The sequence below is a fragment of the Corynebacterium uberis genome (genome assembly GCF_020616335.1).
In the GTDB taxonomy this organism is placed as follows: Bacteria; Actinomycetota; Actinomycetes; order Mycobacteriales; family Mycobacteriaceae; genus Corynebacterium; species Corynebacterium uberis.
In genome coordinates, this window is the sequence record NZ_CP085051.1 from 2,470,777 (window position 1) to 2,528,447 (window position 57,671).

The following is a 57,671-nucleotide window of genomic DNA, read 5'->3' on the forward strand; positions in this document are numbered from 1 at the left end:
CGTCCGGGATGAACCAGGTGCCAAGCCCCAGCACCGGGGTGGTTACGCCGTTAGCCAGTTCGATGGTGTCCGTCAGTGGGTGGTTGAGCATGAGGGTCAGTCCTCTTCGTCGTCGGGCAGCGCCGCGTAGTGCGCATCAGAAACCGGTTCCAACCACTTGTTGGAGGTCTGCTCGCCGGGCACTTCGACGGCCAGGTGGCTCATCCAGCTCGTGGCCGCGGCGCCATGCCAGTGCTTGACCCCGGCCGGAATATGCACCACCGTACCGGGAACAAGGGCCACCGGGTCCTCGCCCTCAGCCTGGTACCAGCCGCGGCCGGCGGTACACAGCAGGATCTGGCCACCGCCGGATGCCGCGTGATGGATGTGCCAGTTGTTGCGGCACCCCGGCTCAAAGGTCACGTTTCCGATTGTCACGCCCTGGGTGCTGAGCATCTCTAGGAAGCTGCGCCCGGTGAAGTACTCGGCGTAGGCATCATTGGGGCCGCCGACGGGGAAGATGGGGTCGATGGGCAAGGTGGACATGACAAATACCGTCCTTCACAACGAAAAGAATGTGCGGAGTGCACGTCTTTTATCATGCGCTTCGTCCGCCGACAAGCGCCACCTCCCCCTCGCGCTCAACGGTGCTGACCTGCGCGGACCCGTCGGACATGGTGACTACGGCGTCGGCGACGTACAGATGCGAGCGGTCGTGGGTGACCATGACGGTGGCCACGCCCGTCGAGTCCGTGACCTCCCGCAGCAGGGTGACAATCTCGCGGGAGCGGCGGGCGTCGAGAGCCGAGGTCGGCTCGTCGGCGAGCAGCAGCTCCGGGGAACCCATGAGCGCCCGGGCGATGGTCACCCGCTGACGCTGCCCGCCGGAAAGTTGGTGCACTCGGCGCCCGCCCATGCCGGCCAACCCCACGAGCTCAAGCAGCTGCGCGGCACGCTCCCGCTCCCTGCGCCCCGGGCGCTGGCCTCGAATGTGACTGGTGATGAGCAGCTGCTCGGCCACCGTCAACGAGGCCAGCAGATTAGGGCTTTGGAAGATCATGCCAATGTGATCGCGGCGGATGCGGGTGCGGGTGGCCTCGGGGGCGTCGGAAAGCACAAGACCGGCGACGGTGATAGTACCGCTGTCCGGGACCGCCAACCCCGCGGCGGCGGACAGGACCGTGGACTTGCCGGAACCGGACTCGCCGACGATCGCCGTGAGCTGCCCGGCGCGCGCCTGCAGGCTCACGTGATCCAGGGCGGCGACGCTCCGGGTGCCGTCAGGGTAGGTCAGGGTGGCGTTTGCAATGGTCAGGACGTTCTGGGACATGGGATGCTCCTTCGTGGTGAGGTAGCGGGAAAGGGGAGGAGAACGCGGCGGGCTAGCTCAGCGCCAGCTGCGGCTCAACGCGGCTGACGCGGCGCACGGCCACCACCGCGCCCGCCAGGCCCAGGCCAAAGACCGCCAGGGCGGGCACCGCAGTGGTCATCCACGACTGCTCGAAAGGCACGCCGCGGGCGGCCAGCGCCCCCAGGCCCAGCGCAATCGCCGTGCCTGCTGCCGCCCCCGCGGCCAGCACGATCGCAGCCTGGGCCAGCGCGTCACGCAGCACATAGCCGGTGGAGGCACCCAGGGCACGCAACACCGCGATGTCGCGGGTGCGCTGGATGGTCCACACGGACAAAAAGGCGATGACCACCAACGCGCTGATGCCATAGAGCAGGCCCTGCATAGACAGCAGAGAACCGCGCTCGGACTGGTAGGCCGGCAGCCCCGACAACGCCGCAGTCAGGCTGACAGCCTGGGTGTCCGTGTCCTGAGCAGTGGCGCTCCACTGCTCCGAGAAGGCATCGCGATCCCCCGTCAGCGCCAGGACGGTCGGCGCGCTGGCGTGGGCCACGCTGCGCCACGTGCCCAGATCCGCCCACACCACCGGAAGGTGGGAGTAGTACAACGCGTCGCCGTCATGAACCGACACGAGCGGGGCATCCACGCCGCCGGCAGCGACCGTGGTCCCGGCGGCCACGCCCAGCTCGGCAGGGGCAACCATCCCAGACTGGGGCACGGGGGTGGTCGTTCCCGGAATCATCGACCCCGCGGGTAGACCAATGACCGCAACGGGGTGGGCCCCGCCCGCATCCTCCAGGCGCGTCTGCGCGATGCCCACCGGGGTAGCCCGCGCCACGCCGGCGGTGTCAGCCCAGCGCTGGGAGACGGGGGAATCGATACGCGACGCGCCCATATCCACCTTCCCCGTACCGGAAAACACCACCGCATCCGGCGCCAGTGCCTCCAATGCGGACGTATTCTGCTTACCCAACCCCTGGGTCAAACCCGTCAACATGACGAGCAACACCGTCAGTAGACCAATAACGGACGCGATGAGGGCGAAACGGCCCGTCGCATGGCGGATATCACGCACGGCGAGAAACATAAACAGACACTCCTTCTTCCGGGAACAGCGAAGCGGCAGCGCGCGGGCAAACGGCTGACTGCCTGTGATGTCTTCCATCCTGGGCGACCACACCCCACCCCGACATCGACCGCCAACCCGAAATCCCGATCAACCACCTGGTTGATGCCCACCCCCGGCGCGCGCCCCTAGGCTAGGAGCCACCATGGCTTCCACACCACCATCGCCCTCGCAGGGATCCGCGCGAGCACACCCGCAGGCACCACCGCAGGCGCCGTCGCTAGCGCCCGAGCGCGTGCTCACCCCGCGGACCTCTCCGCTTGACCGCGTGCTGGAAAGCATGCGCGTGGGCGTCCACGTCATGGTCGCTTTCCTGCTGCTCTTTGCCACTATCCGGGCGTTGCTGCGCGCCGACCCGACCGCGGTGGCGGCGTTGGGCGCTGGTGGGTATCGATGCGCCACAATCGTCGGTGCCACCCTGTTCGCCGCCTGGTATCTTGGCGGCACGACCTGGGAGAACCGGATCGTCACCGGGCGGGCCCGGTGGAATCCCGGGCGACGCATGCCCCTATTGGCCGCGGCCTGGCTAGCCGTTGTCCTCGCGGTGTGGCTGGCGCTGATGGCGGTGGCTTTTGATTTTGTGTGGTTGCTGTTTCCCCTGGTGTTTGTCATTGTTCACGTGTTGCCCACGGTGTTAGGTCTGGTCATCACGGGTGCCGCGTGGGCGGGTGCGGTGGGCGCGTCGGCCTGGCATTCCGGTTGGGATGTGGGCGGTGTTGTGGGCCCGGCGATCGGGGTGGTGTTCGCGTTGGCGGCCTATTATGTTTATCGCGCTTTGCACCGGCAGGCGCGCTACCACTGGCGGGTGGCGGAGGAGTTGCGCGCCGCGCAGCAGGAGCTGTTGGCCGCCCAGGAGGAGTTGCTGGCTGCGGAGAATCGGGCGGGCCGGTTGGTGGAGCGGGAGCGCTTTGCCCGCGAGGTCCATGACACGCTGGCGCAGGGGTTTTCCTCGATTGTGCTGTTGGCCCGCACCGCCGGCAATGCGCTAGGAGACGGTGGGGCGGACACAAGCCTGAGCCCGAGCACGAGTCCGGGCCCGCGGGGCGTCGATAGTCATGCAACCGACACCACATCTGCGGCGCGCGAGCAGCTGCGCACCATCGAGGAGGTGGCGGGGGAGAACCTCAACCAGGCGCGCACCTTGGTCCGCGAGTTGTCCCTGCCGCCTGACGATCCCGCCGCGGCAGCACCGGCGGAGCTTCCCGGCCGCCTGCCCGAGGAGCTAGCTGGCCTGGCGGCGAGCGTCGCGCGACGCAGCGGCCTGGATGTGCACGCTCACTGCGAGGGCCCTACGGACACGGTCCCGCCGGCTGGCGCGCGGGCGTTGCTGCGCGTGGCCCAGGAGGCGCTGACCAACACGGTGCGCCACGCCCACGCCCGGCAGGCCCACCTCACGCTGACGGTGTGGGACGGCCAGGCGACCCTGGACATCTTTGACGATGGCATCGGTTTCCCGCCGGACGCACCGCCCCCGCCCGGCGCCACCTCGGGTTATGGCATTCCCGGCATGCGCGCCCGCCTGGCGGAGGTCGGCGGCGACCTGACCATCGACTCCACCCCCGGCTCCACCGTCCTGACCGCATGCATCCCCTTAAAAGAAGGCACCCCGCAATGATTCGAGTCATGCTTATCGACGACCACCCCGTGGTGCGCGCCGGACTGCGCGCCATCCTGGATAGCTTTCCCGACGTCCGCGTGGTCGCCGTCGGCTCCTCCGGCACCGATGCCCAGGACTGCTCCCGCGACGACGTCGACGTGGTAGTCATGGACATCCAGATGCCCGGCATGAACGGCATCGCGGCCACGCGTGCGCTCCGCGCGGCCGACGGCCCCCCGGTGCTCATCCTCAGCACCTATGACACCCAGGCGGACATCGTCGCCGCAATCGAGGCCGGCGCCCTGGGCTACCTGCTCAAAGATGCCCCCGAAGACGACCTCCACCGCGCTGTCGTGGCCACCGCCGCCGGCCAGCGCACCCTCTCACCGACCGTCGCCGCCGCGCTGGCCGAACGCCTGACCACCCCGCATGAGGCACTATCCGCCCGCGAGATTGACATCCTCCGGGAGCTGGAATCCGGCGCCACCAACCAGCAGCTGGCCCGGCGCCTGTTCATCTCCGTGGCAACCGTGAAAACGCACCTGATCCACATCTACCAAAAGCTGGGGGTGGACAACCGCACCGCCGCGATCACCCAGGCGCGCGCCCGCAAGCTGATCTAACACACGGCAAAGCCCCGGCTGATCGCCGTCCCCGCACCAGAGTCACAGTGCAGGGAGGCTGGTCAGCCGGGGCGAGGGCAGCACCCGGTACCCGCCTAGTCGGTGGGGAAGGGGCGCTTATTCCAATAGGTACGCATCGCCGCAACCACCAGGCTCAGCCGCGAGTTGACGCCGAAGTAGCCAATGAGGTGAGAGACATGCTTTTTCACGGTGGACTGCGCGTACTGGGTCTTCTCTGCGATCTCTGCGTTGGACAGGCCATCGCACAGCAAAGAAAGCACCCGCTCTTCCGCATCCGTGAGCCGCAGCTGCTTCTGCGAAGCCCGCAGCACCGCCGCCTCCCGGTTGGGAATGTAATCAACCAGGCGGGACAGGCATTGCGGGGACACGGACGTGCCACCGCTCATGGCGTCGCGCACCGAGGCGATGATCTCCTGCGGCTTTGAGGACTTAATGATGTAGCCCGCCGCTCCGCCGGTGAGGGTCTGGAGCATCGTCTCATCAGTGTCAAAGCCGGTCATAGCAACGAAAACCGGTGGGTGTTCCAGCTTTTGCACATGCTCTAAGAGCGTGACTCCATCCATCTCCGGCATGTGAATATCGGAAAGGACCAGGTCCACGTCTTGGGTTGCCAGAATCTCTACGGCCTCGCGCCCGTGGGACGCCTCCGCCACGACCTCAATGTCATCAGCAGTGGAGAAGTAGGCACGTAGGGACGCAAGCACCAGCGGATCATCATCGACGATGATGATCCGCGTCGGCTGGGATGCGTGCGCTTGAGTCACGATGCTAGGGGCACCAGGGGTGGTTGTACTTCTTGCAGCTGAAAACGGAGCCAGCCGCGGACTCCTTGAAGCTGTGCGCGGAGATAGCCTGCAGGGCCTGGCCCGCAACGTTTGGCGTCGCGGCCTGGGCCGCCGGAGCGCCGACCACCAGGCCGGCGGCAATGGCAACGCTGCAAGCGATGCCGCTCAAACGACGGTTACGCTTCATCTTCACACCAATCTTTCGGTAGTGCTGTCTGTGGTTATCACTGCTACGCAGTGTCCTAGCTTGGAGCGTCTCGGTGTCACAAACTGTCACAGTCACGGCCGAAACGCTGCCGTATCTGCTGATTATACGGTGTACCGCCACTCTACGGCAGTCCGAGACACCAGACCTCGAACTATGGTACCACCCCTGGCGGGGGCAGTCTATAGTTGCTGATTTATTCGGCCAACTGCGCGGTGACGGTCCAAACGCGCCCGTCAGTCTCTGTTTTGAGCTTGCCGCCGATGGAAGAAATTGACTTCCGCATCATCTCCATCCCCAGCCCCGAGGATAAGACCTTGGCGGTGGGGCGGGTGCGGTACTCCGCGTCTGCTATTTGGTTGCAGATCTTCACCGTTACCGCACCACCAGTGCCCCCCGCCCACAGCGTCACCTGCGAGCCCGGCTGCGCGTACTTGATGGCGTTAAGGGAGCACTCCGCGATCACCCGGCCCAGGATTTCCAGCACCGGGTGCGTCAGGGTCAGCGCATCCGCCTCATCCTGGACCAGCGCCTCAAAGCCGTTGCTGCGCAGCTTCTCTGCGGCCTTGTTCAGGCTCTCGTGCAAGGACGGTGCCTTGGGGCCTTCGGGATTTTCCTGCGGCGCATTGAGCAGTCCCAGCAGGGAGCGCACCTGCGACATGGTGGTGCGGCCGGCCTCCGCGATTCCAGAAAGCTCTTCTTCGAGCTCCCCCTCGCCGGCGTGGGACAGCGCCAGCATCTCTGAGCGCATGACAATCGAGGTCAGCGACGCCGCCACGGAGTCGTGGAGAGTGCGGGCCAGTTCCTCCCGGCGCTCCCGATAGTCACGCTGCCACTGGGCGGACAGCTCTGCTTTTTGCCGGACCTTGCGCCCCAAGGCCCATCCTGCGGCGCCGGCGACAATCATGAGCATCATCCAGGGGAAAACAACTGGAAGACTCGTTTCTACCGTGAGGTTTTTCCGGTCCACCAAACCCATCACGGTAACCAGCAAGCCGGCAGGCAGCATCAGGGCGATGCGTCCCGAGTACCCCACCATGGCTATGGCCATGGCACAGAAGAAGACAAAGGGCGACATGAATAGCTCTGCGATGACGATGGTCGAGCCAAAGAGCACCACAAAGGTGAGGAACCCGCTCAGCGGGAATCGCTTGATCGCCGCGACGCTCAGCGCCAGCACGATGGTCCACAGCATGCGGTCGACCCGTAGGGAGTCCGGGTCTGTCATGATCATCCACACGATGGTCATGGTGGTGCAGGACAGGAAGACCCAGACCTCCATGGGTACGGCGCGGAACGCTTGGATCACGCTTTTGATCACGGCGAAGATTCTCCGTCTTCTTTCAAGGGGTGCGCACTGCTGTGTCGTCGGGGCTTTAGCCTACAGGCGTGGCGCCAAGGGTGGGCAATAGAAAACTCCGGTTCACGTGGGCTGTTTCCAACCCTCATGAACCGGAGCCTCTACACTGCACGACCCATTCAAGGACGCACTCACTGTGGTTTCCCGTTCGATCAACGTCCCGAGAACCTCTCCGGCGGTCCCCGTTGTTTTGATCTGAGCTCAGGTTAGCCTTACGCCTTTCGGTGGATCAACCCCCCGGCGTACTTTTGGGGAACTTTTTTTCTTTCCGCTGGTCACAGAGTTATGTCGGCACCGCCCGCCACCCCCACTCGGGGGTAGCCTTACCTAATGGCCGCGCGCAAAAGTTGCCACCAGATTGCCTGCTGCGATGGCTAAACAGCAGGTAGGGTGAAGCCCGTGAGCGAGACTTTTACAGTAGAACAGGTGCGCCAGGCGGAGGATAGCCTGCTGCGCAGCCAACGATTCCCGGATCAGCTCATGCGCAACGCCGCGGCCGCCGTGGCGCGATGCGCGCACACGATCCTCGACCAGCAGCCTGACCCGCAGCCACACGTTGTCATCCTGGCGGGCCGGGGCGGCAACGGCGGAGACGCGCTCTACGCCGGCGCCACGCTCGCGGCCGACTACCGCGTCACGGTGCTCCTCGTGTCCGGCTCGGCACATCAGGCCGCGCTGGAGGCCTGCACCGCTGCGGGCGCCCAGGTCAGCGAGCAGCCTATCCATGACGTCATCCCCACGGCGACGCTCATCATCGATGGGATCACCGGGCTGGGCAACCACGGCGGCCTGGAGGACTCTGAGCTGGTTTCTGCCATCAACACCTCCGGGGTTCCGGTCCTGGCTATCGACGTGCCGTCAGGGGTGGACGCGGATACCGGTGCCGCCCCCGCGGGAGCCCACATCCAGGCAACCGTGACGTGTACTTTTGGGGGCCTGCGGCAGGCGCACGCGCTCACCGCCGCGTGCGGCCGGGTGGTGCGTGCCGATATCGACGTCGATGGCTCCTGGCTGGGCGACGCCCTCAACGATGCAGCTGAGGGCGGCCCGCATTGTTGGGCACAGCGGATCGTCGATAATGATGCGCCGGTGTGGCCGGCGCCGCTGCGCCCCGGGCCCACCGCCGGGCCGCGCAGCCTGCTGGCCATCGAGCCGCAACCCACCGATGACAAGTACAGCGGGGGAGTAGTCGGCGTGGTGGCCGGCAGCCCGCAGTACCCCGGGGCCGAGGTGCTGTGCACGCTGGGCGCGCTGCGTGGCTCCCCCGCACTCGTGCGGGTCATCGGCGGCAGCCCGGCGGCGTCGATAAGCCTGTGTCCGGAGGCTGTCCACCACCCGGACATCGCCAACGCGGGCCGGGTGCAGGCCTGGGTGGTGGGGCCGGGACGCGGCACCGACGAGGCCGCCCGCGCCGAGTTGGCCACGCTCCTGCAACGCCCGGAGCCTGTGGTCTGCGACGCAGACGCCGTGACGCTGCTGGCTGCCCATAGGCAGTTGCGCGACCTGCTGCGCACCCGCACCGCGGTGACGGTTCTCACCCCGCACGCAGGCGAACTCCAGCGGCTGGCCGCCGCGCTGACCGAGGATGGCGTGGAGCTGGATTCCCGCGACCGTTTTGCCTACGTGCACAGCATCGCCGAGGCGCTGGGCGTGGTGCTGGTGTCCAAGGGGCGCTTTACGCTGATCACGCGACCCGGCGAGGTCATCAGCGTCGATGCCGGGCATTCGTGGTCCGCGACCGCCGGGTCCGGCGATGTGCTCGCTGGGGTGCTCGGCGCCTGGCTGGCCCGCACCGCAGCAGCCCGCACCGCCGCGGCCGCGCCGCCAGCGGGCAGCACCGCAAGCAAGGACTTCCTTGACGGCAAGGACATGCGCGCGGGCCGGGACGCGGCGCTGACCGCGGTGGGAATCCACGCTCTGGCGGCGTGGCTGGCTGCGCAGACTCCGGATGGTCCGGCACCGATCACGGCATCCGCCATCGCCGCCAAGGTTCCGCAGGCGACGGCCTATGCCACCCGGTTGCTCTAGCCGGCCGGCTTGCCGGATAGCCTCCCGGCGTTAGTGCCAGGCGGAGGCGCCGAGGCCGGCGAGGGCGGTAAGGCTGGCTATCCCGATGGTGAGCAGGACCGCCGCGCGCAGCCGCCTGGAGCGCACCGCAAGGTATCCCGCCGCCCCGATGGCGGCGCCGAGGGTATTGCCGGCCAGGTCATCGATGTCCGAGTATCCAATGGCGAAGACATACTGGATGGTCTCGATGCTCAGGGATGCCACCGCGGCGCAGGCCGTTGCGGCGAGGACCACCATCCACCAGCTGGCGCCGGGGCCCACCAACGGTGAGTGGGGGCGGCGTCGATAGCCGGTGATGGCGCGCATGCGGGCTGCGATGAGCACCCCGAAGGGCAAAAACAGGGCCACGTTTCCCAGCGTGTTCAGCCAGGGCGCCCACCACACGGTCGGGGCGATGAAGCCGTCGAAGAGTTCCAGGTCAATGCTGCGCTGGTGGTGCGCCTCCGTGGTCCACACCGCACCGAAACTTAAGCGCGCCTTGAGCAGCGTCAACGCCAGCAGTGCCGCCGTGTACACAGCCGCGACGAGCCAATACCCCCAGTAGGACCAGCGGGCAGACGGCCCACTGCGGCGTGGCGGGGTCGGGCGCGCGGAGGGAGAAGAAGAACGCATCGTCCCTCACCGTAGCGCAACCGTGGCCTAGGCTTGTGCGGTGTGACGGATCGTGATCTCGCCGCTACTCGGCTCTACGGATACCGCCCCGCCCGGTGGAAGTACGCGGCGGCGTGGCTGGCTGTGGCCCTTGGGGTGCTCATGGCGTGCGCGGGCACGGCCAGCGGTTTTGAGCACGAGGACGCGGTGTGGAACTTTGTGGCCGGCGGCTGCTTCGCGGCGGCGTTCGCCGTGCCGGGGGCCTATTGGCTCGTGCGCACCCGCACCGACGGGCGCAGGGTGGCGGCGTGGGCACAGCGCACCGCTGGGCTGTCATGGTCAACGTTAGTGCGCGACCTGCCCGCGCTTTTCGACGCCTCCGGCCCCACCCTTCCGCTCCTGCCTCACCGCCGCTGGTGGCTCGTCGCGCTCATCACCGTGGTGCTCGCCGGCCTCGGCTCGTGGGCCGCCGGGCACGCCGCCGTAGCCCCCGGACAGCTGTAGCACTGCCCTCCAGGTGCCACACGGGGATACTTTTGGACCTTGCAGGTGTATCCCTAAGTACCGAATCTGCCCAGAAACCCGCGATAGCCTTGGTTGATAGGCTTAACGCCGCTACGGTGGTGGGCATGCCCAGCCCGCCACCCACCCGCACCGACCCCAAAGAGGGCTTGCGCGAACTGCTAGCGGGGATCATCGCTGAGCCGACCACCCCCGCGGCACCGCCCGCCTCCGACAGCGAGGCCGCCGCCCACGCGCACGCCGCGCGCCGCATCATCGCCTACCGTCCCACCACCCTCAAACGCGCACTCGCGTGGATCAGTGGAGCATTGGGGCTGTTTTTTATCATCGCCGCACTGCTGGGTTTTAGCACCTACGGCGGGGCGGACGCGTGGTGGAACTTCGCCGCCGGGATCGTCATCGCCACCTCCCTCGCCCTGCCGGGCGCCTATTGGACGTGGCGCACCGTCCGCGACAGCCGCTACGTGGCCACCTGGGCGCGCGACGTCGAAGCCTTCACCGGCAACTGGCAATGGCTCGCCGAAAACGAGCCCACCCTGCTTTTCGACGCCACCCCCGCCCGCCTGCCACACCTGCGCCGACGCCACTGGGTGCTGGTATCTATCCTGGCGGTCGTGCTATTCATCCTTGGGGGGATGCTGGGCACTCACATGTCCGTGGTTGCCTAATTGGTGGCATGGCGATTGGGCGGTTGCCCAGTCAGTGCCCGCGCCGCCGGGCACGCCGCCTTTCACAACGCTGCGCCCACCGAGCCTCCTGATCCTCGCGCCTACGCCGGGCCTGTTCTTTCTTGCGCCCCGCCTTGCTCAGCTCGAACTGGGCATGCAACGCCTGCCGGGCAGCGCCGGACACCGCGCTGTGGCGCTGGGCATTGAGAGCACGGTGCAACCGCTTCGGGTTGCCCTTTCGGGCGGGCTCAATCTGGCCGGGAACCGGCACAGCGGCGCGCGTTCTTTTCACCAGCTTCGCGCCATTGCGCAGAAGCCACTGATAAAGCTCTGGCTGCGTGGGCTCGGCGCCGAAGACCACGCGGCTGGCGCGCAAGCCAGAGGAATCGGAAACTTCATAGACGCCACACCAAAAGTGGCCATCAAAAAACACGGTAAATTGAGCAGGCATGTGGTCTCCAGGTACGCCAAAGCGGACCTGACGACGCCGGATTCTCCACCCTGCCGGGTACAGCGACGAATGCCTCCATGCGAGCCATCATCCGGACTTCCTACCGGACCGTGCGATTCGCGCATCAGGATTATGAACGTCCCCCAGTGTACGCATCCGGACCATGCCACTTAAGGATTGCCGGCGTGACGTCGGTGAAGCCATGGGACTGTGGCGCTGGCTAGATGACGGACCTAGACACCGCACCTGCGTAGACTCGGCGGGCCGCGACCCAAACCATCAGCATGCCCGCCAGCGTCGCAGCTACACCCATGCCAAGTTCGACGCCCAGGTGCCACACACGGCCGCCGCGCATAAACTCCACCGCATGCGTCCCGGGTAAGCACCAGACCACCGGCGCTAACCACGACGGGTAAGCGGACACGGGGGCGACAACTCCGGCCGTGACGGGCAGCAGCGCCGAAAGGATATTGGAAAGGGCATAGGGCTCGGAGAAACCCATAGACAGCGCACAACACAATACGCCGAACCCTGCGCCACACGCCGTTGCTGTGGTAACAGCCGCGATGGCCCGCGCGAGAAGCTGCGCGCTATGCCACGGTTCAATCGCCCACACGCCGATGCACCCCAGCACTGACGTGCACACGGCGATGACCACGCCCGGCACCGTGCGAGCCACCCACCACTGCCAGGAAAAGGGATGACGTGAAATGACCTCTTCCAGAACCCCGCTTGAGCGGTCCCGCACCGCCCCACCTACCGCCGTAGCCACAGTGACGATCAAGGCCGAAACAACAAGGCCCGCATAGGCCACCCGAGTCCCGTCGCCGAGACCCAAGGTGTGTGCGATGGCAACGAGGAATGCGATCTCCGCTACCGGCACTAATACCAAGGTGGTTATTGCCGTGGCCTTATTGGTGAGCGCCGGCAGAGAACGCATGCCCAGGGATAGGGCGGTGGAAAGGGGAGAGGTCATGATCGGGGCCATGTATTGAGGATAGGAGGGATCGTGTACGGGTAGCAGGGCTAGCCACCCACGGTCGAGCGGGCATGTGGCATTAATAGGCGGAGTACCGAGGGTACAGGAGGCTGGACGCAGCGCTATTACCTCGCTACGACGGGGACACTTGTCCTGGGATTAGGGAGATCCCAAACCTGCAATTCTCTGTCGACTACTTAAACCTTTTCCATGACCCATCAATATCTTCAGGGAATGTTTTCGAAATCTATCGACACAACACTAGCCGATAGGCATCTCAATTGTCACTTTAATGGGTACACCTTCAGTTGAAGCATCTATGACTTCTAAGATCTAGGTTAGCCTCGGTTGTTCAGCCTTCTCTACCCTAGAAGATAGATCCTTCATCGCGACAGTAAAGCTGTTCAAATCTATCCTCGGGTGCAGTGTTCTCAAAGCTCGAAACTCCAAGTTATTATGGAACCCCCCAAGTCGCAGTCACCCTCGGCCGATCGCCATCGACCCCAAACACGGACATCGGCGATCCACCTATCTCCCTTCTCTTCGAGATATTTTATTCCACCAACTCATAATTCTCTGCTCCACAACGGCAACTCATTCCTCCAGTATTATAGGTCATTTAGAATGCGCGCCCTGACCTGCACGAGGAATACCAAACTAACCAAAGCCCCGACACTAGATTACCCAAACAGATGACGGAATAGAAAACAATCTTTGTGGCCTGCCCCCAAGGCCCCCGAATAAATCCTAACGTCATGAAACCGCCGCAGGAAATGCTTTCCGAAAGGAGAACGGGGATATACCCTTTGTCAATCCGGCCGCGGCCGTCTATCGGAGTTTTGCTTTTAATCAACGCAAATGCAGATTCCGGGAACGCTATAATCCAGAAAACGCAGTCAAAGAAAGAAAATCCGACACAATTCCACTAGGTATATAAAACCACATTTTAATCCAGAGATTGCAAGCCGGACCGACGATGTAATAACTAACGACGTCACAATAAAGAAGAGGTGAGGCATGATAATCTATTTCGCTTTTCTAGTCATTATTCACGACCCCATTCCATATATGTTAACCCAGCTTTGTCACCCCTACTCCAACACAAACACCGAGTAGTGCGGGGCCCACAACCACCGCAGCTGCGGAAACCGCCGCTGAGCCAAGCACAACCGCTGCCCCCGCTGCGCCTCCTGCTCCTACAAGTGTCCACCCGCAGTGTTCGTGACCACCTCCTCTGTGGGATCCATACCATCTTGAATCTCAAGATACGCACCCGCAGCAGCAACCGTCGCACCAGAAATCGCAGCCCCACCAACCCGAGCCGCTTTACCTAAGGCCGCCGCATCCGTAGCAGCCATCCCCACATCCTTAGCGGTCAACCCACCAAAACTCTGCTCTCCAAGCTCACCATCTTTGGCGTAGTGGTCTACCTCCACGAACTCATCCTCGACACGAATATCAGGATAACCCTGCTCATCCCCCCAACTCACGCACATCAGCCAACCGATTCCCATCCTGATGCACCCAATGCAAGCTGGGATAATTGCCATGTAGAGCAGAAATTATTCACCGAACGACAAATAGAATGTTTCCAACCTGAGTATACGTGGTGATCACTTATCAGTTGTCGCGTTGTCAATGCAAAATCTCTCGGGGGAATTCTTGAGGAACGTCGACACAAGACTAGCCTTTAGGTATCTTACAACTCCCTTTAGTAGGTTTTCCTGCATATTGCGTATCGTAACTGAATAATTCTAGTTTTGCCCCGATTGATGGGTCTTCCCTGTTCGGGAAGATAGGTCCTTCATGGTGGCTATAAAATGGTTCAAGTCTATCCTGGGGTACAGTGTTCTTGAAACCCGAAACTCAAAGGTTTTTAGGGAACCCGCCAAGTCACCTGACACTCCGGCCGATCGCCATAGTCCACCAACGCGGACATCAGCGATCCACTTATCTCTGTTATCCTCGAGATATTTTAACTCCGCTAGCTCATAATTCCCTGATCCATAACGACAACACATTCCCCCACTGCTATAGGCCATTTGGAGTGCCCACCCTGATCTACACGTGCAATACCAAACCAACCAAAAAGCAGAAAACATATTACCCAAGCAAATAACAGAATAGAGAGTTACCCTTGCACCTTGCCCTCCCCAAGCCTCAAGAGTAAATCCTATCATCATGAGTCCAACCGAGAAGATCATTGCCGTAAGAAGAATGGGGATATACCCTTTGTAGGCTCGAGCGTGTCCATCTTTCGGCCTTTCGGTTTTGAGGAACACAAATGCCCCTTCTGGTACCGTTATAGTCCAGAAAAATACAGTCAAAAGAAAGAACGCAGACACAACCCCCAACGGGTAAATCAATCCATATTTTAATCCAGACATTGCTAGCCGAATTGCCGATACAATAATGATTGGCGTACCGATCACAGAGAGGGATAGCATGACAATGAGTTTGGTTTTTCTAGTCATCATTTGCGCGCCCATTCCATATTTGCTGACCTACTTTTGTTACCCCTAAACCAACAGCAGCGCCGAATACCGCAGGAACCACAACCACCGCTGCTGGGGATGCTGCCATCGCGGTGAGTACGAACGCTGCCCCCGAAGCGGCTCCTGCTCCCGCTAATCCACCCGCAGTGTTCGTGACCACTGCCTCCGTAGGGTCCATACCATCTTGAATATCAAGATACGCACCCGCCGCAGCACCACCAGCACCCGTCGTCCTACCAGCCCACTTAGCTGTCTTGACAGCACTCTTCGACACCTCAGACACACCACGACCAGCACGCGCCTCAGCATCCGCGGACGCCCCCACAGCACCCCAACCCGCACCATCCACCGCACTGGCTATGCCTAGTCCAAGATCAGAGTTCCCCCACGACGGACCCTTTACCTCACCCTTGTGTCCATACTGGTCTGCGTCCACGAACTCATCCTCAGCACGAATAACAGGATAACCCCGCTCATCCCACCCCAACTCACGCACATCAGCCAACCGATCGCCATCCTGATGCACCCAATGCTGCTCACCATCATCACCATCCACACCAAATACCTTGGTGCCATCAGGCAGCCTGTACACCGGAGTGTCCACCCCATCAACCTGGGCCATCCCATTGATCCACCGGCCCTGATCATCCGTGAACACACCATCATGGATGTCCTGGCTAGCCGTCGCATTCTCCCACGGCACACCACCTTCACCCCTAGGTGGTGCAGGCACCCAGGAGTCCTCATCAACCTCAATACCTGTCGGGGAGCCATCCTCATTCCACCCCACATCCCCCACCACAGCCTGGCCACGCGAATCATCATCTAACGTCCAGTCACTAGTCCCCTCACCCCGATTCGGGTGATCCACCAGATGCACCCCAGGAGCAACCTCAAAGGACCGCTGATCCTTCTCCTCGTTATAGTGGCCCTTGTTCTCAGTGCCCTGAGACGGATCCTCAAAATAACCGTCACCTCTGTTCCTCGGCCGGTAGTCAACATTATTGCCCTGGGCAGTGGGAGTCCTATTAGCCCAGTCTTTGCGATCCTGCTGCGGCAACGGCGTTTCCATCTCATCAATCGTATCGATGTTAATCGGGTTGCCATCCTTATCCCACTGCAGGGAAGCAACCGGAGTCGACTTCGTCCTATCAGCAGAATCCTGCGTCCAATCACTACGCCCAGAACCATCATTACGCGGATGCTCTGTCAGACTATTCCCATCAGGTAGAGGGAAGCTGCGCTGCCCGGTAACAGGATTGACCTCCACATTCGGATTATCACGTGGATGATCCGACGGCACACCCGGATACTTGACCTGATCATCCCGCCCAGACTTATCCTGCTGATCAGTCCTGTCTTGCTTGCCAGCCTTGTCCTTGTTGTCAGACTTATCCCGATTACTCGGCTTGTCCTGCTTACCTGGCTCCTGCTTCGCGGTCCTGTCCTGCTTCGCTGGCTTGTCCTTGTTGTCAGACTTATCCCGGTTACCCGGATTTTCTTGCTTGCCAGCCTTGTCCTTGTTGTCAGCCTTATCCCGGTTCGCCGGCTTATCTTGCTTACCCGGCTCCTGCTTCGCGGTCCTGTCCTGCTTCGCTGCCTTGTCCTTGTTGTCAGCCTTATCCCGGTTCGCCGGCTTATCTTGCTTACCCGGCTCCTGCTTGGCAGCCTTGTCCTTGTTAACTGGCTTGTCCTGCTTCACCGGCTGCAGCTTAGTCGTTTGGGCTGGCTTGGCCGGTTTATCCTGCTTACCCGGCTCCTGCTTCGCGGGCTTGTCTTGTTTGTCCTGCTTGGCCGGCTTGTCCTGCTTACCCGGCTCCTGCTTCGCGGGCTTGTCTTGTTTGTCCTGCTTGGCCGGCTTGTCCTGCTTACCCGGCTCCTGCTTCGCGGGCTTGTCTTGTTTGTCCTGCTTGGCCGGCTTGTCCTGCTTACCCGGCTGCGGCTTAGGCTTGCTATCCCCACCGACGTCTTTTCGGTCTGGATCAGCAATCACCGGAAACACCGTCTCATGGCCCGGATCCACATGCTGGACCAACCGACCATCAGGATCAACCGTGTAATAGGTTTCCACCGGCCGACCCAAAGCGTCATACGCCCACGGCGCATCCACCTGGGATACCACCCGCCCGGAAGCATCCACCACATCAACACCCCCATCGCCTCGTTGCACCACCTGCCCGCCTTCAGGAACATCCACATCAAAAACATGCTCCCGCGGCGAATCAGGACCAGCCAACAACACCAACGACTGCTCATGGGTCGCACTCCACGGAATATCAACACGAGCAACACCGCGACGCCGCCGTGCCACCACAGCCCCCACACCACCAGCAACACCGCCCAAAACCCCCAACAACCCCACACCAGGACCACCAGTACCAGTGCTTCCGGCAGTGCTGTCGTCAGGCCTATTTACTTGACCTACCAGCCCACCAGACCCACCAGGGTTACGCCCACCAGCCCCGGAGTCCCCAGAACCATTGGCAGTGCCTTGATGCTCACCTTCGGTGTCGTCTTCTTTCCCGCCGGCTATCACACGGCCGACCACACTCGGATCAAACCCACCCACATGGCCATGGCCAGAATCATCCACAGTAACGATATCCCCAGTCGCCCGGCCAGCATCATCAACAACAACCACCCGACCATCACCGGCACGACCCACCCGCACAGCAGCAGCCTCCTGGCCACCACCACGAGCAGGAGCCTGCTGATCAAGGTCGACAATCCAGGTTTCATCCACCGGAGCGACATCCGCCCGCGGATTCATACCAGCACTATCACCTTTTCCGGCAGGCTGACCAGACCCGCCAGCTACAGGCCCAGGATGGTTATCCCGCGCCCCCGACAACCTCATATCATCACCATAGGCATTCGGCCGCTCACCGAACCCATCCCAAGTGTGCGTCTCACGCGGCTGCGGCTCTTCCCACCGGTGGGTACGCTGATGTCCCGACCATTCCAAATCCCCACCACCATGACTATCCCCGCCAGTACCTGCCGGTGGGGTTGGTTGAGCAGGCTGGTCAGGGGCAGGCACACCGACACATACATACGGCGGCCACGCCCCGGGAGGGGGAGTCTGGCCTGGGTGTGTGGCCTGCCAACTAGCAGCCATCGCCGCATTGTACTGCTCGGTTTCACGCTGGCAGCGCTCCTGCGGGGTTTCTTGGGCACCACCAACCCCTGCACCCATACCGATACCGGCAAGGCCACACGCAACGCCGACCACACTGACACCTATTAGCCGCACGTAGACCCGTGCCATAACAACCACCACAACCCTTTTACCTACAAAGACTTCTTTTGCCAGCGGCCCCACACAAAGGACGGGCCGCACCCCACCGGTGTATGTGTAACCCCCTTAATGGCGGGTTAGTTTGGTCCACAACGAGATAAAACTGCCCACCATCACCGCAGCGGCAATGATCATCGAGATCATGTAGAAAAACATGCCCGGCACATAGCCCACCCGGCCAATCAGCCAGGATAAATCCTGTGAGGCGGCGATAAGACCCACCGTGGCGACAAGTCCTGCCACCACACCGATGAAGTTGATCCACCATGCCACCCCAGGTGGATGCGGGCTCATTCCAGCCGATTTGGCGGCTACCGGGGATAATCCATGCTGACCCATCTGTCACACCTACCTGTTGACGCGTCGTTGAAGTCGATCAGCGGATCCTGCGCGGGTCGCCATACACATTGACTACATCCACACTCGTCGGACTGGTGGTAGAAATCCGCACATAGGAGCGCACACTAACCGGGCCGGCACACCCATTGATCTGAATATGCGCCCCATCAAACCCACCAGCGCTGCGCTTAAAGTGCCCATCAATACCCCGGGACACCAGCGCCACATTACTTACCTTGCCCGGATCAAGATGACCACTAACCCGCGGGGAGATCTCTGCTTTGCCTTCCACCCCGCCTGCGGCTTTAGCCGTAGCATCCGCCCCAGCTTCGGCCTTAGCTGTTGCATCTGCTCCTGCTTCACCTTTAGCTTTCGCGTCCGCCCCTAGTGTGGCATTGCCTTGCGGGAGCGTCACTGTGACTTCCGGGCCTGCCTGGCCGCCAAGGTTGACACTCGGGCCGCCTTCAACACCAACCTCACCATGCGGGCCGCCTTCAACACCCACATCACCATGCGGGGCTACCCCTAAGGTGGCGGCGATGTCGTAGTCGACTCCTTGGGAGATATCGACCCCGCAGCCAACCTGGTAGCCGGCCTCGAAGAAACCACCGGTCAGTTCTGGTTCGCCCTGCCCATCAATCCATACCCGTGCTGACAGGGTGCCAAAAGCCTCCCCGGTGGTTGCTGCCCCATCAAGTGGGGGGTTGATGTGGAGGGTTTCTTGTTCTTTAAGCGCGTGGAGTACCCACCCGTCGGCGGTGGTGCGTTCAAGGTAGCGATCCGGCAGTGGGGTATCCCCACCGGTGGCAGGAGCAGGCCAGGGCAGGTCACCAACAATCGGTGCCGCGGAAGCCAGCCCGCCTGTCAGGCTCATCACGCTGATCAGGGTTGCAGTCCAGGCGAGGGTAGTGCGTTGTGGGGTTCGCATGCACGTGTCCTTTCGTGTGTTTTGCCCGCTGACGCATTGTTTGCTGTGTCGTGTGGGGCGTGTGTGACTGTTGTGGCGATGCTAACTCGCAGGCTGCAGTACCTGCAGGGGTGTCTGCGGGTTGGTGGTGGCGTGTTGTGGGTGGTGGTGTTTTTCCTGGCCGTATGGTTTATATGTATCGGATATCGGGCATGCCAACTGTGGTGTGCACACCACACACAGGGGGTTCACCACCGTTTGGGCCGGGGTGGGCACGTGTTTATTGCTGTGACGTGGGTGGTATTTTTATTCATCACCCACCGGCCATGAGTGACCTGCACCTATTGCTGTACATCACCGGATTGGATTGTGGTTGTGCATGTCGTTTCGGGTGGGGTGCTTTGGTCTATCTACGGCCGAGAGTATCGCGTGTGACAGGAATCACAGTCATGGAGGAGCCCTAACCCTACCCCCGTTCTACCCCCACCCGCCCGACCCCTGTCGCGCGCATAGGCGTCCTCCACACCCCCTAAACAACCTCCAGCGTCGCGTCCTGAGTCGCCCGCCGCAGCGCAACGCGGGCGGCCATCGCGGCGAAGGCGAACCAGCAGATGGCCAGCAGGAGGGTGACGGGGGCGTCGATAAGCAAAGAACCACCGGTGAGGGCCTCGACGGCCCAACGGGTGGGGAAGAGGGCGCCCAGCCAGGTGAGATTCACCGTGTAGCCGAAGATCCCGGAGGCCAACACCACTGGGACGTTGAGCAGGGGTTCGTAGGTCAAGGCGTTGGGGGTGAGCAGAAAGAGTGGGGCGATCACGGCGCAGATGGCCATGCACCCACACCAATACAGCGCTATGCCCAATACCAGCCTGCAGGCGCCGATGTGGGGTAGTGGCGTGCCGGTGACCAGGCCCAGGATGCCTGCCAGCGGGAATGCCAATAGGCCGAACGTGGCCGCCGCGCCCACCAGCGCCAACAGGGTCCAGCCCGGCGCGCGCGGGCCCATGAGCAGATGCACCAGGGTGCCCTGGAAGCGCTGGAACCCGATCAGCCCCGCAGACACCGTGGACACCGCCCACATGCCCACCAGGCCGGAACGCAGGACGACGTCCTCAGCACCCATTCCCGAAGCCCGCGACCCCAACCATTGCAGGGCAAAAACCGACAGCGTGGCGGTGAAAAGTAACTCCACAAAGTAGACCGTGCGCGCGAAATTGCGCACCTGAAAGGCGAACATCCGCAACCACGAACCCACCGCTTAATCCCCCTGCTGTCCCACGAGCGCTAGATAAGACTCCTCCAACGTCGGGCGGCGCGTATGCAGACCCGCGACCCCCGGGACGCCGGCAACCGCGCCCTCATCCGGGGAATCCGACCAACTCACCGCACCCACGCAGCGACCGCTGAATGACTCCACCTCCACCCGGGCCACCGCAGGGTGGCTTTCAAGGCGCGCCACCTGATCCGCCCCAGCGGCATCCGTCAGCTCAAACGTGCTCACCGCCTGCAACGCCGCAGCCTGCGCAATCTGGGCAGCACTGCCACGCGCCCGCACCTGGCCGTGCGCAAGCACCACAATCTGGCTAGCCAACTGCTCCATCTCCGCCATCAGATGCGTGGTCAACACCACTGCCACTCCCGCACTGCTCAACGACTTAATCAGCGAGCGAATCTGCGCGGCAATCACCGGATCAAGCCCATTAGTGGGCTCATCCAAAAGCATCAACTCCGGGCGGCCCAACAATCCGCGCGCAATATGCAAACGCTGACGCATGCCTCGGGAAAAAGCATCCACCCGGTCCCGCGCGCGATCCGTCAAGCTCACCGCAGCGAGAGCTTCCTCCACCCGGTGGCGACGCTGCGCCCGCGGCACACCCGCAACATCAGCAAAAAACAACAAGTTCGCCCACGCCGAAGAACGCATATAGAAGCCCTGATCCCCGCCCAACACCACACCCACGTGAGCCCGTGCCTGCCGCGCACACTCCACCGCATCCACCCCCGCAATACGGATCTGGCCTGCCGTGGGGCGAAGCAGCGTCGAACACATCCGCACCATCGTGGTCTTGCCCGCGCCATTAGGCCCCACCAGGCCCACGATCTGCCCCGCGTCCACCTGGAAGGACACATCACGGACCGCCTCTACCTGATGGCCCGGCTTACCAAACGTGCGCGTGAGGTGTTCAGCGACAAGGACGCTCATGTGCAGAAATCCTAGCGCGGGATGCGCCCGCGGGTGGGGGAGATAGACAGAGACCAGCCACCCCCGCTGACTCACCCGCCGATCTCTTAACGATTCCCCCGCCAATCATGCAGCACCTGCGCGGCAGATCATTGCTTGTCTTGTTCGCCTTGTTCACCCTGCGCCAGCCACCGCCTCTGGCTGGGCACCAGCACCATGAGCACAAACATGCACGCCGGAAATAGAAATACACCCACTCGCTGATGTGCCACGAATGCACCAATCACATAAAGAACCGTAAAACCGATGCCAGCAACAGAACTCAGGTGCACGGGCGATTGTCTTTCCCGAATGCCAAGGGCAACATAACCACACACAATCGCCGTTAAAACCAAGAGAATCACGGCAATTGCAACGCCCGCCGACTTTCCGTCACCGATGGCATCAATCAGTATCTGGCCCGCCACACCAGCCGTGCACACGCCAAAAAGGACGGAGAACACAAGCACGAACCACAATTGTTTAGTCATGGGGTACCTCTCAGACTCGGGCATGTCCACCCCGGCGCCGCGCCGCGCGCCCGCCGGTGGGGGAGTGCCCGCGGTGGGGGACAGGGGGCGTCGCTAAGCCAAAATCCCAGTGTAGCGCGAAGCAGAAGCCTGCATGTCGCCACAGCAAACGCCTAGCCTGTAGCGCACACCGGGCACCCGCCCGGACGCACGCCCCACCCATCGCACCCAAAGGAGCACCCTATGAGCAGCACCGGAAGTGTCAGTGCCAGCCCCGACGGCCTGTTAATGGCCCTCGTGCAATACCCCGTCCCCGTGGTCAACGGGCCTGAGGACATCCAGACCAACGTGGACAACATCTGCCGCGCCGTGGCCTCCACCAAGGCCGGCTACCCGGACCTTGACCTCATCGTCTTCCCCGAGTACTCCACCTCTGGGCTCAACACCGCCATCTGGTCCTATGACGAGATGCTGCTGGGACTCGACTCGCCCGAGGTCGGCCGCTACAAGCAGGCCTGCAAGGACAATGGCGTCTGGGGTGTGTTCTCCATCATGGAGCCCAACGACACTGCGGGCCTGCCGCCCTACAACACCGCCATCATCATCAACTCCGACGGCGAGATCGCCCTGCACTACCGCAAACTCCAGCCCTGGGTGCCCATCGAACCCTGGTATCCCGGCGACGTGGGCATGCCGGTGTGCGACGGCCCCAAGGGCTCCAAGCTGGCCGTATGCATCTGCCACGACGGCATGTTCCCCGAACTCGCCCGTGAAGCCGCCTACAAGGGCGCCAACGTGTACATCCGCATCTCCGGATACTCCACGCAGGTCAGCGACCAATGGATCATGACCAACCGGACCAACGCCTGGCAGAACCTCATGTTCACCGCCTCGGTCAACCTCGCCGGGTATGACGGCACCTTCTATTACTTCGGTGAAGGCAACGTGTGCAACTATGACGGCCACATGATCGCCGAGGGCCACCGCAACCCCTGGGAGATCGTCACCGCCGAAGTCTTCCCCACGCTCGCCGACAAGGCCCGCGAGAACTTCGCCCTGGAAAACAACATCTACAACCTCGGAGCCCGCGGCTACGTGGGCAAACCCGGCGGGGAGCGCGCCAACTACCTCACCTGGGTGGCCGACCTCGCCGCGGGTAACTACCACGTGCCCTGGGAGGACAAGGTCCGCATTACCGACGGCTGGAAGTACTACCCCGAAGGCCCCAAGCTCGGGCCGCTGCCACAGGACTAGGGAAGCGCTTATCGACGCCCCGGTGGGCCGGGGTAGGCACTCGAAAGTACTCATCTCACCGGGGGCTCGGGGGTTCTTAAGAACCTGATTCCTCCGCTAGCACCCAGTCGATGTAGCGGGAATTTCCCACAAACGCCATGCCGATGGCTACCGGCCACACCAGCCCGATGATCCCGGCCCCTGGGAAGTCCCGCTCAATCGGGGCGAGCGCCCCCAGCACCATTCCCGGAAGAAAGGCCAGGTACATGGCCCGAAGGTAGCGGGGGAACGGGTACGGCCAGAAGCGCCACGCACACGCGATGGCGGCGACGAGCGTCAGTGCGACCGCCGCGACACCCATGGCTTGTGCGACCGGTCCCGTACTTTGGAGCAGGGCGTAGACCGCGCTGCTGCCTGCTAGATACGCCATGAGTCCGGTCAATAAGAGCCGCTGCACTAACTGCCTACTCATCGCGGTGCTCCTTAATTCCCCGGCTCTCCAGTGCTGGCGGGGAGGTGGTGGTGAAAGAACGCTGCCACGGTATCAAAGCTGGCCGGGTGCTCGCCGGGGGTGAAGCGGGCGGCCCGGGATTGCTCCACGTGCGTGGACACTGCCGTGCCGTCCCCGGCGGCTTCCAGGTGGCCGTTGTCGAGCATCAGTCCGCCCGGCAATTCCTGGGTGGGCCCTTGGGCAAAGAAGTTGTGCCCAAAGTCGTCGATGAGGATGAGCGTCGATTCCCGCCCGGCGTCAGCCAGGTGCTGATGCAGGGTCTTGCTCGCCCGTGGCGTGACCATGGTGTCCGCCGTGCCGTGGAGGATGAGCGTCGGGGGAATCTGTGCCGCGCTGTGGCACAGCGGACTGGCCTGCGCCGCGAGTTCGCGCTGACGGTCGAGTTCCGGTTGGGTCTCCGCGGGGCCGCCCAAGAAGACTTCGATGTCGGTGGGGTTGCGGTCCGGGTCGGGCGAGTCGGGCAGCCCCTCGCGCAGGTCCATAGGGCCATAGCCTGCGACGATGCAGGCGATATCATTCGGCATCCGCGTTGCAGCCAGCAGGGCCAGGTGTGCTCCTGCCGACGAACCCCATAGGGCCACCGGGCCGGGATCGATGCCCAGCTGTGCGGCATGGGAGCGCAGGTAGCTGATTGCCGCGCAGACGTCATCCACCGCGGCGGGGTAGGGGTGGGCGTCCGCGAGGCGGTAGTCGATGCTAGCCATCGCCAGGCCCTCCGCGGCGAAGTGGCGATCCAGATCCGGGCAGGCCGTGCGATCACCCGCACGCCAAGAGCCGCCGTGCAGCCACAGGACCGCGGGCGGGCGGTGGTCTGGGCGACGCTGATCCGGCACGCCCTGAGCGTCCACGCCGCCGGGTGTGCGGCCACCATTGACGCCAGGCACCACCACGTCCATCAGGAGATCCGGATGCTCCGGGCTGTAGGTGTGGGTAGTGCGGGTCAGGGTCATGCTGGCGATCACCTCAAAGTTGGGGGAGTGCGGGGGAACACCCCGAGGCTACCCGCGAGTACCGCGAGGGCGCCTCGAGGCCGTCCAGCAGGAGTGGCGCAGTGTAAATGTTTCACGTGAAACATCGGCGTCCGGACAACGTGCCGACACGCCAACGTCCCGACATCCCGGCACCCCGGCGCTACTTCACCACCAAGTTGACCATCCGGCCGGGCACCACGATCGTCTTGACCACGTTCTTGCCCTCCAGCTGAGCGGCGATCTTCTCCTCCGCCAGCGCGGCCTGGGCCACGGCGTCCCGGTCAGCATCGGCGGCGACGGTGACGTGTCCGCGCACCTTGCCGTTGATCTGGACGGGCAGCTCGATTTCATCGTCGGTGAGCCACTTCTCCTCGAAGGTGGGGAAGTCCACGTAGGTCAGCCCGCCCTCGTGTCCCAGCCGGGCCCACAGTTCCTCGGCGATGTGCGGGGCGATGGGGCACAGCATGATGACCAGCGGTTCCACCAGGGCGCGCGGGGCGCGCTCCGGGTAGGTCTTGGTCAGGTAGTTGGCGTACTCGATGAGCTTGGCCACCACGGTGTTATTGCGCAGGTTGGCGTAGTCCTCGCGCACACCCGCAACGGTGCGGTGCAGGGCCTTGTAATCGGCGTCGGAAAGCGGGGTATCTGCCTCGGTGACGGTGACCTCGCCGGTGTCCTCGGAGACCACCAGCCGCCACACGCGCTGGAGGAAGCGGTGCGCGCCGATGACATCCTTGGTGGCCCAGGGCCGCGAGGTATCCAGCGGGCCCATGGACATCTCATAGACGCGCAGCGTGTCGGCGCCGTAGTCGCGGCAGATGTCGTCGGGGGCGACGGCGTTCTTTAAGGACTTGCCCATCTTGCCGTACTCGCGGTTGACTTCCTTGTCGCCCAGGTAGAAGCGGCCGTCGCGCTCCTCCACCTCGGCGGCGGGGACGTAGACGCCGCGCTCGTCGGTGTAGGCATAGGCCTGGATGTAGCCCTGGTTGAACAGGCGGCGGTAGGGCTCGCGGGAAGAGACCAGCCCAAGATCAAAGAGCACCTTGTGCCAGAAGCGGGAGTAGAGCAGGTGCAACACCGCGTGCTCGACGCCGCCGACGTAGAGGTCTACGCCACCGGGGTCGTTCGCGCCGTGTTCCTCGGGGCGGGGGCCCGTCCAGTAGCGCTCGTTGGCAATGTCGCAGAACTTTTCGGAGTTGGTGGGGTCGATGTAGCGCAGCTGGTACCACGACGAACCCGCCCACTGGGGCATGACGTTGGTGTCGCGGTAGTAGGTCTGCAGGCCGTCGCCCAAGTCCAGCTCCACTTCCACCCAGTCGCGGACCTTCGCCAGCGGCGGGTGCGGCTCGGAGTCGGCGTCGTTGGGGTCGGCCGTCGCCGGGTTGTAGTCATCCACCTGCGGCAGGTTGACCGGCAGCGCGGACTCCGGCAGGGCGTGGGCCACGCCGTCGGCGTCATAGACGATGGGGAAGGGTTCGCCCCAGTAGCGCTGCCGGGCAAACAGCCAGTCACGCAGCTTGTACTGCACCTTCTCATGCCCCGCCCCGGCGCGCTCCAGCCAGGCGATGGTGGTGCTGATCGCGGTGGCCTTGTCCATGCCGTTAAGGTCTAGCCCCTCGGCGTTGGCGGAATTGATGTGCTCCCCGTCGCCGGTGAAGGCCTCCTGGGACACGTCCCCGCCGGCGAGCACCGGGATAATGGGCAGCCCGAACTCGGTGGCGAACTCGAAGTCGCGGGTGTCATGGGCGGGCACGGCCATGATCGCGCCGGTGCCGTACCCGGTGAGCACGTAGTCCGCGATGAAGATCGGCACCCGCTGCCCGTTGACCGGGTTGACGCCGTAGGCGCCGAGGAACACGCCGGTCTTGTCCTTGTTTTCCTGGCGCTCCAGGTCCGACTTTGCGGCGATGGCCTGGCGATATGCCGCCACGGCGGCCGCCGGGGAGTCCTGCCCGAAGGTCCAACGCTTATCGACGTCCCCGTAGGCACCCTCCGTCGGCGCGGTGGCCACGAGGGCGTCGACAAGCTCATGCTCGGGGGCGAGCACCATGTAGGTAGCACCGAAGAGGGTGTCCGGACGCGTGGTAAACACCGTGATCGGCCCGCAGTCGGTGGCAAAGTCCACCTCCGCGCCGCTGGAGCGGCCGATCCAGTTGCGCTGCATCGCCTTGACCTTGTCCGGCCAATCCAAAAGGTCCAGGTCATCAATGAGGCGGTCCGCATACGCCGTGATCCGCATCATCCACTGCGACAGACGCTTGCGGAACACCGGGAAATTCCCCCGCTCCGAGCGGCCCTCCGCCGTAACCTCCTCATTGGCCAACACCGTGCCCAAACCGGGGCACCAATTGACCATCGAATTCGAGCGATACACCAGGCGGAAGCTATCTACCACCGCGGCCTGCTCCGTGCGCGACATATCAGAATAGGCGCCCTCGAAGCCCTCCGGCAGCTCCATCTCGCCCGACTCCAACAACGGGATAAGCTCCTCGATACGGCGAGCCTTGCCCTGCTCGGGATCAAACCAGGCGTTATAGATCTGCAAGAAAATCCACTGCGTCCAGCGATAAAACTCCGGATCAGTGGTAGCCACGCTGCGGCGCGGATCATGGCCCAAGCCCAACGCGCCCAACTGGCGGCGCATGTTTTCAATATTGGCCATCGTGGTGGTGCGCGGATGCGTGCCCGTCTGAATGGCATACTGCTCAGCCGGCAGGCCAAAGGCGTCATAGCCCAACGTGTGCAGCACATTGCGGCCCATCATCCGGTGGAAGCGGGCAAACACATCCGTAGCAATGTAGCCCAGGGGGTGCCCCACATGCAGGCCCGCGCCGGAGGGGTAGGGGAACATATCCTGGACAAACAGTTTGTCCTGCGGTAGCTCGTGGCCATCCGCGGGAGCAAGATCGCCCACCGGGTTCGGCGCGTTAAAAGTGCCGTGATTCAACCAATACTGCTGCCAGGTGCGCTCCACTTCGCCAGCGAGCTGTGCAGTATACCGGTGCTCGGGGCCGTGGGTGGTCTCGCTCGGGTTCGTCATGGTTTACCAGTGTAGTGGGCCGACCCGATGACCCTGGCCTTGCCGTGGCCTCTCGCACACGGGGATTGCCATGGGAAGACCCACAGAAGTTGCCACCAGGAGGCTGGCAAGACGCCCGGGGAGGGGTCCTCACGGGCGATCCTCGGCGGGCCAATAGTCCGAAGCTGCCGGCACGCCGCCGCCGCGCGGACTCCTGCATGCGCAGCTACCTGCGCGACAACCTGCACAGCTACTTGCGCGACCACCTGCGTGACTACCTGCGCGGGAGCACGCGCGAGGGGGCGCGCGAGAGGGTGCCTGAGGGTGCGCCTGAGCACCTGTGCTGGCACCGCCGCGCGACGGCGACGTCGACAGGTCGCGTACAGACTCGCCGCACGCCCGGATGTGGCGTGTTGCGCGGCGATAAGGCCGTAACGTTTACTAATCAACCGCAGATGTTGCTATCGGCGAACACCGCCACTGCGCCCGACGACGATTGACCCACCAAGGAGACCTCCCTGTGCCCCCGCAACCGACGTCCACGCCCACTGCGGCCCACGTGCGCCGCGCCCGACGCCGCGTCATCGTAGCCACCACCATCGGAACGGCGGTGGAGTGGTATGACTACTTCCTCTATGCGGCCGCCGCCGGTTTGGTGTTCAACCACCTCTTTTTCTCCGGGATGGGCAGTGAGAACGCGGCGACGGTCCTGTCGTTCCTCACGGCCGGACTGTCCTTCCTCTTCCGCCCGCTGGGCGCCTTCTTGGCGGGTCACTTCGGTGACCGGCACGGCCGGCGCACGGTGCTCATGATCACGTTGTTTGGTATGGGCGGGTCGACGGCCCTGATCGGCTTGGTGCCTACCTATGACACGATCGGGATGGCCGCGCCGCTGATCCTGGTGACCTTGCGCATTGTGCAGGGTATCTCTGCTGGTGGCGAGTGGGGTGGGGCGGTGCTCATGGCCGTCGAGCATGCCCCGGTGGATAAGCGTGGTGTGTATGGCGCCGGCCCGCAGATTGGTGTGCCCGCCGGGCTGCTGTTGTCTTCTGGCGTGTTGGCGCTCATGGCGTGGATCGCCCCGGGTGAGGCGTTTTTGGCGTGGGGTTGGCGGGTGCCGTTCTTGCTGTCTGTGTTGCTGGTGGCGCTGGGCTATGCCATCCGCACTGGTGTGGATGAGTCTCCGGTGTTTGCGGAGATCGCGGAGCGCAAGCGGACTGTCGCTGCGCCGGTGGGTCGACTATTTAGCGGCCACTGGAAGGTGGTGCTCATCGCTGCGTTGGTCTTCGCGGGCAACGGTGCTGTGGGCTACATGACGGCCGGCGGTTACATTCAGCATTATGCTGCGGATCCGGCTGGGCCGGTGGGCCTGCCGCGCGGCCAGGTGTTGGGCGCGGTGGCGCTGTCTGCCGCCACGTGGTTGGTGTTTACTGCCTTGGCTGGGCGGGTGTCTGATTCTTTGGGCCGGCGGCGCACGTACATTCTTGGTTTTGCCGCGCAGCTCGTCGGCGTGGCGGCGTTGTTCCCGCTGGTCAATCGGGGGAGTTTGGCGGGTCTTATTGGCGCGCTGGTGTTGTTGACGGTGGGGCTGGGCTTTACTTATGGCCAGCAGTCGGCGATGTATGCGGAGCTGTTCCCGGCGTCGGTGCGTTTTTCGGGGGTGTCTATCACGTATGCCATTGGTTCGATCATCGGTGGCGCGTTTGCCCCGACGATCGCTAAGTCACTGTTTAGCGCTACGGGTTCGACGGTGGCTATCACCGCGTATCTGGCGGCGATGACCGTGGTGGGCCTGGTGGCGGTGTTGGCGTTGCGCGACCGCACGGGTATCCCGCTGGGCCCGAAGCACGAGAAGTGGCAGTCCGTGTCCCCGCTGCGTTGGGAGTCGGCGGAGCCGGCCTCTGCCGCGGCCTAGAACACTTCCCATTCCCCCAGGAGTCCGCCGATGTCTTTGTCTGTCCAGCAGCTGCGTGCCACTGCCGCCGAGCTGCGTGAGAACATGCTCCGCGCCGGGTTGACCCCGGCTGACCTGCCCGAACTAACGGGTTTGGATGCCCGGCGCGCGGCGGCGGCGCTGGCCGTTGCGGGTGCGTCGCCTGCCGATGTGTGGCTGTTGCGCGATCGCCTGGATACAGCGGTCCTGCGCGCCGGCGCCCGCCCGGCTCCTTATTCCGCGCTCACCGAGGACATGCGCGCTGCGGCGGCGGCGTGGTTCGGCGTGCGCGACGAGCACTAGCCGGCAGGCACTTTTCCGCTTGGTTCTGCTTATCGACGCCCCCCGAGCCCGCCCCGCGCGCGAGTGAGCTAGTCCTCGTCCCCGGCCACCGTGCCCGGGGTGTGTTCCGCGTCGAGCGGGCCCGTGGGGTCTTCTTCCTCCCCGCCCTCGCGGACTAGGGCGGGGATTTTTCCGCGGGCGAATCGGTCGACCACCATGGCCAGTGCGCCGTCGCCGGTGACGTTGGCGGCGGTGCCAAAGGAATCGATGGCGATGTAGGCGGCGATCATGAGGGCGACCTGGTCATCGCCGAAGCCCAGCATGGATTGCAGGAGCGCCACCGCGGCCATGACCGCGCCGCCGGGCACGCCGGGCGCGGCGATCATGGTGATACCCAGCATCATGACAAAGCCCACGGCCAGCGGCGCGGAGATGTCCATGCCTTGCATGTAGACGATGGCGAAGGCGAAGAGCACGAGCTTCATCATGGAGCCGGCCAGGTGGATGGTGGCGCACAGCGGGACGACAAATCCGGCGACGTTGCGGTCCACACCGTTTTTCAGGGTGGCGGCGTAGGTGACAGGGATGGTCGCCGCGGAGGAGGAGGTGCCCAGTGCGGTGGCGTAGGCGGGCAGCAGGTTCTTTAGCGCGGTCCACGGGTTGCGCCCGGCGATGGCGCCGGCGACGAGGTATTGGACGATCAGGTAGAGGAAGGTCATCACGGTGGCAAGGACGAGCACCTTGCCAAAGGCGACGATGGTCTCGCGCAGGTTGCCGTTCATCCCCAGGTTGAGGAACATGCCAAAGATGAAGACGGGCAGCAGCGGGACGATGAAGGACCCGATGATCTTCATCACCACCCGCTGCAGGTCGCGGGAGGCCTTGTAGATGGTGTCCGATTTCACGGCGGTCATGGCCACGCCGACGCAGAAGGCGAGCAGCAAGGCGGTCATGACCTCGAAGGGCGGGGCCATCTCGATGGTGAAGTAGGGCTTGAGCGAGCCGGCCTCAATATCAGCCACACCGGTATCAAGGTGCTGGCTGCCCAGCAGCCAGGGGTAGGCGCCCCGGGCGACGCTATAGGCGATGAACCCGGAGACGATGGTCGAGGCGTAGGCCACCCCGGTGGTCACGGCGAGCCACTTGCCGGCGCCCTTGCCCAGGCCCGCGATGGCCGGCGTGATCAGCGCGAAGATGAGCACGGGCACAAAGAAGGACAGGAAGTTGCCAAACAGCCCGTTGAAGGTGGCAAAGATGCGGGCCAGGGCCTCCGGGAAGAAGAAGCTGCACAGGATGCCCGCGATGATGGCGACGATCACGCGAAATAGTAGCGAGCTACGTAGGGTTTTCATGCTCACAGCGAGCACCTTCTTTCTGCTGTATGCCTTCGGTGCTCCGGGCACGAGGGCTGTTCCACTCACGTTCACAGCGGCCTGTGGTCACCCCAAGCCCAACCTGTTGAAGGACAGGTTACAAGGTTGGACGCCGCTGAAGGTAACCCCGCCACGTTGTGGGCTACCCGGCCCCCGGGACACCCCGAGCGGTGGGTTCTGGTTAGACTCGCGGTTATGATCCTCGGCGTAATTTTCTGTGTGCTCGCTGCGGCGGTTGCCCTGGTAGGGGCACTGGGCTGGGCGCAGCGACTCCCCGGTAATTCACTGGTGGGATTGCGCGTTCCGGAGGTCCGCAAGTCACAACAATTGTGGGACCTAGGCCACAAGATTGCCGGTCCGCTGTGGGTCCTGGCCGGGGTGGTATTCCTCTTTGCCGGGCTGTTTTCCTTCATCGCCCACGGCTGGCTGTGGATCGCGCCCGCGGCCCTGTTCATCATCGCCCTCGGATTCATCGGCGTCGGATCCGCGCAAGCCGCCCACGCCGTGGCCGCCGTGGATGCCCGGGACATGGCCAAGCAGGCCGGCGGGGGACCGGCCCCCAAGGTTGATCTGGGGGCGCTGCGCCGCGCCGCCCGCGCCAGCGACGACTAGCAGGCTCAAGAGCACACGCCCCCCCATTTTCCGCATATCGCTTGCGCCACACTCGCTGAGCGTATAGCCTCATACTATGCTTCTTTCCGTCATGATTACCCCCACCCGCTGCTGGTGGTGGCCCGAGAACGCGCGGGCCGTTGATCACTGACGTTTAGCTCTTCTTCAGGCTCGCAGACTTCCACGTGAAGCGGCGGGCCTTTCGTGTATCTCCCCGGCGAGGCCCAACGCCCCTCACATGAGAATTTTTCTACCGGGAAGGATCCACACCCCACCATGACCCCGCCGCTGCTCATTGAACAACCGGTGAGATACCACGAAGATGCCTCGGAGCTCTTCCGCACGCTCGGCGCCCTCACATCCACCGACGCGATCCTGCTGGAAAGCGCGGACATCACCACCAAATCCGGGCTGTCCTCCCTGGGGGTTATCACCGCCAGCCTGCGCCTGACGTGCACGGGCCAGGACGTGCGCGCAGAGGCACTGACCCCGTCCGGGGAGCACGCCGTGGCCCTGCTGCGCGATAAGCTCGCCGACTCCATCGTGCGTGCCGACGCCCCCGCACCCACCACCGCGGTCACCTTCCGCTTCCCGGCATCGAACGCCGCCGACGAGCACGAGCGCCTGGTGGCCACCAGCACCGTCGCCCCGCTGCGCATCCTCCAGGCCGCCCTGCCGGACGCGCTGCTCGCCGGGGGCTTCGCCTTTGACTACCTGGGCACCTTTGAGGACCTGCCGCCCGTGGCCCCAGGCGCCAACACCTACCCGGATTACCAGTTCGTCCTGGCGGAGATCGTCCTGGACATCAACCACCGCACGCGCGAGGCCGTGCTGCGTGCCATGGCGCTGGGGGAGGCGGAAGGAGGGGACGTCGATAAGCAGGTGCGCGAGCTGGCCACCCGGTGCGAGCAGCCGGCACCCGTGGATGACGCGCAGCCGAAGGCCCCGGCGGGTGCGACGGTGACCGCCCGCGCGCAGGTCAGCGACACCGATTTTTGCCGCCACGTGGAACACCTCAAGGACAACATCGAGGCCGGCGATATCTACCAGGTTGTTCCCGCCCGCGCCTTCACCATGGACTGCCCGGATGCCTACCGGGCCTACCGACAGCTGCGGCGCACCAACCCCAGCCCCTACATGTTCTACGTGCGCGGCCTCGACTCAGACGGCACGCCCTACGAGCTGTTCGGCGCCTCCCCGGAATCGAACCTCAAGTTCGCCGCGCACAACCGGCGCCTGGAGCTCTATCCCATCGCCGGGACCCGGCCGCGCGGCCTCAACCCGGACGGCAGCGTCAACGAGGAGCTGGATATCCGCAACGAGCTGGAGCTGCGCACGGACGCCAAGGAGATCGCCGAGCACACCATGCTGGTGGACCTGGCGCGCAATGACCTCGCCCGGGTGGCCGCCCCCGGCACCAGGCGGGTCGCCGCGCTCATGGCGGTGGACCGCTACTCCCGCGTCATGCACTTGGTCTCCCGGGTCACCGCCACGCTGGCCGCCGGGCTCGATGCGCTCGACGCCTACCGCGCCTGCATGAACATGGGCACGCTGACCGGTGCGCCGAAGCTGCGCGCCATGGAGCTGCTGCGCGGGGTGGAACAGCACCGCCGCGGCTCCTACGGAGGAGCGGTGGGCTACCTGCGTGGGGGAGGGGATATGGATACGTGCATTGTCATCCGCTCGGCATTTGTCACCGGCGGCACCGCCGTGGTGCAGGCCGGCGCCGGGGTGGTGCGCGACTCCCAACCCGCCGCGGAAGCCGACGAAACCCTGGCCAAGGCCTACGCCGTCCTGCACGCCATCGCCCTGGCCGCCGACGCCGAATTGGAGGTCATCCGATGAGCCACATCGTGCTGCTGGACAACCAGGATTCCTTTGTTTATAACCTCGTCGACGCCTGCGCGGCGACGGGCCACAGCTACACCGTCCTGCGCAACACCGTGCCGATGGACACGGTGTGGGACCACCACCCAGACGTCCTGGTCGCCTCGCCCGGGCCGGGCCATCCCCGCGACGCCGGGGTGCTCATGCAGGCCCTCTCCGAGGCGCGTGCGCGCCGCATCCCGGTGCTGGGCATCTGCCTGGGCTTCCAGGCGCTGCTCGAACTCCACGGCGGGCAGGTCGCCCCCTGCGGGGCGGTCCACGGGGTGACCACCCCGATGACCCTGACGGATGCGGGCGTGCGCAGCGGACTGTTCGCGGGGTTGACGGTGGACCGGGACGTCGATAAGCCCAACGATCCGGGCCGCCTGGTTCCGGTGGCCCGCTACCACTCGCTGGGCTGCACCGACGTCCCCGCCCCCGTGGCGGCCTTGGCCTACGCGCACGCCCCGCGCGGGCGGATCATCATGGCCGCCCAGTTCCCCGGCGCGCTGGGCCTGCAATTCCACCCCGAATCCATTCTCACCCCGGCCGGCCCGACCATCCTGAGCCGCTGCTTAGACCAGCTGATCACCCACCCCACGAAGGACAACCCCCATGACTAGCACCTCAACGCTCAGCCTGCTGACTGACTACCTTGATGAGCCCAACCCCACCGTCGAGCAGGCCCAGCAGGTCTTCACCCCGCTGACGGTCGGCGACTATGACGACGTCCACATCGCCGCCCTGCTGACCATGATCCGCACCCGCGGGGAGACCTTCGCCGACCTCCTCGGTGCGGCCCGGGCGTTCCTCGCCGCCGGGCGCCCCTTTCCCATCACCGGTGCTGGAATCCTGGACACCGCCGGCACCGGGGGAGACGGGCAGAACACCATCAACATCACCACCGGGGCGTCGCTCGTCGCCGCCGCCGGCGGGGCCAAGATGATCAAATGCGGCAACCGCTCCGTGTCCTCCCGCTCCGGATCCGCGGACGTCCTGGAAGCCATGAACATCCCGTTGGACCTCGACCCGGAGCGCGCCGTGCGCCAATTCCGCGCCTCCAACTTCACCTTCCTTTTCGCCCCCGCCTACAACCCGGCGATCTCCCACGTGCAACCAGTGCGCCGGGCGCTGAAGATCCCCACGCTGTTTAATACCCTCGGGCCGGTGCTCTCCCCGGCGCGCCCCGAATACCAGATCATGGGCGTGGCCAACCCGTCGGTGGGGCGCATGATCGCCGAGGTCTTCCGGGAGCTGGGCCGCGGGCGTGCCCTGGTGGTCCACGGGTCCGGCACCGACGAGGTGGCCGTGTGGGGACCCACCACGGTCTGGGAGCTGACCCGCTCCGGCGAAATTTCCGAATACACCATCCACCCCGAGGAGCTGGGCCTAGACACCTACGCCCTAAGCGAGCTTGCCGGCGGCGACGGGCCCACCAACGCCCGCCATCTCTACGCCGCCTTCGACGGGACCGGCTCGCCCGCACACATCGCCGCCATCGCCGCGTCCGCCGGGGCGATGTTCTACATCAGCGACGCCGCGGACTCCCTGCGCGAGGGCGTCGACCGGGCCCGCGCCCTCATGGCCGACGGCACCGTCAGCCAGTGGTTGGCCACCCACGAGGAGGCCGACTATGCCCACTAGCATTACCGGCGCCACCGCCACCGGCTCTGACCTGCCCACCATCCTCCAGGAGATCGTGGCGGATCGCCGCGCCCGTCTGCCGGAGATTCGGCAGCGCATCGCCCACGTGGATCCCACCCGGCTGCCCGCCTCCACCCGCTCGCTCTACACGGCGCTGGGCGGCTGGGAGCCGGAGGGGCGCTCGCGCAACCGCTTCATCATGGAGTGCAAGTCCGCCTCGCCGTCGTTGGGGTCCATCCGGCCGGACTATCACCCTGGCGACCTGGCGCGGATCTACTCGCGCTACGCCGCGGCAATCTCCGTGCTCTGCGAGCCGGACCACTTCCGCGGCGACTACACCCACCTGGCTACGGTCGCCGCGTCGACCCACCTGCCGGTGCTGTGCAAGGACTTCATCATCGACCCGGTGCAGATCCACGCGGCCCGCTACTTCGGGGCCGACGCCGTGCTGCTCATGCTCTCCGTCCTCAACGACGCCGAGTACCGCGAGCTTGCCGACGCCGCCGAAGCGCTCGGCCTCGACGTCCTCACCGAGGTCGTCACCGAGGAGGAGGTGCGCCGCGCCGTGCATCTGCGGGCGCGCATCATCGGGATCAATCACCGCAACCTCCACGACCTGAGCATCGACCTCGACCGCTCCCGCAGGCTCGCCGCCCTGCTGCCTGACGACGCCGTCGTGGTCGCCGAATCAGGCATCCGCGACCACCGCACCGTAGTGGAGATCGGCGCCCGCGCGCACGGCTTCCTGGTGGGCAGCCAGCTGACAGGCCAGCCGGACGTGGACCTGGCCTGTCGCGAACTCGTTTTTGGCCGGGCGAAAGTCTGCGGGCTGCGCACCGGGGCGGAGGCGCAGGCGGCCCGCGCGGCCGGTGCGAGCTACGGCGGACTCATCTTCGCCGAGGATTCTCCGCGCAATGTTTCACGTGAAACGGCGCTATCCATCATGGCCGGTGAGCCGGGGCTGCGCTACGTGGCGGTCAGTCGGCGCAGCCAGGGGTGGGAGGAGTTGGCCGCGATTCCCGGCATCCACGCCCTTCAGGTCCAGGCCCCGACCTGCGCCACGGCAGCCGAGGAACGCCAGCTCCTCGAATCCGTCGCCCGCCAGGCCGGCGAGGTCCCCCTCTGGCGCGCGGTGAGCATTGCCACCCAGCGCGACGCCGACCTCGCCGCCGAGGTCGCCTCCTGGACCGACCTGGTGTCCACGGTGGTACTCGACACCGGCCGCGGCGGCACGGGCACCTCCTTCGACTGGTCCCTCATCCCCGCCAACCACCGCGAGCGCTACCTGCTTGCCGGGGGCATCGGACCGGACACCATCGTCGCCGCCGCCCAGACCGGATGCGGGGGAGTGGACCTCAACTCCCGCGTGGAGTATCCGCCCAGCGCCGACACCTGGGCCGGACACAAGGACCCCGCCGCAATCACCCACTGCCTCACCGCGCTGCGCCACGCCAGCGCCCCCATTGTTGAGAGGAACTCATGAGCACTCAGCCAGACCACCCCGACCGCCCTGACCTCACCGACGAGCCGCAGCGCGCCACCCTGCTGCCTGCCTACTTCGGAGAGTTCGGCGGACAGTTCGTCCCCGAATCCCTTATCCCCGCCCTCGACCAACTCGAGCAGGCCTTTGTCACCGCGATGAAGGACCCCGAGTTCATGGCCGAATACCGCGGCCTGCTGCGCGACTACCTTGGTCGGCCCACGCCGCTGACCGAGTGCCGCAACCTGCCGCTGGAGGGACAGGGCCGGGGCCATGCCCGGATCTTTCTCAAGCGCGAGGACTTAGTCCACGGCGGCGCCCACAAGACCAACCAGGTGATTGGCCAGATCCTGCTGGCTCGCGCGATGGGCAAGAAGCGCATCATCGCAGAGACCGGCGCGGGCCAGCACGGCACCGCCACTGCCCTGGCCTGCGCCCTGTTGGGCATGGAGTGCGTGATCTACATGGGTGCCAAAGATGTGGAACGCCAGGCGCCCAACGTCTACCGCATGCAGCTGCACGGCGCGACGGTGGTGCCGGTGGATTCCGGTTCCGGCACGCTCAAGGACGCCGTCAATGAGGCCCTGCGAGACTGGACGGCCACCTTCCACGAGTCCCACTACCTGTTGGGCACGGCGGCGGGCCCGCACCCCTTCCCGACGATTGTCAAGGAATTCCACCGGGTGATCTCCCAGGAGGCCAAGGCGCAGTTCGCCGAGGCCGTCGGCGGGCTGCCGGACTGCGTGGTCGCGTGCGTGGGCGGTGGGTCCAACGCGATCGGCATGTTCGCGGAGTTCATCGACGAACCCTCCGTCGAACTGGTGGGTGCCGAGCCCGCGGGCGAGGGCATCTCCTCCGGCAAGCACGGCGCCACGATCACCAACGGGCAGGTGGGCATCCTGCACGGGGCGCGCTCGTACCTCATGCGCAACTCAGACGGGCAGGTCGAGGAGTCCTATTCCATCTCCGCGGGCCTGGACTACCCGGGCGTGGGCCCGGAGCACGCGCACCTGTCCAAGTCGGGGCGGGCCCGCTACGTGGGCATCACCGATGCGGAGGCGCTGGAGTCCTTCCAGTTGCTCTCGCGCTATGAGGGCATCATCCCCGCGCTGGAGTCCTCCCACGCCTTCGCCTATGCACTCAAGCGGGCGCGCCTGGCCGAGGAGCAGGGGGAGCAGATTACTATCGTCGTTTCTTTGTCCGGTCGCGGCGACAAGGATGTGGATCACGTGCGCCACACCTTGGAGCAGCACCCTGAACTGGTTGTGGAGGACCACCGATGAACCGTTACGCCGCACTCTTTTCTCGTCTGTCTGCCGCGGGGGAGGGCGCCTTTGTGCCCTTCCTCATGCTCGGCGATCCCTCCCCGGCCGATCTCTTAGCCACCGTGCGCACCGTCGTGGCCGCGGGTGCCGACGCCCTGGAGTTGGGCGTACCGTTTTCCGATCCCGTCGCCGACGGCCCCACAGTCCAGCGCTCCCACATCCGGGCGCTGGCCGGGGGAGTGACGGTGGCGGACGCCCTAGAGCAGGTGCGGACCATCCGCGCCGAGTTCCCGGAGCTGCCCATCGGCATGCTCATCTACGGCAACGTCGCTTTCACTCGGGGCATTGAGTCCTTCTATGCGGACTTCGCCGCCGCCGGCGCGGACTCCATTTTGCTTCCCGACGTCCCCGTGCGCGAGGGTGCCCCCTTCGCCGCGGCCGCCACCGCCGCTGGAGTGGACCCCATCTTCATCGCTCCGGCGCAGGCCTCCGAGTCCACCCTGCGTGGGGTCAGCGCCCTGTCGCAGGGGTACATCTACGCCATCTCCCGCGACGGCGTGACGGGAACGGAGCGGGCCTCCCAAACCACGGGGCTGGCGGACGTTGTGGCCAACGTGGCGCGCTTCGGCGGGGCACCGATCCTGCTCGGATTTGGCATCTCCACCCCGCAGCACGTCCGCGACGCGATCGCCGCGGGCGCGGCCGGGGCGATCACCGGATCGGCCATCACCACGATCATCGAGCGCCACTGCGAGCCCGACCCCGATCGCCCGAGCCATTCCGAGCACGACATCCCCGCGATGCACATCCGGGATCGCGCCGCCCTCGACGCCGAACTCACCGAGTTTGTGCGCTCCATGAAGGCCGCCACCAAGCCAACCGCGTAAATCACCGTTTCACGTGAAACGTGACAATTCTGTGACGAATACCTGGACGTAGGCTCGAATACGACAGCATTCCGTCACCTATTTGTCACAGCGCGACCGCCGGCGGAGGAATCCACTTGGACGCGCCCCCGCCGGCGGGGCATACTAGTGGCCATGGCCAACGCTGCATCGGACTCAACCGCGCTCAACCGACCGTGCTCCCGGCGGCTCTTCCTTGCCGCCACCGCAAGCACCTTCGCTGGCGCCGTGCTGGCCGCCTGCGGCAGCGGGCCGCGCGAGGAGGTCGCCGCAGCCGACGTCCCCGTTGGCTCTGCCATCATCGTCGGGGACTTCATCATCGCCCAACCCACCGCGGGGGAGTACAAGGCCTACTCCACGCGCTGCCCCCACCAAAAGAACCGCATCAGCAAGGTTGAGGGCGACATCGTGCGCTGCACCGCCCACAATTCCAAGTTCTCCATCGTTGACGGCGACGTCGTCGACGGGCCCGCCCGCACCGGGATGGAGACCGCGGACCTGAAGGTCAAGGGCGACCAGTTAAGCGTCGGCAACTAGACACCGCATTACACTGAGGCGGTGACAGTGTTACGGCGTCTGGACCCGCTCATCGTACTCATCCTCAGCGCGGTCATCCTTGCAATCATCGCCCCCGCCAGCGGCAGCTTCGCCCACTGGTTCTCCTGGGCAACCACCTTTGCCATCGCGGCGCTCTTCTTCCTCCAGGGCGCCCGCCTCTCGCCCCGCGAGGCCCTAGAGGGCTTAAGCAACTGGAAACTCCACCTGCTCATCCTGGCGTTTACCTTCCTGGTCTTTCCCATCATCGGGGTGGCGCTGCGTCCCCTGTCCGCGGTGACCTCGCCGGAGCTCTATCAGGGCGTGCTGTACCTGACGCTGGTGCCGTCAACCGTGCAATCATCCATCGCCTTTACCTCCATCGCGCGCGGCAACGTGGCGGGGGCGATTGTCGCGGCGTCGTTAAGCAACCTCGTGGGAGTGGTGCTCACCCCGCTGCTGGTGATGGCGCTCATGGGCGGCAGTGGGGGATTGCATATCGACGCCTCCGTCTTCCTCGACGTCGCCCTCCAACTGTTCTTCCCCTTCATGCTCGGCCAACTGCTGCGGCCGTGGGTGAAGAATTTTGCCGCCCGCAAGGCCACCTCGATTGTGGATCGCGGATCCATCACCATGGTCGTCTACTCGGCGTTCTCCGGGTCCGTCGTCGCCGGGATTTGGTCCGACACCCAGGTCACGGACATCCTCATCGTCGTGGCCTTGTCCATCGTGCTCGTGGCGTTCATGCTGTGGCTCACACGCACCGTCGCCCGCCGGCTGGGCTTCCCCCGCAAGGACATCATCGCCATCGAGTTCTGCGGCACCAAGAAGTCTCTGTCCTCGGCGGTGCCCATGGCCTCCATCATGTTCGGCGGCGCCCAGCTGGGCCTGCTCATCGTGCCCATCATGATCTTCCACCAGGTGCAGCTGATGATGTGCTCCTGGCTGGCCAGCCGCTACGCCCAGGCGGACGGCGCCCGCGGCTAAGATGGCGGACGTGTCTGAAAGAATCTACGTCCGCACGTCGCTGAAGGTCCCCGGTGTGGGCACCGTCATCCACGCCGCCGAGCTCGAAGAGAAGGACGCCACCACCTGCCGGATGCACCGCATCGTGGAACTGGCCGGCACGGCGCCCAACTCACCCATCGCTGGGGCGGCCACCGGCTCCGGAAAGGTCCGCGGCATGGACGCCGCGCCCAACCCCACCGTGCCCCACCCGGACACCTACGCCAACTTCCCGGACATTGCCTCCCAGCGGCTCAGCGCGCAGGAGTTTGAACGCCTCTGGGCCCGCGCCTGCGCCGCGTTCCCCGACCTGGCCTAAAAGGCATTTAGAACACCAGGTTCACCAGGATCATGTAGCACGCCGTCCCCCCGAGGATGGATAGCCCGGAATCGCGCCGCCAGGCGTGCAGGCCCAAGGTGGCCAGCAGGGCCAGCCCGGCGGCCAGCAGCCCGCCGGGGGCCGTGCGCTGGGCGTTGAGCGTGTACACCACCAGCACCACCATCACCCCGACCGGCATGGTCATGCCCAGGGTGGATAAAAACTTACTGCGGCGCAGCAACCGTCGGGCGCTAAACGGCGCCTGGCGCAGCGCGATTGTCACCAGCGCGATGGGGATGAGCACCGCGGCCACCGCCGCCGGCGTGATCCCCTCCGGCAAACCCCAGTTACTCATCCTTGTCACCCCCGGACTGTGGGGGCACATCGGTGACGGTGCGCACGGGCGGGGTGGCCTGCATGGGGTCCGGAGCCCCGGCGGCGCGCAGCGTCAGCCAGCCGTTGAGGCGGGGGGAGCAGTAGCGCGCGATGAGGATGAAGAAGTAGCCCAGCAGGGCCACCACGAGCATCTGGTGGGGGATGAGCACCGCGCACACCACCGCCAGGGCGGCGGCCGTCAGCGGCAGTGACCAGTCGCGGTTCTGGGCGAAGGTCTCCCACGCGAGCACGACGAACAAGGCGATGAGTGCGAACTCCAATCCCTTGATGCCCTGCGGCAGGGTGGACCCGATGAGCGCGCCGAGGATACCGGGGATGACCCACAGCGCCTGGCAAAAGATCTGCACGGCGAGCACCTGGGTGCCGTTGAGGCTGGCCCGCGGCTGCGCGGAGACGATGGCGTAGGACTCGTCGGTCAGCGCGTAGCTGGAGTAGGCCCGCCCCAGCCGCGAGGAGATGAGGTGACGCGGGTAGGTCAGCCCGTAGAAGATGTGCCGGAAGTTAATCAGCAGCCCGGTCAGGGCCGCGGCTCCTGGCGCGATCCCGGTGGCCACCAGGTTGATGGCCAGAAACTCCACCGACCCGGCGTAGATGACCAGGGAGAATATCGGCGTCCACCACCAGGCGTACCCGGACTGGGTCATCAGCAGGCCGAAGGCCAGGCCCAGGGGAATCAGCCCCAGACCCACCGCCCAGGTCAGGTGGATGGCGTGCGCGATGTCCGCACGTGTTTCACGTGAAACAATGCCCGCCATCAATTGTCCTCCGGGTCGGAGGGGAACGTGGCCACTAGGGGGAGGGGGAGCTGCTGGCGGCGCATGACGTCCGCCCACAGGTCCGCGCCCGCTGGCGCGATGACATCGCCGGGAAGAGCCGGGGCGACGTACCAATCGCCGCGCTCAATCTCCTCATGCAACTGCCCGGGCTCCCACTGCGCCACGCCCATGAACAGGCGCATCCCCTCAAGCTGCTCCTTTAACTCGTCCGGGTCCGCACCCAGGTCGATGTAGACGAGGCGGTTGGCCAGCTTGATCAGGTGCGGGTGGACGGAGATATCCAGGCCCGGGCGCGTCACCCCGAGGCCCAACACCGTATTGCCGCGCACGGGCCCACCCACGTAGAACGCCTGCGGCTTGGACACCACCGGGGTGAAGAAGTCGAAGTAGTTGTCCACCGCGACGTCGCTGCGCCGCGTCAGGTCCACGCCGTAGGTGCCGTGAGTCGAGTGGTCGATGAGCACCACCACCGAGCGGGTGAAGTCCAGCGACTCAATGCCCGGGGCGGACACGAGCAGCATCCCGGGGCCGGGATCGTTGCGCTCCAGCGCGTTGAAGAGGCGGTCGGCGAAGAACTCTTCAGCCATGTGGACGGTCACCTTCCTTGCTCGCCGGTGGTGCGGCTGGGTCGCTCGGCCACGCGCAGTGCCCCCACAGGACGGACCACGCGCAGGCACCGCACGCAGGCACCGCACGCGGCCATCCGCGCAGGCACCACACGGCAGCTCCCGCGCGGGGACCCGCGTCGCCCACCAGGAAAATATGTTGGTAAGTAGCAGATCCTACCCGGATTAGTCCTGTTCAGCCCACCATCTTTTCAGGGCGTCCACGGCCTCGTCGTGGCTCAGCGGTCCGGAGTCGAGTCGCAGCTCCTTGAGGTAGCTCCACGCGCGCCCCACCTCTGGGCCGGGCTTGAGTCCCAGGATGCTCATGATCTCGTTTCCGTCCAGGTCCGGGCGCACGCGGGCGAGGTCTTCTTTTTCCTGGATCTGGGCGATGCGTGTTTCCAGGTGGTCGTAGGTTTCCTGAAGCATGCGGGCTTTGCGCTTGTTGCGTGTGGTGCAGTCGGCGCGGACGAGTTTGTGCAGGCGGGGAAGTAGGTCGCCGGCGTCGGTGACGTAGCGGCGTACGGCGGAGTCGGTCCACTGGCCGTCCCCGAAGCCGTGGAAGCGCATGTGGAGGTAGACCAGTTGGCTGATGTCGCGGATGGTGTTTTTGGGGTATTTCAGGGCGCGGAGTCGGCGGCGTACGAGTTTGGCGCCGACGACTTCGTGGTGGTGGAAGGTCACGCCGCCGCCGGGTTTGGGTGCGCGGGTGTCTGGTTTGCCGCAGTCGTGGAGGAGTGCGGCCCAGCGCAGGATCAGGTCGGGGCTGCCTTCTGGGCTGTCGGGGTCTTCTTGGTCCATGGCCTGGCGCAGCACGGTCATGGAGTGGGCGTAGACGTCTTTGTGTTGGAGGTGTTCGTCGGGGGCGAGGGCGAGTCCGGAGACTTCGGGCATGATGATGTCTGCGATGCCGGTGCGTACCAGGAGGTCCCAGCCGTCCCAGGGGGCGTCGGCAGCCATGAGTTTGTCTAGTTCGGCGCGGATGCGTTCGGCGGTAATGCGGCTGATCTGGGGGGCCATGGCGGTCATGGCTGCTTCGACGCGGGGGGCGACGTTGAGGCCGAGTTGGGCGGTGAAGCGGGCGGCGCGCAGCATGCGCAGCGGGTCGTCGGAGAAGGATTGTTCGGGGGCGGCGGGGGTGTCTAGTTCGCCGCGGCGCAGGGCGCTGAAGCCGTCTTGGGGGTCGTGGAATTCGAAGGTGAGCCGGCTGTGGTCTGGGGTGGGGCGTAGTTCGACGGCCATGGCGTTGACGGTGAAGTCGCGGCGGATGAGGTCGGCGTCGAGGGTGTCTCCGAAGCGCACGTCGGGGTTGCGGGATTGGCCGTCGTAGGTGTCGGAGCGGAAGGTGGTGATCTCTATTAGTTGGCCGTCTTTTTCTGCGGAGACGGTGCCAAATTCGATGCCGGTGTCCCACACGGCGGGGGCGAAGTCGCCCAGGATTTCTGCGATGACGGCCGGCCGGGCGGAGGTGGTGAAGTCCAGGTCGTGGCCGAGGCGGCCGAGCAGTGCGTCGCGGACGGATCCGCCGACCAGGTAGAGGGATTCGCCGCGGCGGGTAAAGGCGCCGGCCAGCGGCGCGAGCACGGGTTCTAACGTGGCGATGGCGGCCTGGGCGCGGGCGAGTTGCCCGAGTGCCGCCTGCGGATCGTGGGGGTCGTGCGGGTCGTTCGGGTCCTGCGGGTCGTTCGGGTAGGCGGTCCCGGGGGCGTCCTGCGGTAGATTCACCCGACCAAGTCTAGCGGTGCCCCCGGCGGGCTCCTCAGCAGCTCCCGGGCCGGCGTTCGTGGGTTGGGCTACCCACCGCGGCGGGTGCAACTTCCCGGGGCCGCCCCAAGCGGATACCATCAGGGGGATGAATGAGACGGATGGACGCGCAGCGGCGCCGGGTGGCACCCCCGGTGCTGCGTCGCCCCGCCAGTCGGGGGGTGGGGCGTCCCGGAATCGGCGGCGGCGCAATCGGCGGCGCACCAGCCAGAACTCGCAGCACTCGGCGCAGCCGCAGCAGTCAGCCCAGCCCCAGCAGCCGCAGCAGTCTGCGTCCACGAAGGAGGGCGGTGGTGCTTCTCGACGCCGCCGTCGGCGCCGTTCCCAGCGCACCTCCGGCGAGCACGGGGCTGAGCAGCAGCGCCAGGGCGCGGGGCGCGGGCAGCGCGGGGGCGCGCGGCGGGGACGCTCGCGGCGTCGGCAAGCGCACAATCAGCGCACCTCCGGCCGGGAGCAGGCGAGCGGAAATCTGCCGACCCGGGTGGAGACGTCTGCCGGCGGGCTGGTGGTTTCCGGCCTGGCGGAGGCGGTGCAGCCGGATAATAGTGTGGACCTGACGCGCATTTTTGTCGCGCTCATCGGCCGGCTTGACCGCCGCAAGCGTATCCTGTGGTCGATGCCCAAGGGCCACGTGGAGGATGGCGAGGAGCGGCGGGCCACCGCGGAGCGCGAGGTGTGGGAGGAGACCGGCATCCACGGCGAGGTGTTCTATGACCTCGGCGTGATTGATTATTGGTTCATCTCCGAGGGGGTGCGCATCCATAAGACCGTGCACCACCACCTGCTGCGCTTCGTGGACGGCGCCCTCAACGATGAGGACCCGGAGGTCACGGAGGTGTCCTGGATTCCGGTGCACCAGCTCATTGAGCACCTGGCGTACTCCGATGAGCGCAAGCTCGCCCGCATCGCCCTGGATGTGCTTCCCCAACTGGCCCGAGCAGAGCGGGAGGCAGGCAGGCGAACCCCGCGATGAGCCGCCACGGTCACGCCACCCGCACCACCCAGACCCGCTGGGCACACCGCGCGTGCGCCCTGGCCGTCAGCCTCGTCCTTGCCCTGGCTCCCGGCGGGTGGGCCGCCCCGGCGCGCGCCCTCGACGAGCCGGTTTCTCCTTCCGACCCCACCAAGCGTGAGGCCTGGGTCAACCCGCAGTTGCGCGCCGGGGATTCGGACGATGACCTGCGCGTTGATCTCGTCGACACGGCCGCCGCTGCCGCGCTGGCGCCCGACGCCCCTTTGCAGTTGCGGCTGCGGCTGCACAACCAGGGCACCCGGGCGATCAAGGATCTCACGGTCCAGCCCGTGCGCGGCGGGGCGGTGGCGGATCTGGCTGAGTCGCGCGACGCGCTGACCCGGGACATCGGCACCTTCTTTATCGCGGGCCACGCCCAGCAGCTCGACCAGCCGCTGGGGCCCGGCGAATCGCTGGACCTCACCCTGGACATCCCGACCGCCGCCGGGGTGACCAACTCCCTGGAGTTGGCCGCCGGGCAGACCTATCCCGTGGCCGTCAAGGCCATTGGCCAGCGCGCCGCGGGGGCGGCCGGGTCCGGCTCTGGCTCCGGTTCGGGCGGTACCGGTGCGGACGCCGATGGGGCAGCGGGGGCCGGCGCCGCGGACGGGCCGGGTGCGGGGCAGTCCGCCGGGGTCACCGAGCTGCTGACCACGGAGCGCATGCTCGTCTCCGTTGCCTCTCCCGCTGCGGCCGCAGCGCCTGGCGGTCCTTCCGGGCCAGGAGCACCGCCCGCGCCCCGGGCCCCCGAGCCCGCGGATGACGCCGCAGCGGCGCCGGGGCTGAGCCTGCTCTACCCGCTGTCCGCCCCTACCCCGGTGGTCCCCGGCGAGACGGGCGACGCCCCCGAAGACGCCCCGCTGGTGCTGCGCAATGATGACCTGGCCGGCGAGCTCGCCCCGAATGGACGGCTTAGCCACCTGCTGGACTCCTACGACTCCGCCGTCTCCGACCCCACCACGGGGGCCTCCCTGGCCGCAGCGAGCTGCCTGGCCCTCGACCCCGCGCTTATCGACGCCGTGCGCCGCATGGCTGGCGGGTACACGGTAGCCAGCCACCGCGAGCCCACGGGCAAGCCGGCCCGCCGCCTGCGCGACTCCTGGCGCACCTACCTCGACGGCCCGGACGCCCAGGCCGGCTCCGGGGCGCAGGCCGCCGCCGCGTGGCTCGATCGGCTGCGCGCGGTGGCGCAGGGGCGCTGCGTGGTGGCGCTGCCGTGGGCCAACGCGGACGTGACGGCCGTGGCGCGCACGGGCAACTCGTGGCTGGCCCGCGAGGCCATCGAGCGCGGCCCGGCGGTCATCGCCGACGCCCTGGGCACCCGGCCGCTGACCAACGTGGTCATCCCCGGCTCCGGGTATCTCACCGAGCAAGCTGTGCCGGCCATGGGGTGGGCGGATGCCTCCCTGAGCCCCGCGTTCGACGGCGGGCTCGCCACCGCCTGGGAGCAGACCACGGCCGCGAATACCCCGCAGCCGGCCGCGCCGCCCCCGGCCGAGGGCGTCTCGGTGCTGGTGGCAGCTAACTCGGTGTGGGGCGCCCCGGCGGTGGATAGGTTCTCCCAGCTGGCCCCGGGTATCCGGGCGGTGACCTACCACGATTCCCTGGCCGCGGTGCTCGCCGCGACGGGCCCCAACCCGGCGACCCCGGCCTTTGCCAACCCGGATTATCGGGTGGACCAGGCCGTCGATTCTGAGCAGGCGCGGGCGGTGACCGCGGCGGCGGCGCTGCGCCTAGCGCTGGGGGAGGCGGCCGACGCGACCAGCCCGCAGGCCGGGGGCGGAGCGCAGCCGGTGTTGGTGGCCCCGCCGGCGGTGCTGGATGCCGCCGCGGCGGATGCGGTGTTGGCGCAGGCGCGGGCCTCCTTGGCCGCCCATGACGCCGCGCCGCTGGGCCTGCACGACTACGTCACCGCCACGCCCGCGCAGGAGGAGGCCCTGGCGCAGCTGGTGCAGTCGAGTGGCGTGCACGGACCGGCGGATGCCCCGCGGCTGGGCGCGCCGTATATTGACCCCGCCGAGTTCACCAACACGGAGGTCGCGCAGGCCCGCCAGCTTGCCGATTCCGCCGACGCCCTGACCCGCATCATGGTCAACGACCATGCCATCGCGCTGAGCCGCTACGGCTTTACCGCCCCGCTGCGCCAGGACGCGCTGCGGGCGCTGAGCATCACGGGCCGCCGGGCGATGGCGCTGTTTGATTCCACGGCCACGGCCACGGCCAATCGGCTCACGGCGGACCTGGCGGCGCTGTCATCGTTGCGCGCCTCGGTGGCGTTGATCCCGCCGGGCAACGTGTATACGCGCACCTCCGCGGCCTCCCCGCTGCTCATCGTCGCGGAAAACGGGCTGCCCCTGCCGGTGGATGCCACGATTTCTTATTACTCGGCCGACGAGGTGGAGGTGCATACCCCGGGCCGGCTGCGCATCCCGGCGCGCGGGTCCATCACCGTGCAGATGACCACGGATATTCCGGCGCAGCAGGAAAGCACCACCATTGGTCTGTGGCTGTCGCTTCCCGACGCCACCCCCATCGGCGACCGCGTGGACATCGCCGTGCGCACGCGCGCCGGCATCCTGGGCCGCAGCGCCCTGGTGTTGGGCGTGGGCGCGGTGGTCATGTTTGGGCTGCTCTTCCGCTTTGGTGCCCAGCGGCGCAAGCACCCGCGCCCGGCGCAGGGGGGCAGGCACGCCCGGCGCGAGGATGAGGGCTCGCGCTAAACGCCGCGGGGGCGTGGGGTGGCTGGCGGACGGGGCGTCGATAAGCGGATAGACGCGCCGCGGAAGGTCACAATGAGACCACATTGTTCGCCTCGCGCGGCACGCCGGTTTCACTTCACACAGATAAGCCATGACAATGGTGTCTCGTGAACTCCACTGACTCGCTTTACAGGTCACCGGACCGGTCGGGCAGCGGCCCGGACCCGGAGGCAACGTCCGCCGGGGATGTCACCCTAGGCGGTGACGCCGGGCTGCGGGGACGCATCATCGCGCCCACCCCGCCCGCACCCGTGCCCGCGCGCCGGCGGTCTCCGCAGGCCACGGCCCGTCCGGGGGAGGACCGCTCGACGCTGCGCACCGCGCCGTCGCACAAGGCGGCCGCGGATGTGAGCGGCGCCGAGGAGGCGCAGCCAGACTCCTCGGGCACTTCGGGTGGCGCGGGTGGCGCGGGCACCTCGGACGGCGACATCGTGCGCTCAACGGGCTCCATGGCCATTGCCACCCTGTTTTCCCGCATCACCGGATTCATCCGCACCGTGCTCATCGGCTCCTCGCTGGGCCTGGCGGTGGCCACGGCCTTCAACGTGGCCAACACCCTGCCCAACCTCATCACGGAGATCGTGCTGGGTGCGGTGCTGACCTCCCTGGTGGTGCCGGTGCTCGTGCGCGCGGAGAAGGAGGACGCCGACCACGGCGCGGCGTTCATCCGCCGCCTGTTTACCCTGGCGTTTAGCCTGCTGGCCCTGGTCACCCTGGCGTCCTTGCTGGGCGCGCCGCTGCTGACGCGGATGATGATCCCCACAGACGGCGAGGTCAACCTCACCCAGTCCACCTCGTTTGCCTACTGGGTGCTGCCGCAGATCCTGTGCTACGGGCTGTTCTCGCTGTTCATGGCGGTGCTCAACACGAAGGGGATTTTCAAGCCGGGCGCGTGGGCGCCGGTGGCCAACAACGTGGTGAGCATCGCGGTGCTGCTGGTGTATCACTACCTGCCCAATCAGCTCTCCGATACCGCCCCCTCGGGGCTGTTCGACCCGCACGTGCTGCTGCTGGGCCTGGGCACCACCGCCGGCGTGGCGGTGCAGCTGCTCATCATGATTCCGCCGCTGCGTCGCGCCGGGATCAGCCTGCGGCCCCTGTGGGGCATTGATGACAGGCTGCGCAGCTTCGGCGGCATGGCGCTGGCGATCATCGTCTACGTGGCCATCTCGCAGCTGGGCTACATCATCGTCACCAACATCGCTAACCGGGTGGACCACGCGGCGCTGACGATCTACCAGAACCACTGGCTGCTGCTGCAAATGCCCTACGGCATCATCGGCGTGACCCTGCTGACTGCCATCATGCCGCGGCTGTCACGCAAGGCGGCGGAAGGCGACGACCGCGGCGTGGTCGACGACCTCACCCTGGGCACCAAGCTGACGTTCATCGCCCTGATCCCCGTGGTGGTCTTCTTCATGGGCTTTGGCCCCCAGATCGCCGATGGCCTGTTCCAATACGGCCGCTTCGACTCCGACTCGGCACAAATCCTGGGCAGCACCCTGCAATTCTCCGCCTTCACGCTCATCCCGTACGCCCTGGTGCTGCTGCACCTGCGCGTGTTCTACGCCCGGGAAGAGGCGTGGACGCCCACGTTCATCATCGCCGGGATCATCACCACCAAGGTGGCGCTGTCCTACCTGGGCGCCCAGGTGGCCTCCGAGCCGCAGCGGGTGGTGGTCCTGCTGGGCGCGGCCAACGGCTTTGGCTTTGTTGCCGGCGCGATCATCGGCGTGGTGCTGCTGCGCCGCAAGCTCGGCTCCTTAGGGTCCCAGACGATCCTGCGCACCTCCGGCTGGGCGTTGGGCTCAGCCGTGGTGGGCGTGGCGGTGGCCCTGGTCGCCGACCACTTCATCGGCGGGGTGCTCGGCGGAGCTTTACGCTTCCTGGGCTCCTTTGGCACCCTGTTCATCCTCGCCGTAGACGGCGTGGTCTTCCTGGTGGTCACCGGGATTGTGCTGAGCTTTTCCAAGCTGCCCGAGGTGGCCAACCTGGGCGTGGCGTTGGGCCGCCTGCCGGTGGTGGGCAAGCTCATCCGGGTGGACCCCGCCGCCCAGATTCAGGTGGAGCAGCCCTCCGCCCTGGAGCTCAACAGCCAGTTCATCGGCTCGGACACGTTCGCCGCCTCCCCGGTCCCGCCGCCGATGTCCGCCGGCGTCGTGCGCGGCCCGCGCCTGGTCCCCGGCGCCCCGGTCTCCGACGGCCGCTTCCGCCTGCTCGTCGACCACGGCTCCGTGCCCGGCGCCCGCTTCTGGCAGGCCCGCGAACAAAACACCGGACGCATGGTCGCGCTGGTGTTCGTGGACACCTCCGGCACCTCCCCGATGGCGCCGGCAAGCCCCGCGGCAGCAGCAGGTGCGGCCGCGGAGGTCACCCGCCGCACCCGCCGGCTGGCCGCCCTGCACCACCCGGCCATCGCCCCGAACATCGAGGTCTCCGCCTACCGCTCCGGCTGCCTGGTGGTTGCCGACTGGGTGGAAGGCACCTCCCTGAAGGCCCTGGCCTCCTCCGACGGGGTCAACCCGCGCGCCGCCGCCTACGCCATGGCCCCGCTTACCGACGCCGCCGGCGCCGCCACCCAAGCCCACGTCCCGCTCGGCCTGGACAACTGGTCCCGCATCCGGGTGACCACCTCCGGCACCGCGGTCCTCGCCTTCCCGGCGGTCCTCTCCCAGGCCTCCCTGGCCCAGGACCTTGACGCCATCGCCTGGACGCTCAACCTGCTCATCGAAGACGAGGCCGCCCCGGACGACGTGGTGGCCGTCAAACGGCAGGTCGAACAGCTGGCCACCACCGCCGGCACCACGGCTGGGACCACCGCGGGCGCCACGGCCGCGTCCGCCGCGTCCGCCGCCACTAACGACGGCGAACCCACCCCGCCCACGCCCAAGGAGCTCGGCGCCCAACTGCGCCGCGTGGGGCTTGCCGACGCCGCCGGAGACGCGCCCGCCGGCACCGGCCTGGCCGCCGCCACCGAGGGCGCCGGCTCCTCCGACCTGCGCGCCGCCCCCGTGGCAGGGGCGCACCGGGCGGGGGCCACCGCGGCGTCGTCACGCATCCTCGAACCCACCCCGCAGGTGGAGGAGCGCGGCGGCTTCGGCGCGAAGTCCATGACGGGACGCGGCACCGTGCTGCTCGCCGCGCTGGTCTTCCTGGCGGTCGTCGGCGTGGTCGCCGCCGCCACCTACGTTCTCGCCGCGCTCGGCGGCGGGTCCCAGAACTCGCCGCTGGCCACCGGCGAGGACGCCGGCGCCCACCAACAGATCGCCGCCAGCGCCCAGCCGCTGACCAGCGCGCGGGTGTGGCAGATCACCGGCATCGACACGGACGTGGACAACCCCGGCGACGCCGCCAAGGCCGTCAACGGCAACCCGGCCTCCGCGTGGACCACCGACGCCTACCCGCAGGGCTTCCTGGTCAAGCCCGGCGTGGGCCTGCTCGTCGAGCTGCAAAACGCCGTCAACCTGGAGTCCGCCACCCTGGCCACCACCACCCCGGGCGCGCACGTCACCGTCTACGGGGTGCCCCGCGGCACCGACATCGCGCAGGTCAACTACCCGGCGGAGCTGCCGTGGCTGGGCGAGGCACGCCTGACCGCCGAGCCGACTACCGTGCCACTGAGCCCGGTGCGCAGTGGGCAGCCGCTCCAGGCGGTGATCGTGTTCATCGACCAGGTCTCCCCGGATACGGCCACCGGATCGCTCTCCGGTGTCACCCTCATCGGCCGGCCGGCAGGCGCCGCGCAGGCCACGCCCGCGCAAGACAGCTAGCCGATTGCCCCTGTGGGTGCCCACTGCGGTGGGCACCCACAGGTGGTCGGGGGCCGGGGGAGTGGGGTAGAAAGAACAGGAAGGCTAGACCGTGTCGCCGCGGGTGGGGGTATGCGGCGGGGGAGGGCAATACGTGCATTCGCGTGCATACGCGGCGCAGTCCTGCCACACTAGGGGCCAGGACACCCTCACCCACGGGGTCGCGCGGCCGGGCCTGCGTTGGCTGTTGTTGTTGGCCGCATGCTTTACCGCTGTTATCGCTCCATATGTTCATCGTTTTTCGGGGGGAATTACCACCATGGCTCATCCACGCCACACACACGCCACGGACGCCCAGCTCGTCGCCGCCTACGTCGCCGGGGATGCGGATGCGTTCGGCGAGATCGTCGCCCGCCACGGCACCCGCATGCTGTGGATCGCACGCCGCTACACCAGCAACGACCACGACGCCTACGACGTCCTCCAGGACGCCCTGCTGCGCGCCTCCCAAAACCTCCACCGCTTCCGCTGCGAGGCCCGCCTGACCACCTGGCTCCACCGACTGGTGGCCAACTCCGGCTACGACTTCACCCAGCGGCGCTGCCGCTGCGAAATGCTCACCCTCGACGACGCCACCATCCTGCCCCTCGAGGCCAACGCCGCGCTGAGCTACGAGCCGATCCGCCAGGTCGACCTCGCACTCATGCTGCGCACCGCACTCACCCTCGTGCGCCCCGATCAGGCCATCGCGCTCGTGCTCATTGACGCCATCGGCTACTCCATCGATGACGTCGCCGCCCGCCAACACGTCGCCCCCGGCACCATCAAGTCGCGCCGCGCCCGCGCCCGCACCACACTGCGCGCAGCGCTTGCCGACGCCGCCTGACCCCACCGCCGCGCGCCCCTCGCCGTACGCGACTTCGCGCAGGACACTGCGCACGCCGCTGCGCACGTCACCAGCAGGGAATCTGTCCGGGTGCCCGCACGTTATACCCACTGCGGCCGCCGGCCCTAGACTCGACGGAGGAAGGGGCACGTGGCCCCGCACCCCGACCCCCTTGACTGGAAGGCCTGACGTTTTCCCCATGACTTCACCGAGCACCGTCCATGACATCGCGATCATCGGCTCCGGCCCCGCCGGCTACACCGCCGCGCTCTACGCCGCGCGCGCGGAACTGCGCCCGATCGTCTTCGAAGGCTACGAGTTCGGCGGCGCACTCATGCAGACCACGGAGGTGGAAAACTACCCCGGCTTCACCGACGGCATCATGGGCCCGGAGCTCATGGACCAGATGCGCTCCCAGGCGCAGCGCTTCGGCGCGGACCTGCGCATGGAGCTGGTGGACAAGGTGGACTTTTCCGGCGAGATCAAGCGACTGTGGGTGGGGGAGGAGGAGTTCCAGGCCCGCGCGGTGATCGTGGCCACCGGCGCGGCACCGCGCGCCCTGGGGGTGCCGGGCGAGCAGGAGTACGCCGGGCGCGGGGTCAGCTCGTGCGCCACGTGCGACGGCTTCTTCTTTAAGGGCCACACCATCGCGGTGATCGGTGGTGGGGATTCCGCCATGGAGGAGGCCACCTTCCTCACCCGCTTTGCCACGAAGGTCTACCTGGTGCACCGGCGCGAGGAGTTCCGCGCCTCGCCGATCATGCTGGAGCGGGCGCGGGCCAATGACAAGATTGAGATCCTGACCAACACGACCGTCGAGCGGGTAGACGGTGCGGAGGGCAAGGTCAGTGGGCTCACGCTGCGCGATACCGTCACCGGTGAGCTCAGCGCGCTGGACGTGACCGCCATGTTCGTGGCCGTGGGCCACGAGCCGCGCTCGGCGTTCCTCGACGGCCAGCTTGAGCTCAAGGCTGGGGGATACGTGGCCACGCAGGAGCCTTCGACGCGCACCAGCGTGCCCGGGGTGTTCGCCGCCGGCGACCTGGTTGATGATCACTACCAGCAGGCGGTCACCGCCGCCGGTTCCGGCTGCCGCGCCGCCCTCGACGCCCAGGCCTACCTGGCCGACCTCGCCGCAGCACCGCAGGATCCGAGCCCGACTACCCCCACTGACAAGTAGAAAGTACCCCCTTGACTTCTCCCACCCCCGTCACTTCTGCCACCTTCCGCGAGCAGGTCATTGACGCCCCCGGTATTGTTCTTGTGGATTTCTGGGCACAATGGTGCGGCCCCTGCGCCAAGCTGAAGCCGATCCTCCACGAGGTTGCTGAACAGGCTCCCAGCGACGTGCGCATAGTCACCGTCGATGTGGACCAGGAGCGCACGCTTGCGGCCATGTTCCAAGTCATGAGCATCCCTACGGTGTTGATTTACAAAGATGGCACCAAGGTTGATGAGTTCCAGGGGGTACGCTCCGCAGCGGACATCGTGGCTAAGATCACTGCACTGACCTAACTGATAGGGTAGGTGCGATAGCAAGACTCCGGGCACCGTGGATGTGCGCGGAGGGATACGGAAAGGAGACCAGTGGCAGACGTACTTCGGGTCGGCGACCGCAGCCCGCGCGTCGCAGAAGCCCGCGTAACCCTCGCCCGGCTGGGTCTGCTACAGAACTACGCCGGGGACGTCTCCTCCGACACTGACGCCTCGCTCCAATACAGCGAGGATGACACGCTTTTCGACGCCCCCCTCGCCCAGATCATCAAAGCCTTCCAGCAGTCCCGGGGCATCATCCCCACCGGGACCATTGATGATATGACCCTGCGCGAGATGCGCGGCGCCAGCTACACCCTGGGGGCGCGGCGCCTCACCCTCAACGAAGAGGACCCGCTCATCGGCGACGATGTCGCCCAACTCCAGGCCAACCTCCAGGAACTGGGCTTCTACTCCAGCCGCCTCGACGGCCACTTTGGGCCCAACACCTCCGAGGCGCTGCGCAACTACCAGCTCAACTACGGGCTGACCGTTGATGGCGAGTGCGGGCCAGAGACCATCCACGCCCTGGGCCTGTTGGGCCGGCGCATCCGCGGCGGCTCCGCGCAGGCGATCCGGGAGCGCGAAAACGTCCGCGCCGCCGGGCCGAAGCTAGCCGGCAAGCGCGTGGTCATTGACCCCGCACTCGGCGGGCGCAACACCGGCCACACCGTCAATGGGCGCTTCGGCCCCATCACGGAGGAAGAGATCCTGTGGGATCTTGCCTCCCGCATCAGCGACCACATGAAGACCACCGGCATGGAGGTGGTCATCTCCCGCCCGCGCATGGATGACCCGTCGCCGAAGGACCGCGCCGACATGGCCAACGCCTTCAACGCGGACATGATGATCTCTCTCCAGTGCGATTCCTACCGCAACGACCGCGCCTCCGGGGTGGCCACCTTCTACTTCGGCTCGGAGATCGGCGCCTCCTCGCTGATGGGCGAGACGCTTTCCGGGTTCATTCAGCGCGAGATCGCCGCGCGCACCAGCCTGGTCAACTGCGGCAATCACGCCCGCACCTGGGAGATCCTGCGGCTGACCCGCATGCCCAGCGTCGAGGTGGTGGCCGGCTACCTCACCAACCCGGATGACGTCGCCGCCCTGACCGACCCCGCCACCCGCGACGCCATCGCTGAGGCGATCGTGGTGGCCGTCAAGCGCCTCTACCTGCTTGACGATGACACCCAGCCCACCGGCACCTACCGCTTCGCCGAGCTGCTGGAGGCCGAGGGCCGCTAACGGCCCCTAGCCCGCGGCGGCGACGAGCAGGGACTCCATCGCCGCCCCCGTCAGCAGCTCCCGCTCCGGCGGCAATTCCAGGCGATACCGGGGCAGCACCGGGTGGGCGGAGACCAGCTCGAAGCCGGCTGCGTGCAGCACCGGGGCGTCGATAAGCCCAATCTCCGCAGCCCGCGCGGCGATCCCCTCCGCATCGCTGCGCCCCGGGACCACCCCGAAGGCCTCGACGGCGGGGCTGCGGCGCTCGACGAGCTCCGCAATGACCGCGTCGATGAGCACCGCTTGCAGCCCAATATCCCCGAAACCCGGGGCCACAAACAGGGAGCTGAGCAGGTACGCATCCGCGCTGACGGGCCCGCTGGGCAGTTGACGCGCCCCCGGGGCGTCCGCCGGGCCGCAAAATAGCACGGTGGCAACGGCCCGCCGAGCCGGCGGTGCCATGATGTTGAAGCCGCAGGTGGGGGCGTCGACAAGCATGGTTGATAGCCAGGCTTCCTTTTCAAAACGCTCCTCGCCCCGCGCCACCACCCGCGCCGCGATGTCCGGCTCCAGCTCCCAGAAGACGCTGCGCGCGGCAGCAGAGGCCACCAGGGTGATGGAACCCTGGTCCAGCGCGCGCAGCCGGGGAGCCATGGCCGCTGGGCTAGCCTCGGCCCTCAATCAGCGCCAGGATGCGCTCAAAGTCATCCTGGTCGCCGAACTCCACCACCATCTTGCCCTTGCGCTTACCCATGGTCACCGTGACCTTGGTGTCCCACTGGTCGGCCAGGCGCTCCGCCGAACGCACCAGGTACTCCGGCTGCGGGATCGGCGTGCGGGCCGCCGGCCGGCGGGGGGCATCGCCGCGATTGAGCAGCGTGACCGCCTCCTCGGTGGCGCGCACGGACAGGCCCTCAGCCACGATGCGCTCGGCCAGCGCCAGCTGGGCGTCCTGGCCCACCTTCACGCCCATCAGCGCCCGGGCGTGCCCCGCAGACAGCACGCCCGCGGCCACCTTAGCCTGCACCGGCACCGGCAGGGACAGCAGCCGGATGGTGTTGGTAATCGTCGGGCGGGAGCGGCCCAGCCGGCGGGCCAGCTCCTCCTGGGTGACATCAAATTCCTCCAGCAGCTGCTGGTAGGCCGCGCCCTCTTCCAAGGGGTTGAGCTGGACGCGGTGGATGTTCTCCAGCAGCGCGTCGCGCAGCATGCCGGTGTCATCGGTGTCGCGCACGATGGCGGGGATGCGCGCCAGGCCGGCCTTGCTCGCGGCCCGCCAGCGGCGCTCGCCCATGATGATCTCATAGGTCATATCGCGGGGATCGGACCCGCTGTCCGGGGCCCGGCGCACCACGATCGGCTGGAGGAGCCCAAACTCGCGGATGGAATGAACCAGCTCTGCCAGCGCGTCCTCGTCGAAGTTGTGGCGCGGCTGCTTCTCATTCGGGCGAATCGCCCCGACGGGGATCTCCTGGTAGGTGGCCCCCAGGTCCGTGGTGCCCGGGATCAGGGGGTTAGCCTGCCCCGGCGTGGGGGACGGGGCCGCGGGCGTGACGCCCGTCGCGGCGGGCGGCGTCGGGGTAGGGGAGGAGGTTCCGATGACGGCGTCGGCGGCGGCGTCGGATAGCGTGGGCCGCTCCGGGCCTGACGGAATGAGCGCCGCCAGGCCGCGCCCAAGTCCACCCTTGCGAGTCTGGTTGGCCACGATGTGCTCTCCTTGTGATGGTGTCGCGCGAACCCCCGCGCAGCTGCGGCGGGGGAGGGGATAGAAGTAACGCTAGCGCGTGGACGAATAGGCCGGGGGATTAACTCTCGCGGCCCAGTTCTCGCGCCGTCTGCGGGCTCACGCCGATGGGACCGGTCTCCGGGCCCGGCACGTAGTCGCCGCGCCGGGAGAACTCCTCAGCGGCCGCTATATAGGCCATGGAGCCGCGCGAACCGGGATCATAGGCCAACACCGGCATGC

The 57,671-nt window shown here is 66.2% G+C and carries 54 protein-coding genes (2 of these 54 only partly in view); 26 read left to right on the forward strand and 28 right to left on the reverse strand.

Annotation, left to right across the window (positions count from 1 at the left end):
- The 4 genes in view from LH390_RS11235 to LH390_RS11250 are tightly spaced (at most 52 nt apart) and all read right to left on the reverse strand, a layout consistent with a single transcriptional unit that may run on beyond the window.
- Positions 1-91: the 5' end (the start) of an aldo/keto reductase gene (locus LH390_RS11235; RefSeq protein ID WP_227281245.1), read on the reverse strand. 785 nt of this gene lie to the left of the window's left edge; 91 of the gene's 876 nt are visible here — the first part of the coding sequence; it begins with the start codon at positions 89-91; its stop codon lies beyond the left edge, outside the window.
- A gap of 5 nt (positions 92-96) precedes the next feature.
- Complete coding sequence (locus tag LH390_RS11240; RefSeq protein ID WP_227281244.1) at positions 97-525, reverse strand: cupin domain-containing protein; 429 nt, start codon at positions 523-525, stop codon at positions 97-99.
- A gap of 52 nt (positions 526-577) precedes the next feature.
- Positions 578-1,309, reverse strand: coding sequence for an ABC transporter ATP-binding protein (locus LH390_RS11245; RefSeq protein ID WP_227281243.1), 732 nt, complete (start codon positions 1,307-1,309; stop codon positions 578-580).
- Positions 1,310-1,361: 52 nt separating this feature from the next.
- Positions 1,362-2,414: an FtsX-like permease family protein gene (locus LH390_RS11250; RefSeq protein WP_227288231.1), complete on the reverse strand. Its 1,053-nt coding sequence runs from the start codon at positions 2,412-2,414 to the stop codon at positions 1,362-1,364.
- Positions 2,415-2,598: 184 nt separating this feature from the next.
- Here LH390_RS11250 and LH390_RS11255 point away from each other — a divergent pair, with 184 nt between their 5' ends.
- Complete coding sequence (locus tag LH390_RS11255; RefSeq protein ID WP_227281241.1) at positions 2,599-4,068, forward strand: sensor histidine kinase; 1,470 nt, start codon at positions 2,599-2,601, stop codon at positions 4,066-4,068.
- The gene (locus tag LH390_RS11260; protein WP_227281240.1) at positions 4,065-4,673 is read left to right on the forward strand and encodes a response regulator; all 609 of its coding nucleotides are present in this window, start codon (positions 4,065-4,067) and stop codon (positions 4,671-4,673) included. The genes LH390_RS11255 and LH390_RS11260 overlap by 4 nt, the downstream gene beginning before the upstream one ends.
- Positions 4,674-4,768: 95 nt before the next feature.
- Here the strand turns inward: LH390_RS11260 and LH390_RS11265 are convergent, their stop codons facing one another.
- The 3 genes from LH390_RS11265 to LH390_RS11275 all read right to left on the reverse strand — a co-directional run bounded on the left by LH390_RS11265 (position 4,769) and on the right by LH390_RS11275 (position 7,005).
- On the reverse strand, positions 4,769-5,458 hold the full coding sequence (locus tag LH390_RS11265) for a response regulator transcription factor (protein WP_227281239.1): 690 nt from the start codon (positions 5,456-5,458) through the stop codon (positions 4,769-4,771).
- 4 nt (positions 5,459-5,462) lie between these two features.
- Entirely contained in the window at positions 5,463-5,666 is a 204-nt protein-coding gene (locus tag LH390_RS11270) for a hypothetical protein (RefSeq protein WP_227281238.1), read from the reverse strand.
- A 214-nt stretch (positions 5,667-5,880) separates the two neighbouring features.
- Positions 5,881-7,005 carry a sensor histidine kinase gene (locus LH390_RS11275; protein ID WP_227281237.1) on the reverse strand — a complete coding sequence of 375 codons (1,125 nt, stop codon included), beginning with the start codon at positions 7,003-7,005 and terminating at the stop codon, positions 5,881-5,883.
- 438 nt (positions 7,006-7,443) lie between these two features.
- On the opposite strand from LH390_RS11275, the gene LH390_RS11280 reads away from it, so the two are divergent.
- A complete protein-coding gene (locus LH390_RS11280) occupies positions 7,444-9,072 on the forward strand; it encodes a bifunctional ADP-dependent NAD(P)H-hydrate dehydratase/NAD(P)H-hydrate epimerase (RefSeq protein ID WP_227281236.1) in 1,629 nt (542 codons plus the stop codon).
- Positions 9,073-9,102: 30 nt separating this feature from the next.
- On the opposite strand, the gene LH390_RS11285 is transcribed toward LH390_RS11280, so the two are convergent.
- A complete protein-coding gene (locus tag LH390_RS11285; protein WP_227281235.1) occupies positions 9,103-9,723 on the reverse strand; it encodes a VanZ family protein in 621 nt (206 codons plus the stop codon).
- Between the two features lie 42 nt (positions 9,724-9,765).
- Between LH390_RS11285 and LH390_RS11290 the strand changes: the two genes are divergently transcribed.
- On the forward strand, positions 9,766-10,206 hold the full coding sequence (locus LH390_RS11290; RefSeq protein WP_227281234.1) for a hypothetical protein: 441 nt from the start codon (positions 9,766-9,768) through the stop codon (positions 10,204-10,206).
- Between the two features lie 125 nt (positions 10,207-10,331).
- Positions 10,332-10,892, forward strand: coding sequence for a hypothetical protein (locus LH390_RS11295; protein WP_227281233.1), 561 nt, complete (start codon positions 10,332-10,334; stop codon positions 10,890-10,892).
- A 31-nt stretch (positions 10,893-10,923) separates the two neighbouring features.
- On the opposite strand, the gene LH390_RS11300 is transcribed toward LH390_RS11295, so the two are convergent.
- The 9 genes from LH390_RS11300 to LH390_RS11340 form a co-directional block, all read right to left on the reverse strand.
- Positions 10,924-11,343: a YjdF family protein gene (locus LH390_RS11300; RefSeq protein WP_227281232.1), complete on the reverse strand. Its 420-nt coding sequence runs from the start codon at positions 11,341-11,343 to the stop codon at positions 10,924-10,926.
- A 220-nt stretch (positions 11,344-11,563) separates the two neighbouring features.
- Positions 11,564-12,319 carry an ABC transporter permease gene (locus LH390_RS11305; protein ID WP_227281231.1) on the reverse strand — a complete coding sequence of 252 codons (756 nt, stop codon included), beginning with the start codon at positions 12,317-12,319 and terminating at the stop codon, positions 11,564-11,566.
- A 1,199-nt stretch (positions 12,320-13,518) separates the two neighbouring features.
- A complete protein-coding gene (locus tag LH390_RS11310; protein ID WP_227326826.1) occupies positions 13,519-13,836 on the reverse strand; it encodes a hypothetical protein in 318 nt (105 codons plus the stop codon).
- 952 nt (positions 13,837-14,788) lie between these two features.
- Positions 14,789-17,587: a cell envelope integrity TolA family protein gene (locus LH390_RS11315; RefSeq protein WP_227337374.1), complete on the reverse strand. Its 2,799-nt coding sequence runs from the start codon at positions 17,585-17,587 to the stop codon at positions 14,789-14,791.
- Positions 17,588-18,181: 594 nt separating this feature from the next.
- The gene (locus LH390_RS11320; RefSeq protein WP_227324316.1) at positions 18,182-18,454 is read right to left on the reverse strand and encodes a hypothetical protein; all 273 of its coding nucleotides are present in this window, start codon (positions 18,452-18,454) and stop codon (positions 18,182-18,184) included.
- A 37-nt stretch (positions 18,455-18,491) separates the two neighbouring features.
- Positions 18,492-19,382, reverse strand: coding sequence for an MspA family porin (locus tag LH390_RS11325; RefSeq protein WP_227324317.1), 891 nt, complete (start codon positions 19,380-19,382; stop codon positions 18,492-18,494).
- Positions 19,383-19,890: 508 nt separating this feature from the next.
- Positions 19,891-20,598 (reverse strand): antibiotic transporter, encoded by a 708-nt coding sequence (locus LH390_RS11330; RefSeq protein ID WP_227281226.1) that lies wholly within the window; start codon positions 20,596-20,598, stop codon positions 19,891-19,893.
- Between the two features lie 21 nt (positions 20,599-20,619).
- The gene (locus LH390_RS11335; RefSeq protein ID WP_227281225.1) at positions 20,620-21,564 is read right to left on the reverse strand and encodes an ABC transporter ATP-binding protein; all 945 of its coding nucleotides are present in this window, start codon (positions 21,562-21,564) and stop codon (positions 20,620-20,622) included.
- 128 nt (positions 21,565-21,692) lie between these two features.
- Positions 21,693-22,073 (reverse strand): hypothetical protein, encoded by a 381-nt coding sequence (locus tag LH390_RS11340; protein WP_227281224.1) that lies wholly within the window; start codon positions 22,071-22,073, stop codon positions 21,693-21,695.
- Between the two features lie 222 nt (positions 22,074-22,295).
- Between LH390_RS11340 and LH390_RS11345 the strand changes: the two genes are divergently transcribed.
- On the forward strand, positions 22,296-23,306 hold the full coding sequence (locus tag LH390_RS11345) for a formamidase (protein WP_227281223.1): 1,011 nt from the start codon (positions 22,296-22,298) through the stop codon (positions 23,304-23,306).
- 76 nt (positions 23,307-23,382) lie between these two features.
- Here the strand turns inward: LH390_RS11345 and LH390_RS11350 are convergent, their stop codons facing one another.
- The 3 genes from LH390_RS11350 to leuS all read right to left on the reverse strand — a co-directional run bounded on the left by LH390_RS11350 (position 23,383) and on the right by leuS (position 27,807).
- Positions 23,383-23,757, reverse strand: a complete 375-nt coding sequence (locus tag LH390_RS11350; RefSeq protein ID WP_227281222.1) for a hypothetical protein — start codon at positions 23,755-23,757, stop codon at positions 23,383-23,385.
- An 11-nt stretch (positions 23,758-23,768) separates the two neighbouring features.
- Positions 23,769-24,746 carry an alpha/beta hydrolase gene (locus LH390_RS11355; protein ID WP_227281221.1) on the reverse strand — a complete coding sequence of 326 codons (978 nt, stop codon included), beginning with the start codon at positions 24,744-24,746 and terminating at the stop codon, positions 23,769-23,771.
- Positions 24,747-24,927: 181 nt separating this feature from the next.
- Positions 24,928-27,807 carry a leucine--tRNA ligase gene (leuS, locus tag LH390_RS11360; RefSeq protein ID WP_227281220.1) on the reverse strand — a complete coding sequence of 960 codons (2,880 nt, stop codon included), beginning with the start codon at positions 27,805-27,807 and terminating at the stop codon, positions 24,928-24,930.
- An 89-nt stretch (positions 27,808-27,896) separates the two neighbouring features.
- Here leuS and LH390_RS11365 point away from each other — a divergent pair, with 89 nt between their 5' ends.
- The 3 genes from LH390_RS11365 to LH390_RS11375 are packed head-to-tail and all read left to right on the forward strand — an operon-like array spanning position 27,897 to position 30,022.
- A complete protein-coding gene (locus tag LH390_RS11365; protein WP_227281219.1) occupies positions 27,897-28,286 on the forward strand; it encodes a hypothetical protein in 390 nt (129 codons plus the stop codon).
- Positions 28,287-28,306: 20 nt separating this feature from the next.
- Entirely contained in the window at positions 28,307-29,701 is a 1,395-nt protein-coding gene (locus LH390_RS11370) for an MFS transporter (protein ID WP_227281218.1), read from the forward strand.
- 30 nt (positions 29,702-29,731) lie between these two features.
- The gene (locus LH390_RS11375; protein ID WP_227281217.1) at positions 29,732-30,022 is read left to right on the forward strand and encodes a DUF2316 family protein; all 291 of its coding nucleotides are present in this window, start codon (positions 29,732-29,734) and stop codon (positions 30,020-30,022) included.
- A gap of 68 nt (positions 30,023-30,090) precedes the next feature.
- Here LH390_RS11375 and LH390_RS11380 read toward each other — a convergent pair whose 3' ends face one another.
- Positions 30,091-31,353 (reverse strand): dicarboxylate/amino acid:cation symporter, encoded by a 1,263-nt coding sequence (locus LH390_RS11380; protein WP_274709857.1) that lies wholly within the window; start codon positions 31,351-31,353, stop codon positions 30,091-30,093.
- Between the two features lie 216 nt (positions 31,354-31,569).
- On the opposite strand from LH390_RS11380, the gene LH390_RS11385 reads away from it, so the two are divergent.
- The 10 genes from LH390_RS11385 to LH390_RS11430 all read left to right on the forward strand — a co-directional run bounded on the left by LH390_RS11385 (position 31,570) and on the right by LH390_RS11430 (position 41,004).
- Positions 31,570-31,986, forward strand: a complete 417-nt coding sequence (locus LH390_RS11385; protein WP_227281215.1) for an SdpI family protein — start codon at positions 31,570-31,572, stop codon at positions 31,984-31,986.
- Between the two features lie 276 nt (positions 31,987-32,262).
- Positions 32,263-33,831, forward strand: a complete 1,569-nt coding sequence (locus LH390_RS11390; protein WP_227281214.1) for an anthranilate synthase component 1 — start codon at positions 32,263-32,265, stop codon at positions 33,829-33,831.
- Complete coding sequence (locus tag LH390_RS11395) at positions 33,828-34,475, forward strand: glutamine amidotransferase-related protein (protein WP_227281213.1); 648 nt, start codon at positions 33,828-33,830, stop codon at positions 34,473-34,475. The genes LH390_RS11390 and LH390_RS11395 overlap by 4 nt, the downstream gene beginning before the upstream one ends.
- Entirely contained in the window at positions 34,468-35,496 is a 1,029-nt protein-coding gene (gene trpD / locus LH390_RS11400; RefSeq protein ID WP_227281212.1) for an anthranilate phosphoribosyltransferase, read from the forward strand. Before LH390_RS11395 ends, trpD begins: the two co-directional genes overlap by 8 nt.
- Entirely contained in the window at positions 35,486-36,979 is a 1,494-nt protein-coding gene (gene trpCF / locus LH390_RS11405; RefSeq protein ID WP_227281211.1) for a bifunctional indole-3-glycerol-phosphate synthase TrpC/phosphoribosylanthranilate isomerase TrpF, read from the forward strand. Before trpD ends, trpCF begins: the two co-directional genes overlap by 11 nt.
- Positions 36,976-38,259, forward strand: coding sequence for a tryptophan synthase subunit beta (gene trpB / locus LH390_RS11410; RefSeq protein ID WP_227281210.1), 1,284 nt, complete (start codon positions 36,976-36,978; stop codon positions 38,257-38,259). The genes trpCF and trpB overlap by 4 nt, the downstream gene beginning before the upstream one ends.
- A complete protein-coding gene (gene trpA, locus LH390_RS11415; protein WP_227281209.1) occupies positions 38,256-39,128 on the forward strand; it encodes a tryptophan synthase subunit alpha in 873 nt (290 codons plus the stop codon). The genes trpB and trpA overlap by 4 nt, the downstream gene beginning before the upstream one ends.
- Positions 39,129-39,281: 153 nt before the next feature.
- Positions 39,282-39,683 (forward strand): Rieske (2Fe-2S) protein, encoded by a 402-nt coding sequence (locus LH390_RS11420; protein WP_227281208.1) that lies wholly within the window; start codon positions 39,282-39,284, stop codon positions 39,681-39,683.
- Between the two features lie 27 nt (positions 39,684-39,710).
- Entirely contained in the window at positions 39,711-40,667 is a 957-nt protein-coding gene (locus LH390_RS11425; RefSeq protein ID WP_428845115.1) for a bile acid:sodium symporter family protein, read from the forward strand.
- A gap of 1 nt (position 40,668) precedes the next feature.
- A complete protein-coding gene (locus LH390_RS11430) occupies positions 40,669-41,004 on the forward strand; it encodes a hypothetical protein (RefSeq protein ID WP_227281206.1) in 336 nt (111 codons plus the stop codon).
- Between the two features lie 7 nt (positions 41,005-41,011).
- Here the strand turns inward: LH390_RS11430 and LH390_RS11435 are convergent, their stop codons facing one another.
- From LH390_RS11435 to LH390_RS11450, 4 genes are all read right to left on the reverse strand, one after another.
- The gene (locus LH390_RS11435) at positions 41,012-41,359 is read right to left on the reverse strand and encodes an AzlD domain-containing protein (protein ID WP_227281205.1); all 348 of its coding nucleotides are present in this window, start codon (positions 41,357-41,359) and stop codon (positions 41,012-41,014) included.
- The gene (locus LH390_RS11440; RefSeq protein ID WP_227282683.1) at positions 41,352-42,146 is read right to left on the reverse strand and encodes an AzlC family ABC transporter permease; all 795 of its coding nucleotides are present in this window, start codon (positions 42,144-42,146) and stop codon (positions 41,352-41,354) included. Before LH390_RS11440 ends, LH390_RS11435 begins: the two co-directional genes overlap by 8 nt.
- A gap of 8 nt (positions 42,147-42,154) precedes the next feature.
- The gene (locus LH390_RS11445; RefSeq protein ID WP_227281204.1) at positions 42,155-42,763 is read right to left on the reverse strand and encodes a YqgE/AlgH family protein; all 609 of its coding nucleotides are present in this window, start codon (positions 42,761-42,763) and stop codon (positions 42,155-42,157) included.
- 204 nt (positions 42,764-42,967) lie between these two features.
- Positions 42,968-44,506, reverse strand: coding sequence for a CCA tRNA nucleotidyltransferase (locus LH390_RS11450; protein WP_227281203.1), 1,539 nt, complete (start codon positions 44,504-44,506; stop codon positions 42,968-42,970).
- Positions 44,507-44,633: 127 nt separating this feature from the next.
- On the opposite strand from LH390_RS11450, the gene LH390_RS11455 reads away from it, so the two are divergent.
- The 7 genes from LH390_RS11455 (at position 44,634) to LH390_RS11485 (ending at position 55,726) form a co-directional block, all read left to right on the forward strand.
- Positions 44,634-45,518: an NUDIX hydrolase gene (locus LH390_RS11455; protein ID WP_227281202.1), complete on the forward strand. Its 885-nt coding sequence runs from the start codon at positions 44,634-44,636 to the stop codon at positions 45,516-45,518.
- On the forward strand, positions 45,515-48,277 hold the full coding sequence (locus tag LH390_RS11460; RefSeq protein ID WP_227281201.1) for a hypothetical protein: 2,763 nt from the start codon (positions 45,515-45,517) through the stop codon (positions 48,275-48,277). The genes LH390_RS11455 and LH390_RS11460 overlap by 4 nt, the downstream gene beginning before the upstream one ends.
- 251 nt (positions 48,278-48,528) lie before the next feature.
- A complete protein-coding gene (murJ, locus tag LH390_RS11465) occupies positions 48,529-52,086 on the forward strand; it encodes a murein biosynthesis integral membrane protein MurJ (RefSeq protein ID WP_227282682.1) in 3,558 nt (1,185 codons plus the stop codon).
- A 298-nt stretch (positions 52,087-52,384) separates the two neighbouring features.
- A complete protein-coding gene (locus LH390_RS11470) occupies positions 52,385-52,951 on the forward strand; it encodes a sigma-70 family RNA polymerase sigma factor (RefSeq protein WP_227281200.1) in 567 nt (188 codons plus the stop codon).
- 199 nt (positions 52,952-53,150) lie between these two features.
- Positions 53,151-54,131, forward strand: coding sequence for a thioredoxin-disulfide reductase (trxB, locus tag LH390_RS11475; protein ID WP_227281199.1), 981 nt, complete (start codon positions 53,151-53,153; stop codon positions 54,129-54,131).
- A gap of 11 nt (positions 54,132-54,142) precedes the next feature.
- Positions 54,143-54,466 carry a thioredoxin gene (trxA, locus tag LH390_RS11480; RefSeq protein WP_227281198.1) on the forward strand — a complete coding sequence of 108 codons (324 nt, stop codon included), beginning with the start codon at positions 54,143-54,145 and terminating at the stop codon, positions 54,464-54,466.
- A gap of 72 nt (positions 54,467-54,538) precedes the next feature.
- Positions 54,539-55,726, forward strand: coding sequence for an N-acetylmuramoyl-L-alanine amidase (locus LH390_RS11485; RefSeq protein ID WP_227281197.1), 1,188 nt, complete (start codon positions 54,539-54,541; stop codon positions 55,724-55,726).
- Positions 55,727-55,732: 6 nt separating this feature from the next.
- Here LH390_RS11485 and LH390_RS11490 read toward each other — a convergent pair whose 3' ends face one another.
- The 3 genes from LH390_RS11490 to LH390_RS11500 all read right to left on the reverse strand — a co-directional run.
- A complete protein-coding gene (locus tag LH390_RS11490; RefSeq protein WP_227281196.1) occupies positions 55,733-56,359 on the reverse strand; it encodes a hypothetical protein in 627 nt (208 codons plus the stop codon).
- A 10-nt stretch (positions 56,360-56,369) separates the two neighbouring features.
- Entirely contained in the window at positions 56,370-57,410 is a 1,041-nt protein-coding gene (locus tag LH390_RS11495) for a ParB/RepB/Spo0J family partition protein (protein WP_227281195.1), read from the reverse strand.
- A 100-nt stretch (positions 57,411-57,510) separates the two neighbouring features.
- A protein-coding gene (locus LH390_RS11500) for a ParA family protein (RefSeq protein ID WP_227281194.1) crosses the window boundary here: on the reverse strand, positions 57,511-57,671 show its final stretch. It continues 823 nt past the right edge of the window; the window shows 161 of its 984 coding nt (coding positions 824-984); its start codon lies off the right edge, out of view; the stop codon is at positions 57,511-57,513.

Coding starts and splice junctions, on each gene's coding strand:
- LH390_RS11240 (WP_227281244.1), bottom strand. CDS start 525: ATGTCCACCTTGCCCATCGACCCCATCTTCCCCGTCGGCGGCCCCAAT.
- LH390_RS11245 (WP_227281243.1), bottom strand. CDS start 1,309: ATGTCCCAGAACGTCCTGACCATTGCAAACGCCACCCTGACCTACCCT.
- LH390_RS11250 (WP_227288231.1), bottom strand. CDS start 2,414: ATGTTTCTCGCCGTGCGTGATATCCGCCATGCGACGGGCCGTTTCGCC.
- LH390_RS11255 (WP_227281241.1), top strand. CDS start 2,599: ATGGCTTCCACACCACCATCGCCCTCGCAGGGATCCGCGCGAGCACAC.
- LH390_RS11260 (WP_227281240.1), top strand. CDS start 4,065: ATGATTCGAGTCATGCTTATCGACGACCACCCCGTGGTGCGCGCCGGA.
- LH390_RS11270 (WP_227281238.1), bottom strand. CDS start 5,666: ATGAAGCGTAACCGTCGTTTGAGCGGCATCGCTTGCAGCGTTGCCATT.
- LH390_RS11285 (WP_227281235.1), bottom strand. CDS start 9,723: ATGCGTTCTTCTTCTCCCTCCGCGCGCCCGACCCCGCCACGCCGCAGT.
- LH390_RS11295 (WP_227281233.1), top strand. CDS start 10,332: ATGCCCAGCCCGCCACCCACCCGCACCGACCCCAAAGAGGGCTTGCGC.
- LH390_RS11300 (WP_227281232.1), bottom strand. CDS start 11,343: ATGCCTGCTCAATTTACCGTGTTTTTTGATGGCCACTTTTGGTGTGGC.
- LH390_RS11305 (WP_227281231.1), bottom strand. CDS start 12,319: ATGACCTCTCCCCTTTCCACCGCCCTATCCCTGGGCATGCGTTCTCTG.
- LH390_RS11310 (WP_227326826.1), bottom strand. CDS start 13,836: ATGGGAATCGGTTGGCTGATGTGCGTGAGTTGGGGGGATGAGCAGGGT.
- LH390_RS11315 (WP_227337374.1), bottom strand. CDS start 17,587: ATGAATCCGCGGGCGGATGTCGCTCCGGTGGATGAAACCTGGATTGTC.
- LH390_RS11320 (WP_227324316.1), bottom strand. CDS start 18,454: ATGGGTCAGCATGGATTATCCCCGGTAGCCGCCAAATCGGCTGGAATG.
- LH390_RS11325 (WP_227324317.1), bottom strand. CDS start 19,382: ATGCGAACCCCACAACGCACTACCCTCGCCTGGACTGCAACCCTGATC.
- LH390_RS11330 (WP_227281226.1), bottom strand. CDS start 20,598: ATGTTCGCCTTTCAGGTGCGCAATTTCGCGCGCACGGTCTACTTTGTG.
- LH390_RS11335 (WP_227281225.1), bottom strand. CDS start 21,564: ATGAGCGTCCTTGTCGCTGAACACCTCACGCGCACGTTTGGTAAGCCG.
- LH390_RS11340 (WP_227281224.1), bottom strand. CDS start 22,073: ATGACTAAACAATTGTGGTTCGTGCTTGTGTTCTCCGTCCTTTTTGGC.
- LH390_RS11345 (WP_227281223.1), top strand. CDS start 22,296: ATGAGCAGCACCGGAAGTGTCAGTGCCAGCCCCGACGGCCTGTTAATG.
- LH390_RS11350 (WP_227281222.1), bottom strand. CDS start 23,757: ATGAGTAGGCAGTTAGTGCAGCGGCTCTTATTGACCGGACTCATGGCG.
- LH390_RS11355 (WP_227281221.1), bottom strand. CDS start 24,746: ATGACCCTGACCCGCACTACCCACACCTACAGCCCGGAGCATCCGGAT.
- leuS (WP_227281220.1), bottom strand. CDS start 27,807: ATGACGAACCCGAGCGAGACCACCCACGGCCCCGAGCACCGGTATACT.
- LH390_RS11375 (WP_227281217.1), top strand. CDS start 29,732: ATGTCTTTGTCTGTCCAGCAGCTGCGTGCCACTGCCGCCGAGCTGCGT.
- LH390_RS11380 (WP_274709857.1), bottom strand. CDS start 31,353: ATGAAAACCCTACGTAGCTCGCTACTATTTCGCGTGATCGTCGCCATC.
- LH390_RS11385 (WP_227281215.1), top strand. CDS start 31,570: ATGATCCTCGGCGTAATTTTCTGTGTGCTCGCTGCGGCGGTTGCCCTG.
- LH390_RS11390 (WP_227281214.1), top strand. CDS start 32,263: ATGACCCCGCCGCTGCTCATTGAACAACCGGTGAGATACCACGAAGAT.
- LH390_RS11395 (WP_227281213.1), top strand. CDS start 33,828: ATGAGCCACATCGTGCTGCTGGACAACCAGGATTCCTTTGTTTATAAC.
- trpD (WP_227281212.1), top strand. CDS start 34,468: ATGACTAGCACCTCAACGCTCAGCCTGCTGACTGACTACCTTGATGAG.
- trpCF (WP_227281211.1), top strand. CDS start 35,486: ATGCCCACTAGCATTACCGGCGCCACCGCCACCGGCTCTGACCTGCCC.
- trpB (WP_227281210.1), top strand. CDS start 36,976: ATGAGCACTCAGCCAGACCACCCCGACCGCCCTGACCTCACCGACGAG.
- trpA (WP_227281209.1), top strand. CDS start 38,256: ATGAACCGTTACGCCGCACTCTTTTCTCGTCTGTCTGCCGCGGGGGAG.
- LH390_RS11420 (WP_227281208.1), top strand. CDS start 39,282: ATGGCCAACGCTGCATCGGACTCAACCGCGCTCAACCGACCGTGCTCC.
- LH390_RS11430 (WP_227281206.1), top strand. CDS start 40,669: ATGGCGGACGTGTCTGAAAGAATCTACGTCCGCACGTCGCTGAAGGTC.
- LH390_RS11435 (WP_227281205.1), bottom strand. CDS start 41,359: ATGAGTAACTGGGGTTTGCCGGAGGGGATCACGCCGGCGGCGGTGGCC.
- LH390_RS11445 (WP_227281204.1), bottom strand. CDS start 42,763: ATGGCTGAAGAGTTCTTCGCCGACCGCCTCTTCAACGCGCTGGAGCGC.
- LH390_RS11455 (WP_227281202.1), top strand. CDS start 44,634: ATGAATGAGACGGATGGACGCGCAGCGGCGCCGGGTGGCACCCCCGGT.
- LH390_RS11460 (WP_227281201.1), top strand. CDS start 45,515: ATGAGCCGCCACGGTCACGCCACCCGCACCACCCAGACCCGCTGGGCA.
- LH390_RS11470 (WP_227281200.1), top strand. CDS start 52,385: ATGGCTCATCCACGCCACACACACGCCACGGACGCCCAGCTCGTCGCC.
- trxB (WP_227281199.1), top strand. CDS start 53,151: ATGACTTCACCGAGCACCGTCCATGACATCGCGATCATCGGCTCCGGC.
- LH390_RS11490 (WP_227281196.1), bottom strand. CDS start 56,359: ATGGCTCCCCGGCTGCGCGCGCTGGACCAGGGTTCCATCACCCTGGTG.